58 protein-coding genes (2 of these 58 cut by a window edge) are annotated in these 56330 nt (G+C 65.0%); 38 read left to right on the top strand and 20 right to left on the bottom strand.

From position 1 onward, the window contains the following. The 6 genes from RhoFasB10_RS12395 to urtA all read right to left on the bottom strand — a co-directional run. Positions 1-215, bottom strand: partial view of a GntR family transcriptional regulator gene (locus RhoFasB10_RS12395; RefSeq protein ID WP_167676583.1) — the 5' portion only. The gene continues 469 nt to the left of window position 1, outside the view; the window shows 215 of its 684 coding nt (coding positions 1-215); the start codon lies at positions 213-215; its stop codon lies off the left edge, out of view. A 12-nt stretch (positions 216-227) separates the two neighbouring features. Further along, on the bottom strand, positions 228-920 hold the full coding sequence (urtE, locus tag RhoFasB10_RS12390) for an urea ABC transporter ATP-binding subunit UrtE (protein ID WP_167676563.1): 693 nt from the start codon (positions 918-920) through the stop codon (positions 228-230). Then, positions 913-1743: an urea ABC transporter ATP-binding protein UrtD gene (gene urtD / locus RhoFasB10_RS12385; protein WP_167676561.1), complete on the bottom strand. Its 831-nt coding sequence runs from the start codon at positions 1741-1743 to the stop codon at positions 913-915. The genes urtE and urtD overlap by 8 nt, the downstream gene beginning before the upstream one ends. Then, a complete protein-coding gene (urtC, locus tag RhoFasB10_RS12380) occupies positions 1740-2825 on the bottom strand; it encodes an urea ABC transporter permease subunit UrtC (protein ID WP_114328075.1) in 1086 nt (361 codons plus the stop codon). The genes urtD and urtC overlap by 4 nt, the downstream gene beginning before the upstream one ends. Next, positions 2822-3706: an urea ABC transporter permease subunit UrtB gene (urtB, locus tag RhoFasB10_RS12375; protein WP_068429505.1), complete on the bottom strand. Its 885-nt coding sequence runs from the start codon at positions 3704-3706 to the stop codon at positions 2822-2824. Before urtB ends, urtC begins: the two co-directional genes overlap by 4 nt. A 91-nt stretch (positions 3707-3797) precedes the next feature. Further along, complete coding sequence (urtA, locus tag RhoFasB10_RS12370; protein WP_167676559.1) at positions 3798-5072, bottom strand: urea ABC transporter substrate-binding protein; 1275 nt, start codon at positions 5070-5072, stop codon at positions 3798-3800. Positions 5073-5335: 263 nt separating this feature from the next. Between urtA and RhoFasB10_RS12365 the strand changes: the two genes are divergently transcribed. The 4 genes from RhoFasB10_RS12365 to RhoFasB10_RS12350 are packed head-to-tail and all read left to right on the top strand — an operon-like array spanning position 5336 to position 7556. Continuing rightward, positions 5336-5548, top strand: coding sequence for a helix-turn-helix transcriptional regulator (locus tag RhoFasB10_RS12365; RefSeq protein WP_068429501.1), 213 nt, complete (start codon positions 5336-5338; stop codon positions 5546-5548). Next, a complete protein-coding gene (locus RhoFasB10_RS12360) occupies positions 5545-6069 on the top strand; it encodes a hypothetical protein (protein WP_167676557.1) in 525 nt (174 codons plus the stop codon). Before RhoFasB10_RS12365 ends, RhoFasB10_RS12360 begins: the two co-directional genes overlap by 4 nt. Next, complete coding sequence (locus RhoFasB10_RS12355) at positions 6066-6548, top strand: DUF2029 domain-containing protein (protein WP_167676555.1); 483 nt, start codon at positions 6066-6068, stop codon at positions 6546-6548. The genes RhoFasB10_RS12360 and RhoFasB10_RS12355 overlap by 4 nt, the downstream gene beginning before the upstream one ends. Positions 6549-6572: 24 nt before the next feature. Then, complete coding sequence (locus RhoFasB10_RS12350) at positions 6573-7556, top strand: MBL fold metallo-hydrolase (protein ID WP_068429494.1); 984 nt, start codon at positions 6573-6575, stop codon at positions 7554-7556. On the opposite strand, the gene RhoFasB10_RS12345 is transcribed toward RhoFasB10_RS12350, so the two are convergent. Then, positions 7557-8396, bottom strand: a complete 840-nt coding sequence (locus tag RhoFasB10_RS12345) for a hypothetical protein (protein ID WP_254303590.1) — start codon at positions 8394-8396, stop codon at positions 7557-7559. A gap of 38 nt (positions 8397-8434) precedes the next feature. Then, the gene (ramB, locus tag RhoFasB10_RS12340; RefSeq protein ID WP_068429492.1) at positions 8435-9847 is read right to left on the bottom strand and encodes an acetate metabolism transcriptional regulator RamB; all 1413 of its coding nucleotides are present in this window, start codon (positions 9845-9847) and stop codon (positions 8435-8437) included. A 169-nt stretch (positions 9848-10016) separates the two neighbouring features. Between ramB and RhoFasB10_RS12335 the strand changes: the two genes are divergently transcribed. From RhoFasB10_RS12335 to RhoFasB10_RS12315, 5 genes are all read left to right on the top strand, one after another. After that, the gene (locus RhoFasB10_RS12335; RefSeq protein ID WP_068429490.1) at positions 10017-10436 is read left to right on the top strand and encodes a hypothetical protein; all 420 of its coding nucleotides are present in this window, start codon (positions 10017-10019) and stop codon (positions 10434-10436) included. A gap of 454 nt (positions 10437-10890) precedes the next feature. Next, positions 10891-12180, top strand: coding sequence for an isocitrate lyase (aceA, locus tag RhoFasB10_RS12330; RefSeq protein ID WP_068429487.1), 1290 nt, complete (start codon positions 10891-10893; stop codon positions 12178-12180). 162 nt (positions 12181-12342) lie between these two features. Then, positions 12343-13218: a 3-hydroxybutyryl-CoA dehydrogenase gene (locus RhoFasB10_RS12325; RefSeq protein WP_084423900.1), complete on the top strand. Its 876-nt coding sequence runs from the start codon at positions 12343-12345 to the stop codon at positions 13216-13218. Positions 13219-13331: 113 nt separating this feature from the next. Further along, the gene (locus RhoFasB10_RS12320) at positions 13332-13607 is read left to right on the top strand and encodes a hypothetical protein (RefSeq protein ID WP_068429481.1); all 276 of its coding nucleotides are present in this window, start codon (positions 13332-13334) and stop codon (positions 13605-13607) included. A gap of 106 nt (positions 13608-13713) precedes the next feature. Continuing rightward, complete coding sequence (locus RhoFasB10_RS12315; RefSeq protein ID WP_068429478.1) at positions 13714-14754, top strand: NAD(P)-dependent alcohol dehydrogenase; 1041 nt, start codon at positions 13714-13716, stop codon at positions 14752-14754. A 91-nt stretch (positions 14755-14845) separates the two neighbouring features. Here RhoFasB10_RS12315 and RhoFasB10_RS12310 read toward each other — a convergent pair whose 3' ends face one another. Continuing rightward, positions 14846-15718 carry a polyphosphate kinase 2 family protein gene (locus tag RhoFasB10_RS12310; protein WP_068429475.1) on the bottom strand — a complete coding sequence of 291 codons (873 nt, stop codon included), beginning with the start codon at positions 15716-15718 and terminating at the stop codon, positions 14846-14848. A 32-nt stretch (positions 15719-15750) separates the two neighbouring features. Between RhoFasB10_RS12310 and RhoFasB10_RS12305 the strand changes: the two genes are divergently transcribed. Beyond that, a complete protein-coding gene (locus RhoFasB10_RS12305) occupies positions 15751-16212 on the top strand; it encodes a PPOX class F420-dependent oxidoreductase (RefSeq protein ID WP_068429522.1) in 462 nt (153 codons plus the stop codon). Positions 16213-16428: 216 nt separating this feature from the next. On the opposite strand, the gene RhoFasB10_RS12300 is transcribed toward RhoFasB10_RS12305, so the two are convergent. From RhoFasB10_RS12300 to RhoFasB10_RS12290, 3 genes are all read right to left on the bottom strand, one after another. Next, a complete protein-coding gene (locus RhoFasB10_RS12300) occupies positions 16429-17451 on the bottom strand; it encodes a lipase family protein (RefSeq protein ID WP_240931052.1) in 1023 nt (340 codons plus the stop codon). Positions 17452-17674: 223 nt separating this feature from the next. After that, positions 17675-18658, bottom strand: a complete 984-nt coding sequence (locus tag RhoFasB10_RS12295) for an iron-siderophore ABC transporter substrate-binding protein (RefSeq protein WP_068429470.1) — start codon at positions 18656-18658, stop codon at positions 17675-17677. 8 nt (positions 18659-18666) lie between these two features. Further along, positions 18667-19227, bottom strand: coding sequence for a type 1 glutamine amidotransferase domain-containing protein (locus tag RhoFasB10_RS12290; protein ID WP_068429467.1), 561 nt, complete (start codon positions 19225-19227; stop codon positions 18667-18669). Between the two features lie 60 nt (positions 19228-19287). Here RhoFasB10_RS12290 and RhoFasB10_RS12285 point away from each other — a divergent pair, with 60 nt between their 5' ends. Further along, the gene (locus tag RhoFasB10_RS12285) at positions 19288-19443 is read left to right on the top strand and encodes a hypothetical protein (RefSeq protein WP_167676514.1); all 156 of its coding nucleotides are present in this window, start codon (positions 19288-19290) and stop codon (positions 19441-19443) included. A 1-nt stretch (position 19444) separates the two neighbouring features. Here RhoFasB10_RS12285 and RhoFasB10_RS12280 read toward each other — a convergent pair whose 3' ends face one another. Then, positions 19445-20182, bottom strand: a complete 738-nt coding sequence (locus RhoFasB10_RS12280) for a TetR/AcrR family transcriptional regulator (protein ID WP_068429464.1) — start codon at positions 20180-20182, stop codon at positions 19445-19447. Positions 20183-20290: 108 nt separating this feature from the next. Between RhoFasB10_RS12280 and RhoFasB10_RS12275 the strand changes: the two genes are divergently transcribed. From RhoFasB10_RS12275 to RhoFasB10_RS12250, 6 genes are all read left to right on the top strand, one after another. Further along, positions 20291-21559: a DUF445 domain-containing protein gene (locus RhoFasB10_RS12275; protein ID WP_167676551.1), complete on the top strand. Its 1269-nt coding sequence runs from the start codon at positions 20291-20293 to the stop codon at positions 21557-21559. 107 nt (positions 21560-21666) lie between these two features. Then, complete coding sequence (locus RhoFasB10_RS12270) at positions 21667-22224, top strand: helix-turn-helix transcriptional regulator (RefSeq protein WP_084423902.1); 558 nt, start codon at positions 21667-21669, stop codon at positions 22222-22224. After that, positions 22217-23002 carry a heparin-binding hemagglutinin gene (locus RhoFasB10_RS12265; RefSeq protein WP_068429555.1) on the top strand — a complete coding sequence of 262 codons (786 nt, stop codon included), beginning with the start codon at positions 22217-22219 and terminating at the stop codon, positions 23000-23002. The genes RhoFasB10_RS12270 and RhoFasB10_RS12265 overlap by 8 nt, the downstream gene beginning before the upstream one ends. A 124-nt stretch (positions 23003-23126) precedes the next feature. Further along, positions 23127-23429, top strand: a complete 303-nt coding sequence (locus RhoFasB10_RS12260; RefSeq protein WP_068429553.1) for a DUF2516 family protein — start codon at positions 23127-23129, stop codon at positions 23427-23429. A 58-nt stretch (positions 23430-23487) separates the two neighbouring features. Continuing rightward, complete coding sequence (locus RhoFasB10_RS12255) at positions 23488-24231, top strand: MerR family transcriptional regulator (protein WP_167676549.1); 744 nt, start codon at positions 23488-23490, stop codon at positions 24229-24231. Between the two features lie 17 nt (positions 24232-24248). Beyond that, positions 24249-25286 carry an alpha/beta hydrolase gene (locus tag RhoFasB10_RS12250; RefSeq protein ID WP_167676548.1) on the top strand — a complete coding sequence of 346 codons (1038 nt, stop codon included), beginning with the start codon at positions 24249-24251 and terminating at the stop codon, positions 25284-25286. Between the two features lie 70 nt (positions 25287-25356). Here RhoFasB10_RS12250 and purU read toward each other — a convergent pair whose 3' ends face one another. Next, positions 25357-26244 (bottom strand): formyltetrahydrofolate deformylase, encoded by an 888-nt coding sequence (gene purU / locus RhoFasB10_RS12245; protein WP_167676547.1) that lies wholly within the window; start codon positions 26242-26244, stop codon positions 25357-25359. Positions 26245-26256: 12 nt separating this feature from the next. Continuing rightward, positions 26257-27105, bottom strand: a complete 849-nt coding sequence (locus RhoFasB10_RS12240; protein ID WP_167676546.1) for a class I SAM-dependent methyltransferase — start codon at positions 27103-27105, stop codon at positions 26257-26259. 43 nt (positions 27106-27148) lie between these two features. Here RhoFasB10_RS12240 and deoC point away from each other — a divergent pair, with 43 nt between their 5' ends. Then, the gene (gene deoC, locus RhoFasB10_RS12235) at positions 27149-27805 is read left to right on the top strand and encodes a deoxyribose-phosphate aldolase (protein ID WP_167676545.1); all 657 of its coding nucleotides are present in this window, start codon (positions 27149-27151) and stop codon (positions 27803-27805) included. 14 nt (positions 27806-27819) lie between these two features. Here the strand turns inward: deoC and RhoFasB10_RS12230 are convergent, their stop codons facing one another. Beyond that, entirely contained in the window at positions 27820-28557 is a 738-nt protein-coding gene (locus RhoFasB10_RS12230; RefSeq protein ID WP_068427472.1) for a DUF2993 domain-containing protein, read from the bottom strand. Between the two features lie 110 nt (positions 28558-28667). On the opposite strand from RhoFasB10_RS12230, the gene RhoFasB10_RS12225 reads away from it, so the two are divergent. Then, a complete protein-coding gene (locus RhoFasB10_RS12225; RefSeq protein WP_068427366.1) occupies positions 28668-29252 on the top strand; it encodes a hypothetical protein in 585 nt (194 codons plus the stop codon). 14 nt (positions 29253-29266) lie between these two features. On the opposite strand, the gene RhoFasB10_RS12220 is transcribed toward RhoFasB10_RS12225, so the two are convergent. From RhoFasB10_RS12220 to RhoFasB10_RS12210, 3 genes are read right to left on the bottom strand one after another with little or no spacing between them, the layout of a single operon-like run. Continuing rightward, complete coding sequence (locus tag RhoFasB10_RS12220) at positions 29267-30058, bottom strand: class I SAM-dependent methyltransferase (RefSeq protein ID WP_206030828.1); 792 nt, start codon at positions 30056-30058, stop codon at positions 29267-29269. Then, complete coding sequence (locus tag RhoFasB10_RS12215; protein WP_167676544.1) at positions 30042-30548, bottom strand: DUF2505 domain-containing protein; 507 nt, start codon at positions 30546-30548, stop codon at positions 30042-30044. The genes RhoFasB10_RS12220 and RhoFasB10_RS12215 overlap by 17 nt, the downstream gene beginning before the upstream one ends. 37 nt (positions 30549-30585) lie before the next feature. After that, a complete protein-coding gene (locus tag RhoFasB10_RS12210; RefSeq protein ID WP_114328113.1) occupies positions 30586-31089 on the bottom strand; it encodes a DUF2505 domain-containing protein in 504 nt (167 codons plus the stop codon). Between RhoFasB10_RS12210 and RhoFasB10_RS12205 the strand changes: the two genes are divergently transcribed. From RhoFasB10_RS12205 to RhoFasB10_RS12195, 3 genes are all read left to right on the top strand, one after another. Then, complete coding sequence (locus tag RhoFasB10_RS12205) at positions 31076-32131, top strand: UDP-N-acetylmuramate dehydrogenase (protein ID WP_206030827.1); 1056 nt, start codon at positions 31076-31078, stop codon at positions 32129-32131. The two genes, RhoFasB10_RS12210 and RhoFasB10_RS12205, sit on opposite strands and share 14 nt — an antisense overlap. 72 nt (positions 32132-32203) lie before the next feature. Further along, positions 32204-33754 (top strand): MBL fold metallo-hydrolase, encoded by a 1551-nt coding sequence (locus tag RhoFasB10_RS12200; RefSeq protein WP_167676542.1) that lies wholly within the window; start codon positions 32204-32206, stop codon positions 33752-33754. 144 nt (positions 33755-33898) lie between these two features. Beyond that, positions 33899-35095: an Ig-like domain-containing protein gene (locus tag RhoFasB10_RS12195; RefSeq protein WP_217266263.1), complete on the top strand. Its 1197-nt coding sequence runs from the start codon at positions 33899-33901 to the stop codon at positions 35093-35095. Between the two features lie 60 nt (positions 35096-35155). On the opposite strand, the gene RhoFasB10_RS12190 is transcribed toward RhoFasB10_RS12195, so the two are convergent. Next, positions 35156-35911 (bottom strand): SDR family NAD(P)-dependent oxidoreductase, encoded by a 756-nt coding sequence (locus tag RhoFasB10_RS12190; RefSeq protein WP_068427378.1) that lies wholly within the window; start codon positions 35909-35911, stop codon positions 35156-35158. Positions 35912-36326: 415 nt separating this feature from the next. Here RhoFasB10_RS12190 and RhoFasB10_RS12185 point away from each other — a divergent pair, with 415 nt between their 5' ends. From RhoFasB10_RS12185 to RhoFasB10_RS12110, 16 genes are all read left to right on the top strand, one after another. Beyond that, positions 36327-37490 carry an ROK family protein gene (locus tag RhoFasB10_RS12185; protein WP_240931059.1) on the top strand — a complete coding sequence of 388 codons (1164 nt, stop codon included), beginning with the start codon at positions 36327-36329 and terminating at the stop codon, positions 37488-37490. 31 nt (positions 37491-37521) lie between these two features. After that, a complete protein-coding gene (locus RhoFasB10_RS12180) occupies positions 37522-38358 on the top strand; it encodes an alpha/beta hydrolase (RefSeq protein WP_068427477.1) in 837 nt (278 codons plus the stop codon). A 33-nt stretch (positions 38359-38391) separates the two neighbouring features. After that, positions 38392-39732: a D-inositol-3-phosphate glycosyltransferase gene (gene mshA / locus RhoFasB10_RS12175; protein WP_346764383.1), complete on the top strand. Its 1341-nt coding sequence runs from the start codon at positions 38392-38394 to the stop codon at positions 39730-39732. Then, entirely contained in the window at positions 39729-40229 is a 501-nt protein-coding gene (locus RhoFasB10_RS12170; RefSeq protein ID WP_068427382.1) for a YbjN domain-containing protein, read from the top strand. Before mshA ends, RhoFasB10_RS12170 begins: the two co-directional genes overlap by 4 nt. Positions 40230-40341: 112 nt before the next feature. Further along, positions 40342-41439 carry a BMP family ABC transporter substrate-binding protein gene (locus RhoFasB10_RS12165; protein ID WP_240931051.1) on the top strand — a complete coding sequence of 366 codons (1098 nt, stop codon included), beginning with the start codon at positions 40342-40344 and terminating at the stop codon, positions 41437-41439. Positions 41440-41453: 14 nt separating this feature from the next. Beyond that, a complete protein-coding gene (locus RhoFasB10_RS12160) occupies positions 41454-42953 on the top strand; it encodes an ABC transporter ATP-binding protein (protein WP_068427387.1) in 1500 nt (499 codons plus the stop codon). After that, positions 42946-44190 (top strand): ABC transporter permease, encoded by a 1245-nt coding sequence (locus RhoFasB10_RS12155; protein WP_206030825.1) that lies wholly within the window; start codon positions 42946-42948, stop codon positions 44188-44190. Before RhoFasB10_RS12160 ends, RhoFasB10_RS12155 begins: the two co-directional genes overlap by 8 nt. After that, positions 44187-45449, top strand: a complete 1263-nt coding sequence (locus tag RhoFasB10_RS12150) for an ABC transporter permease (protein ID WP_068427388.1) — start codon at positions 44187-44189, stop codon at positions 45447-45449. Before RhoFasB10_RS12155 ends, RhoFasB10_RS12150 begins: the two co-directional genes overlap by 4 nt. Before the next feature lie 447 nt (positions 45450-45896). Further along, entirely contained in the window at positions 45897-47486 is a 1590-nt protein-coding gene (locus RhoFasB10_RS12145) for an AMP-binding protein (protein ID WP_167676541.1), read from the top strand. 208 nt (positions 47487-47694) lie between these two features. Beyond that, the gene (gene mdo, locus RhoFasB10_RS12140) at positions 47695-48987 is read left to right on the top strand and encodes an NDMA-dependent methanol dehydrogenase (protein WP_068427390.1); all 1293 of its coding nucleotides are present in this window, start codon (positions 47695-47697) and stop codon (positions 48985-48987) included. An 86-nt stretch (positions 48988-49073) separates the two neighbouring features. Next, on the top strand, positions 49074-50297 hold the full coding sequence (locus RhoFasB10_RS12135; protein WP_346764382.1) for a MoxR family ATPase: 1224 nt from the start codon (positions 49074-49076) through the stop codon (positions 50295-50297). A gap of 6 nt (positions 50298-50303) precedes the next feature. After that, on the top strand, positions 50304-51830 hold the full coding sequence (locus RhoFasB10_RS12130) for a VWA domain-containing protein (protein WP_068427395.1): 1527 nt from the start codon (positions 50304-50306) through the stop codon (positions 51828-51830). Beyond that, positions 51827-52909, top strand: a complete 1083-nt coding sequence (locus RhoFasB10_RS12125) for a HoxN/HupN/NixA family nickel/cobalt transporter (protein WP_167676539.1) — start codon at positions 51827-51829, stop codon at positions 52907-52909. Before RhoFasB10_RS12130 ends, RhoFasB10_RS12125 begins: the two co-directional genes overlap by 4 nt. Before the next feature lie 31 nt (positions 52910-52940). After that, complete coding sequence (locus tag RhoFasB10_RS12120) at positions 52941-54416, top strand: carboxylesterase family protein (RefSeq protein ID WP_167676538.1); 1476 nt, start codon at positions 52941-52943, stop codon at positions 54414-54416. A gap of 112 nt (positions 54417-54528) precedes the next feature. Next, positions 54529-55650 carry a low temperature requirement protein A gene (locus tag RhoFasB10_RS12115; RefSeq protein ID WP_167676594.1) on the top strand — a complete coding sequence of 374 codons (1122 nt, stop codon included), beginning with the start codon at positions 54529-54531 and terminating at the stop codon, positions 55648-55650. 51 nt (positions 55651-55701) lie between these two features. Continuing rightward, a protein-coding gene (locus RhoFasB10_RS12110; RefSeq protein WP_167676537.1) for a phosphoglyceromutase crosses the window boundary here: on the top strand, positions 55702-56330 show its 5' portion. 127 nt of this gene lie beyond the right edge of the window; the window shows 629 of its 756 coding nt (coding positions 1-629); it begins with the start codon at positions 55702-55704; the stop codon falls past the right edge of the window.

Below are 56330 nucleotides of genomic sequence, written 5' to 3'. Positions count from 1 at the left end.
ACGTGCGGGCGATAGGGGTACAGCCCGTCGTCGCCGCGCATGACGAGGCCGTCGGCCAGAAGCCGTGCGAGCGCCTCACGCACGGGTGTACGTGAGACGCCGTAGAGCTCTGCGAGTCGTTCCTCCCCGAGCCGTTCGGTTGCCGGGATCGCGCCGGAGACGAGGTCGCGTCGCAGTGAGAGATACACCTTCTCACGAAGGTCCCTGCGTGGCATGGGCAGTCGCGATCAGATCGCCATCGCCGCACGCACGTCGGCCTCGGAGTCGCTACCGCCGGTGCCGGACGACGTGATGCGGCCGGCTTCGAGGATGTAGTACTGCTGCGCCGACTCGAGCGCGAACCCGATGTGCTGCTCCACCAGGAGAACTCCGAGACCGCCGCGACGGGTGAGCTCGAGGATGGTGCGTTCGATCTCGGCGACAACGGACGGCTGAATGCCCTCGGTCGGCTCGTCGAGAATGAGCATCTTCGGCTCGGTGATGAGGGCGCGCGCGATCGCGAGCTGCTGTCGCTGCCCACCGGAGAGCAGGCCTGCGCGGCGGGTGAGCAGATCCTTCAGTGCCGGGAACAGGTCGAGCGCTTCGTCGATCAGGGCCTTGCCGCGCTTACGGCCGTCGGCAACGACCTGCAGGTTCTCGGCTGTGGTGAGTTGCCCGAACGACTGTTGCCCCTGGGGGACGTACGCGAGCCCGCGGGCGACGCGAGCGCTCGGCCGCAGGGCCGTGACGTCGGCCCCGTCGAACATGATCTTGCCCGAGCCGACCTTCAGCAGACCGACCGCAGCGCGCAGAAGCGTCGTCTTGCCTGCGCCGTTGTGCCCCATGACGGCAGCGACACCGTCGGCGGGGACGGTCAGCGACGCGCCGTGGATGACTTCGCTGCGGCCGTAACCTGTTCGTACGTCGACGAGTTCAAGCATCTCCTGCCCCTTCTTCTGCGATCTGGTCGAGTTCCTCGCCCGCCGCGGCGGTGCCGAGATAGACCTCCTGGACTTTCGGATCCGCCTGGACCTCGGTGACGGTGCCCTCGGAGAGAACACGACCACCCGCGAGGACGGTGACGGAGGTGGCGAACGCGCGCATGAAATCCATGTCGTGTTCGACGACGACCACCGTGCGCTCACCGCCGATTCGCCGAAGCAGTTCGCCGGTCTCCTCGCGTTCCTCGTGACTCATGCCGGCGACGGGCTCGTCGAGCAGAAGTACATCGGCGTTCTGTACCAACAACATTCCGATCTCGAGCCACTGCTTCTGGCCGTGCGCGAGGATTCCGGCCGGCTTGTCGCGGTGCTTTTTCAAGCCGATCGTCTCCAGCGCTTGTTCGATCTCGGCGCTGACGGCCTTGCGCTTGCGCAGCATCGTCGACCATGAGCGCCCGGCACCGGCCGCGATGTCGAGGTTCTGCAGGACGGTGAGCTGCTCGAAGATGCTGGCGGTCTGGAACGTTCGTCCGACACCGAGGCGTGCGATCTGATGGACCTTCTTCCCGATCAGCTCGACGCCCGACTTCGTGACCGATCCCGTCGCCGGAACCAGCCCGGTGATGGCGTCGATCAGCGTGGTCTTGCCTGCACCGTTCGGGCCGATGAGAAACCGCAGATCACCCTGCATCAGCGTGAGATTCACGTCGGTGTTGGCCTTGAAGCCGTCGAAGCTGACCGTCAGGCCACGCACTTCGAGGTACTGGCTCGACATGCCGGCGTTGCCGCCGAACGTCGGCTGGTGACTGTCGGTGTGGATCATTTGACCAGCTCCTTCTCTTCGACGTCGACGACGGATGCTTCGTCGGCTTTCTTGCGACGCCTCAGTGCGAACAAGCCCGCGACACCTGCCGGGAAGAATCCGACGACGACGATGAACAGCAGACCCTGCGCGTACGTCCATCCGGACGGGAACTGTTCGGACAGCGTGGTCTGTGCCCACGCGACACCGAGCGCGCCGAGGACGGGGCCGAGCAGCGTGGTGCGGCCACCGATCGCGACGCCGATGAGGAACGCGATCGACGGGACGATACCGACGTCGTTGGGGGAGACGATGCCGACGATCGGAACGAACAGTGCGCCTGCAAGACCCGCGAAGAATGCCGCGGTGACGTACGCGACGATCTTGATGTTGGCCGGGTCGTATCCGAGGAAGCGGACGCGCTCCTCCTGGTCGCGGACTGCGACGAGCAATTCCCCGTAGCGCGAGTACATCAACTGGCGGGTGATCGCGACGACTGCGAGCAGCACACCCGCCGCGATGAAGAACAGCATCTGTTTGTTGGCCGGATCATTGAGATTGAATCCGAAGAAAGTCCGGAAACGGTTGAGTCCGTTCGAGCCTCCGGTGCTCTGTTGCCCGATGAGGAGGATGGCGAACGCGGCGGCGAGTGCCTGGCTCAGGATCGCGAAGTACGCGCCCTTGACGCGACGCTTGAACACACCGAGACCGAGGACGAGCGCGACCAGACCGGGAACGAAGAGGATTCCGAGGATGGTCACCAGTGGCGACTGGAACGGAACCCAGTACGACGGCAGTTCGCGGATGCCCGCGATGGACATGAAGTCCGGCACTGCGTCACCGCGGAGGTCGGCGTCGGCGATCTTCAGGTGCATCGCCATGATGTACGCGCCGAGGCCGAAGAATACGCCCTGCCCGAGCGTCAGCATTCCGCCTCGGCCCCAGGCCAATCCGATGCCGACGGCGACGATCGCGTAGCAGATGAACTTGCCGAGCAGGTTCAGTCGGAAGTCGCTGAGGACAGCGGGAGCGACGGCGAACAGGAGAATGGCGGCGACGGCGAACCCCAGCCAGGCGCCACGTTTCTGGACGAAGGTACTCACACCAAACTCCTTGTCTTGACCGCGAACAGTCCCTGGGGGCGGACCTGGAGGAAGATCACGATGAGGACGAACAGGACGACCTTGGCGATCGAGGCCGTCGTGTTGTACTCGATGAACGAGTTGACGATGCCGAGGGTGAACGCGGCGATCACCGCGCCCTTGATCTGGCCGAGGCCACCGACGACGACCACGAGGAACGCGTCGATCAGATAGCTCTGTCCGACAGTCGAACTCGTCGATCCGATGAGAGTCAGTGCGACACCCGCGATGCCGGCGAGGCCGGAGCCGATGAAGAACGTCGAGATGTCCGTCGTACGGCTGGAGATGCCCGACGTCTCCGCGAGATCGCGATTCTGGACGACCGCGCGGATGCGTCGACCCATCGGGGTGGTCTTGAGTGCGAACGACAGAGCGACGACGCACACGACGGCGAGGACGAGAATGAAGATGCGGGTCTTCGGGACGACGGCCCCGAGGATGTCGACGCCGCCCGACAGCCAGCCGGGCGAGACGACGTTGACGGCAGGAGCACCGAAGATGTCCCGGGCGAGCTGCTGAAGAATCAGTCCGACGCCGAACGTGACGAGCAGCGTGTCCAACGGACGGTGATACATGCGTCGGATCAACGTGACCTCGAGCAGAACGCCCATGGCGCCGCCGACGAGGAATCCGACGATCAACGAAATGAACAGCGACGCACCGCCGGCGGAGATGACTTGCTGTACGACGTACGCGGTGTACGAACCGGCCATGATGAACTCACCATGTGCCATGTTGATGACGCCCATCTGGCCGAACGTCAGCGACAGTCCCAGTGCGGCGAGCAAGAGGATAGAACCGATCGACAGGCCGGTGAACAGCTGCCCGACAACGACATCCATGTGTGGCTCCTTCGGGAGGCGGCGTCGCCGCACGTGCGCGCGAATGTATAGCCCGCTACACATTCGCGCGCACGGGGGCGCAGCCGCAGTATCAGTTGAGGTCGGCGGCCCAGTCGTAGGTCTCCAGGAACGGGTCGGGCTCGATCGGAGCCGGCGACTCCCAGACGGTGTAGATCAGGCCGTCGGGGCGGATCTCACCGATGCGCGCAGTCTTCGAGATGTGGTGGTTGTCGCCGTCGATCACGACCTCGCCTTCGGGTGCGGCGAAGCTGACGCCGTCGGCTGCGTCCTGAATGTCGTTCACCGCGAACGAGTTTGCCTTCTCGACGGTGTTCTTCCACAGGTAGACCGACGTGTACGCGGCTTCCATCGGATCGGACGTCGGCTTGTCGGCGCCGTACTTGGCCTTGTAATCGGCGACGAACGTCGTGTTCTCCGGGGTGTCGACGGTCTGGTAGTAGTTCCACGCCGTCAGCTGGCCCGCGATGTTCTGTGCGCCGATGCCCGCGACCTCTTCTTCGGCGATCGACACCGAAATGACCGGCATGTCAGCAGCATTCAGCCCGGCATTGGTGTACTCGCGGAAGAAGGCGACGTTCGAGTCGCCGTTCAACGTGTTGAACACGGCGTCGGCGTCGGCCGCGCGCACCTTGTTGACGATGGTCGAGAAGTCGGTCGAGCCGAGCGGGGTGTAGTCCTCGCCCTTGATCTCGATGCCGTTCGCCGCCGCGTACGCCTTGATCTCTCGGTTGGCGGTCTGCGGGAAGACGTAGTCGCTACCGACGAGGTAGAGCGAGGTCTTTCCCTGTTCTTTCAGGTAGTCGAGCGCGGGGATGATCTGCTGGTTCGTCGTCGCACCCGTGTAGAAGATGTTGTCCGACGCCTCCAGACCCTCGTACTGAACGGGGTAGTAGAGGAGTGCGTCGTTGTCTTCGAATACCGGCAGCATCGCCTTGCGCGACGACGACGTCCAGCCGCCGAAAACTGCTGCGACACAGTCGCTGCTGATCAGCTTCTCGGCCTTCTCGGCGAACACGGTGGGCTCGGACGCTCCGTCCTCCGACACGACCTGAATCTGCTTACCGAGCACGCCGCCGGACGCGTTGATCTGCTCGACGGCCAGTGCGATCGAATCACGCACCGTCACTTCGCTGATGGCCATCGTGCCGGACAGCGAGTTCAGCGACCCGACCTTGATCGTGTCACCGGAAGTGTCGACGCAGGACTGCGCAGAGGAGCCACCGTCGCTCGACGCCGTGTCACTCGCCCGGCTGCCGCACGCGGTGAGAGTCAAGCCGACCATCGCCAGCGCGGCCGGAACGACCAGCGCCCGGGTGGCGAACTTGCTGGAAGGAAGAGCAGGCATCGCGGACGCCCTTTCGCTTGTATACGGAGTTGTATTCGCGATTGGGAACAGTAAAGGCCGTGTATTGCGCAGGTATTTTCTACGGTCACGAGTTCGTTTCGTGGATTACGTGGCTGTAAACAACCGTTCCGGTGCCCGATCCGGCCCCGATTTACCCTCCTGTTGTGCGGTCTGCAGGCCCGTGGGCGCACAACAGGAGGGTAAATTTCCGCCGATGACAAGTGGGGTTGACATTCCATGACAAGTCCGCTTGACTTTTACGCATGACCACCGCATCGAGAACCAATTCGGTGCGCGACCACCGCAAGGCGGCACGGCTGACGCAGGCGGAGCTCGGAAAGGCCTGCGGTGTCAGCAGGCAGAGCATCGTCTCCGTCGAAGGCGGTGATTACGCGCCGAGTGTGTACCTGGCGCTGAAACTTGCACGGGCACTGGGAACAACCGTCGAGACCCTGTTCGATCTGGAGGAATCATGAGTGCGTTCACGAAAACCATGCGTTTCGTCGGCGATCTCGACGACGAATTCTACGACGACGAACGCCAGCGCGATGTGTGGAACGAGGCGTCGGCGATCGGATTTCAGCTCTTCGTCTGGACATCCTTGATCGTCGCGTGCCTGCTCCCGTTGCTGTTCGGCGTCGCCGGTAGTTGGATTGCGTTGGGGCTGTTGGCGGTCTATCTGACGATCGCGTCGACGGTCCTCGCGTACGCGAAAGCCCGCGGGATCGACATGTACGCGTCGCAGAGCCTGATGCGTGTGCGCGTTCTGCTGCCGTGCGGAATCTACTTAATCGCAGCATTTTCCACGATGATCACGCTCGCGTCGGAGTATCTCGACGGAGTCGGTTCGGCACCGTTCGTCGGAATGGCATTGGGGGCCTTGATCGGTGGACTCGGTGGCGTGTACGCCGTGATGCGACGCCGACGGCTCGTGCGAGAGCAGGAAGCCCGCGACGACGAAGCCGAGCTGAACGAACTCGTGAAGGAGCAGTCGTGAACGCCTTCGTCAGAACCATGCGTTTCGTCGGCGACCTCGACGACGAATTCTACGACGACGAACGCCAGCGCGATGTCTGGAACGAGGCCTCCGCCATAGGTTTTCAGTTGTTCCAGTGGGCTTCGCTGATCGGCGCTGCCGTCCTGCCGTGGGTTTCGGGGAGTACGGGCGCCCGGGTGTCGCTGGGAATTCTGGTGACGCTCACGGTGATCAACCTGCTCACCGTCGCGTATTCGGCAGCCCGACGCGTCAATCTCTACACCGCGGCGAAGGTCAACCGTGTGCGCGGGCTCGTGGTGGCGGCGCTACTTGCGTTCGGTTACGTCTCGGCGCTCGTGAAACTGCAACCGGAGACGTTCTCCGACGCCAGTTCCTGGGCAGGCGGGGTCGTCGGGGCCGTCGCCGGGGGAGGACTCGTCGGAATCGTGATCTGGCGGATGAAGCGTCGAAACGCGAAGTTCGAGAACGAGGAAGTCTGAGAGCCCACCTGTACCGTCGTCGACATGACTGCGCAGCAGATCGCCGACGACGTATGGGCCTTCCTGTGGGAACCGGGGAGCTGGGGGCAGGCGAACACGGGATTGGTCGTGGACCCCGGGACCGCGGCGATGGTGGTCGACACGGTATGGGACACGCGTGAGGCTCGACGGATCGCCGACGACACGGCCTCGCTCACCGGCGCTACGCCGATCACCGAGGTCGTCAACACCCATTCCGACGGTGATCACTGGTGGGGCAACGACACCGTCCCCGCGGACGCGCGGATCACGACGAGCGCGGCGTCACTGCATGCGATGAAGGAGGAGACCCCTCCCTCGGCGGTGCATGCGTTCGCATCGCTGGGTGCTCTCACAAGTTGGATACCCGGTCCCGCAGGACACATGGGCAGCTACATGAACCGCGTGCGCGGCGGTGCACAGTTTCCCCGCAAGACGCCGCGCATGCCCGACCACACCTTCGAGGTCACCGAGCGTATCGACGTCGGCGGCCGCGAGGTGCAACTCCGCTACCTCGGACCCGCGCATACCGCGGGAGACCTGATCGCACACGTCCCCGACGCGGGTGTCGTATTCGCCGGTGACTTGCTCTTCGTCGGGTCGACGCCGATCCTGTGGCACGGGCCGCTCGAGAACTGGACGGCCGCGCTGGAACATCTGTTGTCGCTCGACGCTGCGGTGTACGTTCCCGGGCACGGACCTCTGTGCGGCGCTGCGGAAATTCAGGCCGTGCACGACTACTGGACGTGGGTGAGCGAGGCGGGTCGCGAGCATTTCGACGCGGGCCTCGGTGCGACGCAGGCCGCTCGAAACATGCTGCGATCGAGCGAATTCAAGCGATTCAGCTCGTGGGACTCGCCCGAACGTCTCGTGCTGAGCATGTCGACGTTGTTCCGGCTGTGGCAGGGGGAGCCGGCGGCGCCCCCGACCATCACGCGACGAGCGAAAGCATTCGCCGACGCGGGAGCGCTTCTGCGGTCGGCGCGGTGATCACTGCCCGGTCGTAGCAGGCTTCCTGGACCGCGCGCTGCGGCGGACCGCGAGGAAACCGACGAGGCCCACCACGATCAGCGCGATGCCGAGGTAGGTGGGACCGGCTTCGGTGATCAACAGTGCCACGCCGACGATGCCGACGTATGCGGGGATCCAGTCGAACAAGGCGAGCAGGGGAGGTCCTGGTTCCGACGGCTGTGCGGCGTCGGGGTACCACTCGGTGAAGGCGACGGCGAAGAGCAGCGCCCCGATCTGCAGGATCCACCCGGTCCAGAAGTTGTCCGACGTGTGCAGCACGATCACCCCGTAGAGGCCGGCCAGTGCGGAGAACGCGAAAGCCAGCGCCCATGCGAGTGTGATCCGATAGTTGATCTTGCGGAAGAGCGGAGTGTCCCAGACCTCTTCCGGCGCCTGCTCTTTCGCGTACTCGATCGTGAACGGATTGCGCAGCAGAATCGAGCCGAACGCGAAAACGACGAGCGCGATGTTGGTCATCTCGCCGGACCACAGTTCCATCCAGGAGATCACTCGGTCGCTCGCGAACAGTCCGATGACGGCGATGACCGCGAAGTAGGCGACGTCGAACCATTCCATCGTCTTGACCCGGCCGCCGCGTCGATCCGGGTCGTTCCGCAGGCTCCACTCCCGCCTATGCCCGAGGACGAGTAAGAGCACCGACATCCCGAGCGCGATGCTCGCGGCTTCCTCGAACCTCCCGGGCCCGACGATGAGCGACATCGCGATCCACGGGGCGAGTCCGGACAGCGGAGACTCGAGAAACGCGTCGATCGGGCTGCGTCGCGCTGCGGGGGTGGCGTCCATCATCCGATCGTCCACCGTCCGGTCGTTTCCGAGAAGGTGAGACGGCGGGTGATTTATCGAACGAGATACGGCGAGACGGAGCTGCGGTGCTCGTCGATGTCGAGTTCTTTCCCCAGCGGTGGAAAGGCTCGTTGCGGGCAGTTGGCTCGTTCGCATACCCGGCAACCGGCACCGATCGGCGTTGCGACGGCCGAGCCGTGGATGTCGAGGCCGTCGGCGTAGACGAGTCGGCTCGCATGTCGAAGCTCGCACCCGAGTCCGATCGCGAACGTCTTGCTCGGTTGTCCGTACCGAGCAGCGCGACGCTCGACGGTCCGCGCGATCCACAGATAGCTGCGGCCGTCGGGCATCTCGGCGATCTGCGTCATGATCTTTCCGGGGTACGCGAACGTCTCGTACACGTTCCACAGCGGGCACGTGCCGCCGCTCGACGAGAAGTGAAAACCCGTCGCCGATTGACGCTTCGACATGTTACCCGCGCGATCGACACGGACGAAGGAGAACGGGACTCCACGAACCTTGGGCCGCTGCAGCGTCGAAAGTCTGTGGCAGACGGTCTCGTAGCTGACCGAGAAGAAGGCCGACAGACGCTCGATGTCGTACCGAAACTCCTCGGCGACGTCGTGAAACTGGTGATAGGGCAGCACGGTCGCGGCGGCGAAGTAATTGGCGAATCCGAGAATCGCGAGCTTCCTCGACGCCTCGCTGGTGAAGTTGCCCTCCTCGACCATCCGATCGAGCAGGTCGCCGCACTCGAGATAGGCCAGTTCGGCGGCGAACTTGAACACTCTCTGACCGCCGGACAGGTGAGGGGAGATCTCCAGCAGCCTGCTCTCGGGGTCGAACCGGTGCAGAACGTTCTCGCCGAGGTCGATGCGGTTGACGATCTGCACCTCGTGCACGTTCTGCAGACGTTTCGCGATCTCGTTCCCGACGTCGGCGCGGTGAAAACGAATGCGCGACGTCAATTCCTCGGCGGCAGTGTCCAATTCGTGGAGGTAGTTCTGCCGCTCGTAGAAGTAGTCACGCACTTCCTCGTGCGGCTTGCTGATCGAGCCGCTCCCGCTGCCGTCGGAGAAGCGCTCTTCGGTCGCGGCGGCCAGCTGAGCCGTCGTATTGCGGTAGCGCCGGTGCATGGTCACCATCGCCCTCGCCAGTTGAGGGTGCGACGAGACCATCTGCGCGATCTCGTGCGAATCGGCGGCGATGCCCATGTTCTGGTCGAGAGCCACCTCGCGAAGTTCGGCCACGAGTCTGGTGTCGTCCTCGGACGAGAAGAACGACGTGTCCACCCCGAACACCTCGGAGATCCGGAGCAGGACGGGGACCGTCAAGGGCCTGACGTCGTGTTCGATCTGGTTGAGGTAGCTCGCCGAGATCTCGAGATGTCCGGCCAGCGCGACCTGGCTCATCTTGCGCTCCGTGCGCAGCTGTCGCAGCCGTGCACCCACGAACGTCTTGGGCATTGACCCAGGTTACGCCTGCGAAGACCCGGCTTAACAACGTTCGCGGACGTCTGGTGGGTCACGATCCGGAGTCCAACGCAGTGGACCGCTTCGGAGGGGCGTATACCGGATACATGCTCGTTTGCATGGCTAAAGAAGTTTGGGTGTCTAAGTAAGGAAGGCGAATCACATGTCCGAGAATCTTCGTGAGGTATCGCGCGACGCAGTGGTTCTGGCGGTAGGCGTCGTACTCGTGGTGTCGACCATCTGGCTTCCCGTCGAGGGCGACGCCGGAGTGTCCGGAGCCATCCTCGTACTGGGCATGGTGTCGGCCGGCACGGCATTGTGGGCGATGTCGAGTGCATCGAGATCGAGTCACTGGGCCCACCTCGCACTCGGGGCGATGCTGGCACTGTCTCCGGTCGTGCTCACGTTCCCGTCCGGACTGATGGTGACGGACATGTTCGCGGTCGTCGGCGGCCTTCTGATCGCGGCAATGGGAGTGCTCGGAGTCCTCGACAATGCCCGCGGGACGTCCGTCTCGCGCATCCCCAGCACCGTGGTTGCATCGTCGGGTACCGCTCGCGCCCGTGTTCGAGTGAGTCGCTGACGTCGTTCGACCGCCCCCGCACGCCGCCTTGCTCGGACCCGAGCGAGGCGGCGTTGTCGTATGTGACGCGGGGTCGTGTCCGGTTCGAGAGGTACGGTGGATGTGATTCCGGTCACAGTTGCTAACTGCTGGTTCGATTCAGAAGAATTTGCTTAAACCGTACGATTGTCCTGTTGGATCCGACGCACCTTTTCGTAAATTGCGTTCATGAACTGCGCTTTCTTCCTACTGGCCAGTAGGGAAGCCCTCCGAACGGGTGGGCGCGACATCGGTTAATTCTTCGCAACGTTAGCAAGGTGTTGTGAAAAGCTAGCCAAGATTGGCACTCGTAACAGGTGGACGTGCGCTTTTGGGGTGTGCCATTGTTTTGAAGAACACCCGCAGGGCCTTGCAACGGTGTGAAGAAACATACGCACGAGCGGCCCGATCAGATCAGAAAAGACTGGAGCTGACGATGTCGACCACCGGCACCCCGAGAACCACCGAAGAGATCCAGAAGGATTGGGACACCAACCCTCGCTGGAAGGGCGTGACGCGCAACTACACCGCCGAGCAGGTTTCCAAGCTGCAGGGCTCCGTCGTCGAGGAAGCGACCCTTGCTCGTCGCGGCTCCGAAATCCTGTGGGATCTCGTGAACAACGAGGACTACATCAACTCGCTGGGCGCACTGACCGGCAACCAGGCCGTTCAGCAGGTCCGCGCAGGCCTCAAGGCCATCTACCTCTCCGGTTGGCAGGTCGCAGGCGACGCCAACCTCTCCGGCCACACGTACCCGGACCAGAGCCTCTACCCGGCCAACTCGGTCCCGCAGGTCGTGCGCCGCATCAACAACGCGCTGCTGCGCGCCGACGAGATCGCCCGTGTCGAAGGTGACACCTCCGTCGACAACTGGCTCGCACCGATCGTCGCCGACGGCGAAGCCGGTTTCGGTGGCGCCCTCAACGTCTACGAGCTGCAGAAGGCCATGATCGCGTCCGGTGTCGCCGGCTCGCACTGGGAGGACCAGCTCGCGTCGGAGAAGAAGTGCGGCCACCTCGGTGGCAAGGTGCTCATCCCGACCCAGCAGCACATCCGCACGCTGACCTCCGCCCGTCTGGCTGCCGACGTCGCCGACGTGCCGACCGTCGTCATCGCCCGCACCGACGCCGAGGCCGCAACCCTCATCACCTCCGACGTCGACGAGCGCGACCAGGAATTCCTCGACGGCACCCGCACGGCCGAGGGCTTCTTCGGCGTCAAGAACGGCATCGAGCCCTGCATCGCTCGCGCGAAGGCATACGCTCCGTACTCCGACCTCATCTGGATGGAGACCGGCGTCCCGGATCTCGAGGTCGCGAAGAAGTTCGCCGAGTCGGTTCGCTCCGAGTTCCCGGACCAGCTCCTCGCGTACAACTGCTCGCCGTCGTTCAACTGGAAGGCTCACCTGGACGACGCGACCATCGCGAAGTTCCAGAAGGAGCTCGGCGCAATGGGATTCAAGTTCCAGTTCATCACCCTCGCCGGCTTCCACTCGCTCAACTACGGCATGTTCGACCTGGCCCACGGCTACGCACGCGAGGGCATGACCGCCTTCGTCGACCTGCAGGAGCGCGAGTTCAAGGCTGCCGCAGAGCGTGGCTTCACCGCCATCAAGCACCAGCGTGAGGTCGGCGCGGGCTACTTCGACTCGATTGCCACCACGGTCGACCCGAACACCTCGACGGCTGCACTGAAGGGCTCCACCGAAGAGGGCCAGTTCCACTGATCCAGTCCGCCTCCCCGGATCTTCAGCGCACCAGTCAGGCGGCCCCAGCGTTTCGCTGCGGGCCGCCTGACTCGTACGGATCTGTTCTGGGCGTTCCCCAGCAGAGTTACCCCCTTCTCGCCTGTAGCTGTTGCCCAGCTACGAGATACGAAGGATAGAGCTGTGACTGTTGAGCGAGTAGGCGTCGTAGGTGCCGGGCAGATGGGGGCAGGAATTGCCGAAGTCTGCGCACGTGCCCACGCCGACGTGCTGGTTTACGAGCCCACACGCGAGCTGACGACCGCAGGACGCACACGCGTCCTGCGGTCGTTGGACCGTGGTGTCAGTAGCGGCAAGATCACCGAGCGTGAACGGCAGCAATGCGCGTTCCGGCTGCGGTTCACGTCCGAACTCGGTGATTTCGCCGATCGCCAGCTCGTCGTGGAAGCGGTGGTCGAGGACGAGAAGATCAAAGCCGATATCTTCGCCGAGCTCGACTCGGTGGTTTCGGACCCGAACGCAGTGCTCGCGTCCAACACCTCGTCGATCCCAATCATGAAACTGGGCATCGCGACGAAAGCACCCGATCGTGTCGTCGGGATGCATTTCTTCAACCCGGTGCCGGTGCTCCCGCTCGTGGAGCTCGTCACCACTCTGAAGACGAGCGACTCCGTGGCCGAGCGAGCCGAAGGATTCGCCGCCGACATGCTCGGCAAGCAGGTCGTCCGATCCGCCGACAGGTCCGGGTTCGTCGTCAACGCACTGTTGGTGCCCTACCTGCTCTCGGCCATTCGGATGGTCGAATCCGGTTTCGCCACCAAAGAAGACATCGACAAAGCGACCGTACTGGGGCTCGCGCACCCGATGGGGCCGTTGACTCTGGCCGATCTCGTCGGTCTCGACACCATCAAGTCCATCGCCGACTCGATGTACACGGAATTCAAGGAACCGCTCTACTCCGCCCCGCCGCTTCTGCTGCGGATGGTCGAAGCCGGGTTGATGGGCAAGAAGACCGGCGCGGGCTTCTACCAGTACGAGAACGGGCGCGTGGCGCGCTGAGTCGCACCGCGTCGCCTACTGGTAACTGGAACCCTCGCTGCGTAAGTTCGAATCGTCGTGAATCGTTTCCAACGGCGCGATATGCGCCGACGTGCAGACAGGGGGCATCGAGGATGAGCAAGTCGACCGAGTCGGGTGGATTCCTGCCGAAGGTCTTGGGAATCGGGCTGGCTGCCACGGGTGCCGCGCACTTCGTGGTTCCGGAGGCGTTCGAAGGCATCACCAAGCTGCCGTTCCCGAAGGACACGCGCAGCTGGATCAGCCGCAACGGTGCCACCGAACTTGCCGTGGGTACAGCCATCGCGCTCCCGCAGACGCGCAAGCTGGGTCTCGTCGGGCTCGGCGCGTACGTCGGGTGGCTGGGCTACAACGTGGCTCGAAACAGCTAGATCGAGGGCCGAAGCTGTTGCGATCGACTCGTTCGGCCGGGGAATAGCCTGGTCGAGCGGGTTGGATCGTTTGCACAGGTATCGATGCGCCTGTAGCAATGTATTCATGACTTCCGCTACCGCGTACACAGCGACCGCTGCCGATGCCCCGCTCGAGAAGGTCACCATCGAGCGCAGGGAACTCGGTCCGAACGACGTCCTCATCGACGTCAAGTTCGCCGGCATCTGTCACTCCGACATTCACACAGCCCGCAACGAGTGGGGTGGCACCAGCTACCCCGTCGTTCCCGGACACGAGATCGCCGGCATCGTCGCCGAGGTCGGATCCGACGTCACCAAGCACAAGGTCGGAGATCGCGTCGGAGTCGGCTGTTTCGTCGATTCCTGCGGCAAGTGCGACGCGTGCCTCGCCGGAGAAGAGCAGTACTGCTTCGAGGGCGTGATCGCGACCTACAACTCCAAGCTTCCCGACGGTTCCATCACGCAGGGTGGATACTCGACGCAGATCGTCGTCACCGAGGGCTTCGTGCTCCGCATTCCCGACGGCATCGAGCTCGACGTCGCCGCGCCGCTGCTGTGCGCAGGCATCACGCTGTACTCGCCGCTGAAGCACTGGGGTGCAGGCCCGGGCAAGAAGGTCGCCATCATCGGAATGGGCGGACTCGGACACGTCGGCGTGAAGATCGCTCACGCGATGGGCGCCGAGGTCACCGTGCTCAGCCAGACGCTGAGCAAGGAAGAGGACGGCAGGCGTCTCGGCGCCGACCACTACTACGCCACCTCCGACAAGGCGACGTTCAAGAAGCTGCGTGGCCAGTTCGACCTGATCATCAACACCGTGTCGGCGAAGATCGACATGGACCGCCACATGTCGTTGCTGGCGATCAACGGCTCGCTCGTCATCCTCGGCCTGCCCAGCGAGCCCATCGAGGTTCGAGGCTTCACTCTCGCCGCGAACCGTCGTAGCCTCGCCGGATCGATGGTCGGCGGTATCCCCGAGACCCAGGAGATGCTCGACTTCTGCGCCGAGCACAAGATCGGCGCCGAGATCGAAACCATCCCGGCCGACAAGATCAACGAGGCCTACGAACGCGTGCTGAAGAGCGACGTCCGCTACCGCTTCGTCATCGACGCGAAGACGTTCTAGGGCGCTGCGCGCCAAGTGCACGGAAATACACGGCGCTTCATGGTCGTTTCGCGGGCTCCACTCCTGCTGCCATGTATTTCCGTGCACACGGTCAGCTCTCCGCCAGACGTTTCTTCTCCAGCTCGACGTCGAAATCGGCCTTCGGCCAATCCAATTCGAGCGCCTGCAGAGCGTCGATCAACAGCTCCGTGACCGCGAGCCTGCTGTACCACTTCTTGTCGGCCGGAATGACGTACCACGGCGCGTAGTCCGTGTTCGTTCGATCCACGACGCGCTGGTACGCCGTCCGGTACTGCGGCAGGAAGCCTCGCTCGGTGACGTCGCCCGGGTTGTACTTCCAGTGCTTGTCCGGCCGATCGAGACGCTCCTGGAGCCGTCGCCGCTGCTCCTCCGGTGAGACGAACAGTGCGACCTTGACGATGTGCGTGCCCTCGTCGGTCAACTCCTTCTCGAACGCGTTGATCTCGTCGAACCGCGGCTCCCACACCTGCCGCGGCACCAAATCGTGCACTGCGACGACGAGAACATCCTCGTAATGCGACCGGTCGAACACACCGATCCGCCCGCCGCGAGGAAGTTCCTTGCGGATGCGCCACAGGTAGTGGTGCTCGCGCTCTTCCTTGGTCGGCACACCGAACGACGCGAGGTCGACGCCTTGCGGGTCGACCATTCCCAGTACGTGCCGGACCATTCCACCCTTGCCCGCAGTGTCCATGCCCTGCAGGACCAACAGGATCGAGCGAAGATCGCCCGTCCGGCCGTTGGCGTACAGCTTCTCCTGCAACGACGACAGCACCTCACCGCGCTCGGCGAGCAGCTGCTGACCCTCGACCTTCTTTCCGTCGAAACCTGGAGTCGACGAGCAGTCGAGATCGTCGATGCGCGTCGAGTCCGTCGCGCGGAGGGCCTCGACGGCAGGCGTCGACCAGAGGGACTCGTGGGCGTTCTTCGAATGCTTGGCCATCGGCCGAGCCTAGCCCCACTACTGTGGGATTCATGGCTCCGAAACTTGCTTCCGCAGATTCCGTCGATCGCGATCGCCTTCTCGAATTCGTCGCGAAGCGCCATCATTCGACGCTCATCACCCACAAGCGCGACGGCGGCCTGCAGGTCTCACCGGTCACGTCCGGCCTCGACTCGGAGGGGCGCATCGTCATCGCGACGTATCCCGAGCGGGCGAAAGTCGTGAACATCCGGCGCAACTCGGCCGTGACACTGTGCATCCATTCCGACGAGTGGAACGACGCGTACGTCCAGGTCGACGGCACCGCCGAAGTCATCGATCTGCCGGATTCGGTCGAACCGCTCGTCGAGTACTTCCGAAGCATCGCAGGCGAACACTCGGACTGGGACGAATACCGTCAGGCCATGGTCAAGCAGGGAAAGTCGTTGATACGCATCACGATCGAGTCCTGGGGTCCCGTCGCCGAGGGCGGTTTTCCTCCGGGAAGGGTCTAGGCACGCGGGCCTGTACGGACCGAATGTCACCTCCGGTCACTCCGAGTGACCGGAAAGCCACATTCGCTCCGGGGGAGGGCGGAGCCCGGACCGAGCGAGGGCCTCATTCGGTCACTCCGAGTGACCGGAAAGCCACATTCGGTCCGCGGAGGGCGGAGTCCGGACCGAGCGAGCCGGCGGAGTCCGGACCGAGCGAGCCGGCGGAGCCCGGCGGGGCTAGCAGTTGTCCGGCGCAGGACGCCCGGCGAACCGGTCCGCGATCCATGCGTCCAGTTCCGCACCAGGCGTGAGGGTGTGGCCCTGTCCTTCGGCGCGAACCCGCAGGACGGTGTCGCCGAAACCGCATGCCCGCCCGAGTGCGACTTCGGTCCACGCGGGCAGCACCACGTCGTCGGCGCCGCCGTACACCGCGAGAATCGGTGCGGACGAGGACGCTTTCGGGAGCGAATAGTCCTGTAGTCGACCTGTAAGCTGTTGTGCTGCATCGCTGTTCGAGGACTTGAAGTTTCCGGGCTGCCACTGCTGGTCCGCGATGACCCGGGCAGGTGCGCTACCCGGGCCGCACGAGATCAGCGCCGACGATTTCTCGCCGATCACGCCGTGCAGGTGATCGTCCGGTTCGATCGCCGGGTCGACCGCAGCCGCGCCTTCGACGATCATCGGATACAGGGCGCGTTGCCCCTCGGACAGCGTCGCCTCCTGCGCTCGGTCGACGACGGGGGAGATATCGAGGGCTGGTACGACGACGGCAGCACCGACGAGATCCAGTCCGTGACCGTAGCTGGCGTCGAATTCGTTTGCCGCCCAAGCGGCGTGGCCGCCCTGAGACGTTCCGGCGGCGAGCCAACGCGTCGACAACGACGGGTCGAGATAGCGCGCGGCACGCACCGAGTCGATGACGTCGAACGCTGCGGTGCGCGGTTCGAGATAGGGATGGGCCGGCGCGTCGACGCGGCTGCTCAGGCCCTGATAGTCCGTGTAGACCACCGCGTAGCCCTGCTCGAGAAACCGTGCGACGGCTGCGGTGTCGCCCGCCAGATCCGCGGTTTCCGTCGGCGCGCATCCCGGTTCGATTCCGACGGTGCCGTGCGCATAGGCGACGACGGGACGCCCCCCGACTTGCGGGGGACCGGACGGAACGAACAGTGCGCCGGTCACTTCGGTCGATTCGCCGGTGACGCCCGAGATCGAGTTGTAGACGAATGTGGCAGCCGTCGTTCCGAGAGGGAACGCAGTCATGTCGAACCCGGTGTCCGTCGTGCTGGACAGGACGGTTCCCCTGGCCGCGAGCGCCGACGCGGATGCGGTGGGTGGCGTCGTCGAATAGGCGGGAGGCTCGACGACCGAAGTCGAGCATGCGCCGACGAGTACGGCGCACGCACAAGCTAGTGCCCCTCGCCACCCGTGCGCGGATAGTTGCATCCTGGGCCAACCAAGCGCGCACGGGTGGCGAAGCCGCACGTCAGCTGGCCAGCGGAGCAGCGAACAGCGGAACCGCGTTCTCGATGGCGTACTGGGTTCCCTGCACCGAACCGCTCGAGAAGGCGTTGCTGAGGTTCTGGTCGCCCAGCACCACGAGGCGGCCGTCGCGAGCCGACGGAAGTCCCTGGATGCCGGGGTTGTTCGTGATCTCGTCCGCGGTGGTGAAGATCGGGAACATGACCGTCAGGTCGGCGTCGAGCTGACCGACGTTCTCGGCGGACAGGTCGATGGTGAACGAACCGTCCTTCGCCTGCGACTGGATCGTCGGTGAGTTGACGAACCCGAGCTTCTTCATGAACTCGACACGGGTGTCACCCTCGACGTAAGCGCCGAGCTGACCGCTGTACAGCGTGCCGACTGCGACGGTCTTGCCCGCGAACTCCGGATTGGCCGACACGGCCGCGTCGAAGTCGGCGTTGGTGTCGTCGATGAGCTGCTTGCCCTCGTCGGACTTGCCGAGAGCATCGGCGACGAGCTGCATCTGTCCGTCCCACGTCGTGCCGTAGGCGATGTCGGTACCGGGAGGGGCGGCGACGGTCGGAGCGAGTGCGGACAGCTGGTCGTAGACGGCCTTGTCGTTGGTGCTGCGCGTCCACAGGATCAGATCGGGGTTCAGTGCCGCAACGGATTCGACGTCGAGATCGTAGGTGTCGAGCATGGTCGGCGCGGTGTCGTACGACTCGTCGACCCACGGACCGAGTCCGTCTCCACCGACGCCGAGCCAGTCGCTCGTTCCGACCGGCTGCACGCCGAGAGCGAGCGCGGTCTCGGCGTCGGACCACCCGAGTGCGACGACGCGCTGCGGATCGGCCGGAACCGACACCTCACCGAAGATCGTGTCGACGGTGGCCCCGGCGGCGGAATCCGAGGACCCGTCGTCACTGCTGTTGCTGCATGCCGTGGCGGTGACCAGCGTGACCGCAGCCGCCAGGGCGAAGAACGTCGAAGCTCCAAGTTTGCGCATAGGCAACGCTAACCTACCGACGCGGCTTTCGAGAACTGGTCGACGATCGCCTCGCAGAACGCGGGCAGGTCATCGGGGTTGCGGCTCGATACGAGGCCGTTGTCGACGACGACCTCCTGGTCGACGACGGTCCCACCCGCGTTGCGGATGTCCGTACGGATGCTCGGGTACGACGTCAACGTGCGACCCCGCACGACGTCTGCTTCGACGAGCGTCCACGGTCCGTGACAGATGACGCCGACGGGCTTGCCCGATTCGACGAACCGTCGTACGAAATCGACGGCAGCGGAGTCGGTGCGCAGTTTGTCGGGATTGGTGGTACCGCCGGGGAGGATCAGGGCATCGAAGTCGTCTGGGGAGACGTCGGCGACGACACGGTCGACACCGAACGTGTTGCCGGCTTCGACGTCGTTGTTCATCGCCTGGATGTCGCCGTGTGTCAGTGCCACGAGAGTTGTTGTGGCACCGGCCTTCTGGACTGCATCACGAGGCTGTACCAGTTCTACTTCCTCGACTCCGTCGGTTGCGAGAATTGCTACGTTGCGGCCGTTCAGCGGTGAGTTGCTCATGCGTGACGGATGACCGTCGTACGACGGTCTCAAACGGGTCGAATGGGTACGCTGTCTCTCATGGCCGATGACTTCACCGATCCGACCACGGAACTACCCGATCCCGACGTCGAGGAGCCCGGTGCGGGCGAACTGCCCACCGAGGCCGATCCGGCCGACGTCGTCGAGCAGTCCATCGAGGTACCGATCGACCCCGAGGACGACCGGCCCGGGTAGGTCAGCCCTCGTCCTCGACGACCAGCGGGTGCGGCTGCGACTTGAACTTGGCGGGCGAACCGTCGGACATCGCGACGCCGTGGATGCCGCCCCACGTCATCATGCACAGGTAGTCGATCAGATCCTCGGCCGACATCGACTTGTTCGAGATCCACCAGTGCGTGGCCAGCTGCACCGCGCCGACGATCGCGAACGCCCACGGCACCGAACCACCGGAATCCATCTCGCGACTGCGCAGACGCTCGCCGAGGACCGTCGCCAGCAACTCGGCGATCATGCGTTCGGAGTCGGCGACGACGTCGCGGTTGGGTCCGGCGCTGTTCGCCATGACGTACAGGTAGACCTCGGGGTCCGTGGCCACCGTCTCGACGTAGGCCGCGATGACGGCCCGCGTCAGCTCGTACTCGTCGAGTTCCTCGGAGATGGCGCTGTAGATGCGCGGCGCCAACGTGGTCTCGACGTAACGGCTCATGGTCGCGTTCGTCAGATCGTTCTTGTCGGTGAAGTACCGATACAGCACGGTCTTCGAGATACCGATCTCCGACGCGATCTCGTCCATTCCGATGTCGCGGCCGCGAAGCCGGATCGCGGCGAGGGTGCCGTCGACCAATTCTTCTCGACGCGCGATCTTGTGCTCACGCCAGCGTCGCTTCCGCCCGTCGGACTTCTCGGCCTTGGGGGCTTCCTTGGCCGCCGAGGCCGACTCCTCCTTGGCCGCCGATGTCGCATTTCTCGCCACGTGTATCCGCCGTATCCCGATCGTATGTTCGTTCGACACAGCTTAGGCGCCCGCCCATGGTTCCACGCATCCGCCACGTCGACGCGGCTCCGCTGGGGCGAGGGCACAATGGCGAGAGTGCAGCTGACGAAATTCGACGACGCGACCAAACGTCGCGACCTCCGCAAGATGAAGGCGGTCGCGACGGGCTTCCTCGTGTTCGCGACGGTGATCTACCTGGTATGCCGCTGGCAGGAATCGCGCGGCGCAGGCGAGTGGGTCGGGTACGTGCGGGCGGCGTCGGAAGCGGGCATGGTCGGTGCGCTCGCCGACTGGTTCGCCGTGACGGCGCTGTTCAAGCACCCGCTGGGGATTCCGATTCCGCACACGGCGATCATCAGGAAGAAGAAGGACCAGCTCGGATCCAGTCTGTCGTCGTTCGTCGGCAGCAACTTCCTCGCGCCGGACGTGGTGTCGGAGAAGGTGCAGTCCGCGCAGATTCCGCTGCGGCTCGGCACCTGGCTCGCCGAACCCGAGAACGCCGAACGGGTCGCCGCCGAATCCGCGACGGTTCTGCACGGCGTCGTCGAGGTGCTCAACGACGAGGACATCACGCAGATCATCGACAACACCATCGTGCGACGACTCGCCGATCCGCAGTGGGGTCCGCCGATCGGCCGCGTGCTCGAGGAATTGATCGCCGACAACCGGCAGATGCCGTTGATCGACATGCTCGCCGAACGCGCGCATCAGTGGGCGCTCGGCAGTCAGGAGACGATCGATCGCGTCGTCTCGCGTGACTCCCCGACGTGGTCGCCAAAGTTCGTCGATACGCTGCTCGGCGAGAAGATCTACAAGGAGCTCGTCGAGTTCACGTGGAAGATTCGAGCCAATCCCGACCACGAGATTCGGTTGGCGGCCAACAAGTTTCTCGTCGACTACGCCCACGACCTGCAGCACGACCCGGCGACCATCGAGAAGGCCGAGTCGCTCAAGGCTCAGATCATGGGACGTGAGGAAATCACCGGGCTGGCCGCGGCCACCTGGAACGTCGCGAAGAGGCTCATCGTCGAATCCGTCGACGACCCGTCGAGCACACTGCGTCGCAAGTTCAGCGAGAACATCCAGAGCTGGGGCGCACGCATTCGCGACGATCACGAACTGCGCGGCAAGGTCGACGGTTGGCTGGAGGCCGGGGCCCGACACATCGCAAAGAACTACGCCGACGAGATCACCACGATCATCACGGACACCGTCGCGCGCTGGGACGCCGACGAAGCCAGCCGCAAGATCGAACTGCAAGTCGGCCGCGATCTTCAGTTCATCCGGATCAACGGCACCGTCGTCGGATCCATCGCCGGTCTCGCCATCTACTCGGTATCGAATCTGCTCTTCTAGTGCGCGCACGGCCGCTAGCAGAAGTGCTTGCAATAGTTAGCACCCTTGGGTAACGTCGGCCCAGTACACCGAAACCACAAGTTTCGAGCCAGGAACGAGCGGTGAACATGAATTCCGACAACGAAGCCCAGGGCGACGAATCCCGCGTCGACAATCAGAGCATTGTCGCCAAGGTGTCCGAGGCGACCGATGTCGTGGCCGAGGCAGGCGACCTGGTCGCCACCGTCGTCAGTACGGCCGCGTCGGACATCGGTAGTTACATCCGCTCGCAGCGGGAAGCGGCGCAGGTATCTCTGCGGCAACTCGCGTCGAGGGCGGGGGTGAGCAACCCGTATCTGAGCCAGATCGAGCGAGGGTTGCGCAAACCATCCGCCGAGGTGCTCGGGCAGATCGCCAAGGGTCTGCGCGTGTCATCGGAAGCGTTGTACGTACGGGCCGGGTTCTTGGAGGAACGACCACACGGTCCAGTTCGAGATGCGTTGCTCGGAGACCCGGAGATCACCGAACGGCAGAAGCACGTGCTGATCGAGATCTACGACTCGTTTCGTCGCGAGAACGAGCAAACACGCACGGCGAACGACGTCTCGGTCGATACCCGGGCGTCGGCCGAACCAGATCTGCAATCGGAACCAGAATCACCCATACAGGAGTTTCCCCATGACTGATGCAAGGAACCTAGACAACGTCAAGACGCCTCTCTATGCGGCTGTCGGCGCAGGCGACGCGGTCGTGCAAGCCGTGGCCGACGTGGTGGCTCAGGTGCGCTCGCGGGCCGAGGTCCGCGGCACCGAGGTGACCGACCGGGTCGACACCGCGCGTGCCCGCCTGGCGGACTTCTCCGAAGACGTCACCGAAGGTGTCGAATCCCTGCGCGAGCGCCTCGCGAACCTGCCGGCCGAGCTTCCCGACGAGATTGCCGAGCTGCGCGAACGCTTCACCCCGGACGAACTGCGCAAGGTCGCCGAGGCGTACCTGAAGGTCGCCTCCGATCTGTACACGTCTCTCGCCGAGCGTGGTGAGGAGACCGTCGAGCGCATCCGCCGGACTCCGGCCGTCGAAGAAGGCCTCGGCCGTGCGAACGCCGCCGCCAACGACGTCGTCGACCTCACCGAGCAGGCGCTGGGTACCGTCGCCTCGCAGACGCGCGCCGTCGGTGAGCGTGCCGCCGCACTCGCAGGCATCGCGTCGGACAAGGTTCGCGACACCGCCGAGGACCTGGCCGAGGAGATCGACGAGGCAGGCGACAACGCGAAGGAAGCCGCTACCGACGCGTCGCAGAAGGTCAGCGGAGTCGCGGGCAAGGTCGAGTCCAAGACTCGCGCCAACCAGGACGCACCGCTGAAGAAGACCGCGCCTGCTGCCAAGAAGGCAACCCCGGCGACCGCTGCGAAGAAGACCGCAGCACCCGCCAAGAAGGCTCCGGCCAAGAAGACCACCAGCTGACGCCGGTGCCTCACCGAATCGCCCGTCACTCTCGAGGGGGAGTGACGGGCGATTTGCCTGGGGGCGGGCGGAGCGAGGGGCGTTTTGCCTGCGGTCGAGCGGAGCGAGGGGCGTTTTGCGTAGTATGGGCGACGTGCCAGCTGTCGACAGTCTCACCGGTCTGATTCTTCTCGTCCTTCGCCTCATCGCGTTGGCCGGTGCCGCGTACGCGGTGTTTCACGCTGCTCGTCAGCGTCCCGATGCGTTCACGGCCGTCGACAAGCTCACCAAGCCCGTCTGGCTGGGCATTCTGATCGTCGCTCTGCTGGTTGTGTTCCTGTTCGGCGCGATCAACTTCATCGGGCTGCTCGGCGTCGTGGCGGTGTGTGTCTACCTCGTCGACGTCCGGCCCAAGGTGGATGCCGTTCAGCGCGGTCCTCGCTGGTAGTAGCCCATGCACGGGCGTCCGTGCATGGTTTCGGTGAGGCGACGCTTATCGTCTACGCATGATCGAGTATCGCGTCGACGATCTGGCGCGTCGCGCCGGTGTCAGTGTGCGGAACGTGCGCGTGTACCAGGATCGTGGACTGCTGCCGCCTCCGCGTAGAGAAGGCCGGACTGGCTGGTACAACGAGTCGCACCTCGCTCGGTTGTCGCTCATCTCGAGCATGCTGGACCGTGGCTACACGTTCGCGACGATCAGTGAGCTCCTGACCGCGGCCCAGTACGGCATGCGCGTCGAGGACGTGCTGACCGGCGTCAAAAGCGTCGGCAGCGATGTTCGTCATCTGAGCCGGGCCGACATGGATGCGATGTTCGCCGGGGCCATCTCCGACGCGGACCTGCATCGCGGCGTCGAGCTGGGTGTCATCGCCGCCGATGGCGATGCCTACCGCATCGACAATCCGCTGCTCGTCGAGGCAGCGAGGCTGCTGGCCGAAGCCGGTATTCCGGTCGCTCACATGTTGGACGAGGCCGAAGGTGTACGACGCGATCTCGACGATGTAGCAGGCCGCTTTGTTGCGTTGATCACAGACAGATTCGTATCCGACGGCCAAGATCCGTTCGACACCGATGCTCGTACGGTCGCGGACGTCGCCGAACTGGTCCACAGATTGAGTCCTCTCGCACACCGCACGGTCACTGCGTTGTTCGCGGAAGCAATGGACCGCCGGATCACGTTGACCATGGAAGACATCGTCACGAAGTTCGGGGAAAGCGCAGGGCCGGCAGACGGCCAGGCGAGTTGAGAAGAAGGAGACGGTTCGTGGTCACACGGAGAGCTGCCCGAGGCGCACTCGTCGGAGTCGTAGGACTTGCGGCAGCGGCAGGAATCGGGACAGTACTGGTTCGTCGTCGAAGCGGGCTGACGGCCGAGGGTCCGTCGGAGGCGGGCGCGGTGTTGAAGCCCGACGAACTGCTCCACGTACCCACGTTCGAACCGCGCATCGTTCCTGTCGTCACCGACGACGGCGCCGAGCTGCACGTACGGGTCTACGGCGATCACGATGCGCAGCCGATCGTCTTCAGCCACGGCTGGACGTGCTCTGCCGACTTCTGGGCGCCGCAGATCAACGCGTTCGCGGAGAAGTACAAGGTGATCGTGTACGACCAGCGTGGTCACGGACGCAGCGACGTCGGGACCAGGCTACTCGGACCGGATGTCCTTGCCGACGACCTTGCCGACGTGCTCGCCGCGACCGCCACCGAGGACAACAAGGCCGTACTGGTCGGCCACAGCATGGGCGGTATGTCGGTCATGGCATGGGCCGGTCGCTACCCCGATCAGGTCGACTCTCTCGTCAGCGCGGTGCTCTTGGCGAGCACGGCGACCGACAGTCTCGTACGCGAGACGACCGTCATTCCGCTGCCGACTCGCTTCCCGCGGGTTCCGGTGCCTGTCGGTCGTGTCGTGCTGAAGTCGGCGGTGCCGCTTCGGCCGTCGCCGGTGACGCGTCAGGCGATCAAGTACGTCTCGATGGCGCCGAGTGCGACGCCTGCCGAGGTGGCGTTCTGCGAGAAGATCGTCCTCGAATGTGCCCCGCGCACCCGCGGGATCTGGGGCGCAGCGCTCAGCGACCTCGACATCTACGAAGCGCTGGCCAACATGAGCGTGCCGACGACGGTACTCGTGGGCACGGCCGACCGGCTGACCCCACCCGTGCATGCCCGCCGGCTAGCCGAGGCGTTGGAATCGCACGACCACCTCAGCAAGTACATCGAAGTCCCGGGTGTCGGACACATGAGCTCGGTCGAGGCCATCGACGACGTCAACTCCGAGATCCTGCGGTTGCGCAGTCTGTAGTGCGGCTGCGCCACCCGCGCGCGGATAGTCGGCCCCTGGGCCAACTATCCGCGCACGGGTGCGGAGCGCCCTAGCTGAAGACCACCGTTTTCCTGCCGTGTACGAGGACACGATCCTCGAGGTGCCAGCGCAGCCCGCGGGACAGCACGAGCTTCTCGATGTCACGGCCCTGACGGACCATGTCGGCGACCTCGTCGGAGTGGTCGACGCGGATGACGTCCTGTTCGACGATCGGACCCGCATCGAGTTCGGCGGTCACGTAGTGGCACGTCGCGCCGATCAGTTTCACGCCGCGCGCGAACGCCTGGTGGTACGGGCGAGCGCCGACGAACGACGGCAGGAAGCTGTGATGAATGTTGAGGGCCTTGCCCGCCCAGTGCTCGCACAGCTCTTCCGGCAGGACCTGCATGAACCGAGCGAGCACGACGGCGTGCGGGTCGTACGAATCGACGAGCTCGCGAACCTCGTCGAACGCCGGTCCGCGCTCGGCCGGATCCTTCGGAAATTCGACGTGGTGGAATCGGATGCCGTGCGCGCGGGCGACCGGTTCGAGTGACTTGTGGTTGCCGATGACAGCCGAGACCTCGGCGGGGAGTTCGCCTCCGGCTGCGCGCCCGAGCAGGTCGTGCAGGCAGTGCGCTTCCTTGCTGACGAGGATGACGACGCGTTTGCGTTGGCCCGAATCCTCCAGTGTCCATTCGGTTTCCGGGCCGATCTCGGCTGCGACGGACTCGAACCGGGCGCGCAGTTCCTCGATGCTCATGTCGACGGACGACGCACGCACGGCCTGACGAGTGAAGAACCATCCCGTGTCCGGATCGGCGTGGTACGCGGCTTCGACGATCCATCCGCCGACCTCGGCGAGGAACGTCGAGATCTTGGCGACGATGCCCGTGCGGTCGGGGCATCCGAGGGACAGAACGTACCGACGGTCGTCGGCGACACCAGCTGAACTCATGCGTCGATTCTCTCAGGCGGTCCTGACCCCGGTTGCCACCAGTGTCGTCGCATCGACCGAATCGATGCCGCGAGCGGTCAGTAGTTCGAGGAACTCGGTGCGGACTCTCTCGCGGGTCGCGTCGTCGAAGTCGGCCAGTGCGCCGCGAAAACCGCTGCCCAGCACGAGGTTCCAGACGAACTCCTCGGTGGCGGGGACGTGATTGGACAGCTCCCGAACCTGAACCGACTCGCACCGCTGTGCTTCGAGCCACGCCGCGAGCGTGTCCGCGGTCTCGATGCGGCGCAGCGGGTTGGACTCGTATCCCTGTCGCGACAGCGGGCCGGTGTGTCCGTCGCCGGGGGAGTGGCGAGCGATGACCTCGAAGTAGGCGTCGCCGAAATCCTTGACCGCGCCCTTGCGCCAGACCGTGACGCCGACGCGGCCGCCGAGCCGAACTTCGCTCACCAGGCGCGAGAACGTGATGTCCATGTCCGGAAGGAAGAAGATTCCGTAACTGCAGGCCAGGGCGTCGTAACCGCCGTCGATCGAGCTCGGAGCCTCCCACTCGGTGGCGTCGGCGCAGACGAAGTCGATGTTCCTCAGGGCGGCCGATGTGGCCTTCAGGCGACCCACCTCGAGCAGGTCGTCGGCGAGATCGATGGCATGAACGATGCCGTCGGGACCGACCGCCTGCGCCGCGGGAATCGCCGACGCGCCCGTGCCTGCACAGACGTCGAGCACCGATTCACCTGCCGCGAGATCCAGAGCGAACGACAGGGCTTGGCCTGCTGGACCCCAGACGAGAGGGGTGATCAGATCGAATTCACGGCTGGTGGAGTTGAAGGTGTCGGCGGTTCCGGCCGCGCGAGAATGGGACATGTCCCCGAGCTTAGGGCGGGCGACGCTGTGGTTGGGTGGTCTCATGTCTGTCACTCGCGCTTCCCTGGCCCGCATGATCGATCACACGTTGCTCAAGCCCGAAGCGACGCCCGACGACGTCGCCGCGCTCGTCACGGAAGGACTGGAGCTCGGCGTCCTCGCTGTGTGCGTATCGCCGTCGATGCTGCCCGTCCGGGCGGAGGGTCTCGTCGTCGCGGCTGTCGCGGGATTCCCGTCGGGCAAACATCATTCGCTCGTCAAGGGATCCGAGGCGCGCCTCGCCGTCGACCAGGGTGCGACGGAAATCGACATGGTCATCGACGTCGGCGCAGCTGTTGCCGGCGACTACAACGCGGTGCTGTCCGACATTCTCACCGTCCGTGAGGCGATCGGACCGACACCGGTGCTGAAGGTGATCATCGAGTCGGCCGCGCTGTCGGACGAGGCGATCGTCGAGACGTGCCGTGCCGCCGAACGAGCGGGCGCGAACTTCGTCAAGACGTCGACGGGGTTCCACCCGGCCGGAGGCGCGAGCGTGGAGGCCGTGCGGCTGATGGCCGAGACCGTCGGCGGTCGGTTGGGCGTCAAGGCCAGTGGCGGCATCCGAACGACGGATGCCGCCCTGGCGATGATCGACGCGGGTGCCACGCGCCTCGGACTGTCCGGCACGCGGGCCGTGCTGGACGGTCTGGAGGCCTAACTTTCGGGGCCCGGTCAGGTGAACGTGCTGCACGCCTCCGGCTGCTGCGGGGCCGTCTGACCGGGCTGCGCGGCGGGCATCGTGTACTGGCCGCCCTCGAGTCGCAGATCGATCGCGTTGTCGCTGACGGTGAGCGACGTCGGCTTCATGTCGAGCGGGTACTGCTGCAGGCTGTCGGTCAGTACGCCGACGATGCTGTCGACGAGGTCGGTCGGAATGCCGAGTCCCAGGATCGACGCGTTCACGGTCTCGACCTGGACCTGATCGCCGCTGATCTGCGGCTTGACGGTCAGCTGGGCGAGGCCTGCCACGGCGAACGACAACGTGCCCGCCGACTGATCCGCCGTCACCCCGGACACGAGCGCGCCGATGCCCTGCGACTGCAGGGTCTTGGCGATGCCGTCGGTGGACCAGTCGATGTCGGCGCTCGAGCTGCCGATGGTTCCGTTGCTGTCACCGTTCTGCTGGAGGTCGACGTCGTTGACCTCGGCGTGCACGTTCATGCCCTCGGCCGGGCCGAACCGGGCGTCCTTGCTGTCGACGGTGACCGACGAGACCTTCTTGTCGACGAGCGACAGCAGCACCGGCTTCCATCCGATGCCGACGTCGACGGAACTGCCGATCTCGCTTTCGAGCTGTCCGGCCAGGCACGACTTGATCTGCTGTCGGAAGTACAGTTCGCCGCCCAGCAATGCCGCGACGAGTACCAGAACTACGAGCAGCGCAATCAGAGGAGCTTTGCTTCGTGTCATTCGCAGCAGTCTTCCGCACAATTCTGAAAGAGCTCTGTGAATCACCGCGCGGAGGGTGAAGTGCATCGAATCTTGTGATGTGCAACACATGCTGTCGTACTCTTGACGGCATGACCACACGTCCGAGCGCCCTCGAATTGCGTCGCCTGGCTGCGAGTCAGGACGGATACTTCACCATCGAACAGGCCGAGGATCTCGGATACGAACACGCCTCGATGCACGCCAATATCGTTGCGGGAGACTGGACGAAGGTCGAACGCAACCTGTGCAGGTTGTCGGACTGGCCGCACAACGATCTCGAACACTTCGCGATGTGGTGCGCATGGTTCGGCGGCGACGCCGTCATCTCGCACCAGAGCGCCGCCGAGTTGCACGGGTTCGGACATCTGCACCCGCAGTTCGTGCACGTGTCGGCGTACACCAATCTGCGCCTCGCGGACACGCGCCTCGCAGTGCACCGGTTGCAGCTGACACCGCACGACATCGAGTCCACCGGCACGTTCCGTATGACGACGCCGGTGCGGACGGTCCTCGACCTCGCCGCGGGCGGAATCTCGCAGATCACGCTCGACGAAGTCGTCGGCGATGCCGTCGCGATCGGACGCGTCGACCCGTCGGTGCTGTACGCCGAGGCCACGAACGGAACCGACCGGGTGGCCGAGCGCGTCGAACTGGCGTTGTCCGCCTGTACCTGAAAATCGGCCTGTACCTAGGAGTTCGGCCGTACACAGTCCCACGGGACCGTCAGCACGTTGTCGCGCATGCGACGCCGATGCACGACGACGGGTAGACCATCGCGACTCAGTCCGGCCAACGCCGCGCGCCACCGCACCCGAGGACCGAAGGGGGCGAGGGGAGAAGCCGTCGACCATGCTCGGTCCGCGGCCTGCAGCAGCGCGTGGATCGGCTCGCCGGGAACGTTGCGGTGGATGAGCGCTTTCGGGAGTCTCTCGGCGATGTCCGACGGCTTGTCGACGGTGAACGGATCCCACGCGATCGTCAGCGACAGCGGTCCCCCGGCGTCGAGCAGAACCCACGCGCAGCGACGCCCGAGCTCGTCGCAGGTTCCGTCGACCAGGAGGCCGCCGGGCGCGAGAGCGGACAGGATGCGGGCCCACGCGCCGGGAACAGCGTCCTCGGGATACTGCCGCAGCACGTTGAACGCGCGCACGAGGTTCGGTCGTAGGCCGGCCAGCTCGAACCCGCCGCGCGCGAAGTGCACGTTCTCGGTCGGTTCGACGACGCGGGCCGGGTCGATCTCGAGACCGGTGACGCGCAGATCGGGCCGGACAGTGCGAAGGCGTCGGGCAAGTTCGAGGGTGGTGTCGGGGCGGGCGCCGTACCCGAGATCGACGACGAGCGGATCCGGCGCATCCGTCAGGACACGCCGGACCAGGGGGCTGTGCGTCAGCCAGCGATCGCTGCGTCGGAGTCGGTTGATGCCGGTGGTGCCGCGGGTGATGACGCCCTGTGGCTTGGCGGAGCTAGTTGTTCTGGGCAAGCCAGTCGGCCGTCACTTCACCCTCGCCGCGCCAGAGGTCGCGCAGGTTGACCAGCATCAGCTGTTCGAGCTTCCCGCCGACGAACGGCAGGAACACCTTGGCCTCGGACGAGGTGCGCAGCGTCGACCCGGTCTCGGTGGCGAACAGCGACGTCGTGCCCTTGAGGCTGCCGGGGCCGGCCGGAATGGACGCGTCGTAGTGGCCCTCGGTGTTCTCCGCCGTGAACGGATCGAAGTGCACGTTGCGCGTGATGACCATGTCCTTCTTCATCACGGTCTGCGCGATGTCGGGCAGTTCGGTCCTCGGGATGATGTGGTGCATCACGACGTCGATGCCGTCGCTCGTGACCTCGAAGCTCTTCAGCTCGTTGTGGGAGTACTTCTTCATCTCCTCGATACGAGCGTCCCAGTGATCGCGGCTGGACAGAGCGGCGTACACCTGCTCGGGGGAGTAGGTGAACCGGGCTGAGTAGTTCATGCGGCGCGCCATAGCGGACCAGGGTACCGGCAGTTCCCGAGTAGGTCTGCTACAGGTTCTTCGCTATCCAGTTGCCGGTGTAGTCGTGCTCGTTGTCGATCAGAGAAAGGACCTGCTCGCTGATCATTGCCTCGATCTTGCTGCCGAACAGCGGGATCTTGACCTCGGTCGTTCCCGACAGCGACATTGTCGACGACGTCTCGTCGCCCTCGAGAAGGGTGGTGCCGGAGATCGACGCGGGTGCGCCGTCGACCGTCGCGCCGAATTTGCCCTCTGCACGGTTGCCGCCGAACGGGCCCCACGACTCGGTGCGCTCGATGACGAGCGGCCCCTTCTTGAATGCGGTGACCGCGGCGGGCAGTTCTTCCTCGGGGATCGACTGCGAGATCACGACACTGATGGTGCCGTTGAGCGTGGTGGCGCTGACGAGTTGGGCGCCGGGTCCACCGATCTCGGCGATGCGGTCCTTCCAGTACTGCTCGGAGACGAGTGCGGCGTGCACCTTGTCGACAGATGCGGGAACGGACGCGCTGTGCGCGATGGGGCGAGGCATACGCGGGAGGGTACCCTGGGCTCCCGTGCCTACCGCAATTTCAGGTCTCACCACGATGCGCGTCGGTGGCCCGGCTCGCGCATTCGCCGTCGCGTCGACATCCGACGAGCTCGTCTCCCTCGTGCGTGACGCCGACGCGTCGGGAACCCCGGTGCTGCTGGTCGGCGGTGGATCCAACCTGGTCGTCTCCGACGACGGCTTCGACGGCCTCGTCGTGAAGGTCGAGACGTCGGGCGTGAGGGTCGACGGCGACGCGATGTGGGTCGCTGCTGGGGAGCGGTGGGACGGCGTCGTCGCCCGTTCGTTGGACGAGGGCCTCGCCGGTCTCGAAGCGCTGTCGGGCATCCCCGGTCTGTCGGGTGCGACGCCGGTGCAGAACGTCGGCGCGTACGGGACCGTCACGTCCGACGTGCTCGAGTCGTTGACCGTGTACGACCGCGAGACGGGCGAGACGTCGGTTTGGGCTCCCGAGCAATGCGGCTTCGGGCTGCACCGTCAGTCGGTCTTCAAGCATTCGACGCGGTACGTCATCCTCGACACGACGATGCGGCTGCGGCGTTCGGGGTCGTCGGATCCCGTGCGGTACGCGGGGTTGGCGGACCGGCTCGGCGTCACCATCGGGGACACCGTCGCTGCCAAGGACGTGCGCGAGGCGGTGCTCGATCTTCGTCGCCAGAAGGGCATGGTGCTCGACGCGTCCGACCACGACACGTGGAGCGTCGGCTCCTTCTTCCTGAATCCCGTGCTGGCCGAGGTGCCTTCGAGCGCGTCGCGCGCTCCGCAGTACCCGGATCCGTCGGGAATCAAGATCCACGCCGCATGGCTCATCCAGAACGCCGGCTTCGCACACGGCTACGGCACCGAGTTCGGCAACGGCACCGCGGCGGTGTCCACGAAACACGTGCTCGCCATCACCAACCGCGGCGGCGCGACGACGGCCGACGTGATGGCGCTGGCGTCGCACATCCGCGACGGGGTCGAGGCAGAGTTCGGGATCACACTCGTGCCCGAATGCGATCTGGTCGGCTGCTCGCTCGCCTGATTCCCGGGCGGTCGTGTCGGTTCGAGCGCCTACCATGGAGTCTTCGTACGTCAGCGTTGTAAGGAGTTTTCAGTGCAGGTCACCAGCGTCGGGCACGCGGGGTTCCACATTCGGACCGATGCGGGCAGCATCCTGTGCGACCCGTGGGTGAATCCTGCCTACTTCACCTCGTGGTTCCCGTTCCCGGACAACTCGCAGCTCGACTGGGACGCGCTCGGAAACTGCGACTACCTGTACGTCTCGCACCTGCACAAGGACCACTTCGATCCGAAGAACCTGGCCGAGCACGTCAACAAGGACGCGACCGTCCTGCTGCCGGACTACCCGGTGCCGGACCTGAAGCACGAGCTCGAGAAGCTCGGCTTCCACAAGTTCTTCGAGACGACCGACTCGGTCAAGCACCGTCTGTCCGGCCCCAAGGGCGATCTCGACATCATGATCATCGCCCTGCGTGCGCCCGCGGACGGTCCGATCGGTGACTCGGGACTCGTCGTGTCCGACGGCGAGACCGTCGCGTTCAACATGAACGACGCCCGTCCCGTCGATCTCGACGTGCTGACCGAACAGTTCGGGCACGTCGACGTCCACATGCTGCAGTACTCCGGGGCCATCTGGTACCCGATGGTCTACGACATGGTCGAGCGCGCGAAGAAGTCGTTCGGCGAGCAGAAGCGTCAGCGTCAGATGGACCGTGCGCGTCAGTACATCGAGCAGATCGGTGCCACGTGGGTCGTGCCGTCGGCGGGCCCGCCGTGCTTCCTCGACGACGAACTGCGGTTCCTCAACGACGTGTACGACGACCCGTCCAACATCTTCCCGGACCAGATGGTCTTCCTGGATCAGATGCGACGCAACGGACACGACAAGGGACTGCTGCAGATTCCGGGCACGACGTCGACGTTCAAAGGCAGCGATCTCGTCTCGCACGAGCATCCGATCCCGACCCCGGAAGTCGAGGCCATCTTCACCACCGGCAAAGCGCAGTACATCGAGGACTACGCGCAGCGTCAGGCAGGCGTCATCGCGGCCGAGAAGGCGGCGTGGGCGTCGGCGGACGGCGAACCGCTGCTCGAACCGCTGCGAGAGTTGTTCGAGCCCATCATGATTCAGACCGATCAGATCTGCGACGGCATCGGCTACCCGGTCGGGCTGATGCTCGGCGCAGAGACCGTCGTACTCGATTTTCCGAAGCGGATCGTGCGTGAGCCGCTGCTGAAGGAGCGGTTCCGGTACAGCTTCACGATCCCGGCGGAGCTGGTGCGGACCGTCGTGCGCGACAAGGAACCGGACTGGGTCAACTCGATCTTTCTGTCCACCCGGTTCCGTGCTCGACGGGTCGGCGGGTACAACGAGTTCCTGTACACGTTCTTCAAATGCCTGACGGACGAGCGCATCGCGTACGCCGACGGCTGGTTCGCCGAGGCACACGACGACAGCGCCACGATCGTCAAGGACGGCTACGAGATTCAGCGTCGCTGCCCGCACCTGAAGGCCGACCTGTCCAAGTTCGGCATCGTCGAGGGCAACAAACTCACGTGCAACCTGCACGGCTGGGACTGGAATCTCGACACGGGTCGTTGTCTGACGTCGCGCGGTCACGAGTTGCGGTCGACCAAGCTGTAGCGCCGCGCTGGTCACGCCGACGCGCGTGCGTTTGCCGACTGTTTGCGCGAAATGTCCGGTTGCAGCCGTGAATTCGGTGTGAATCGGACCGCAGCCCCCGTCTCGATGCGTATCCGTGGAAAATCCCCGAGTACGTTGGAAAACGTGCATGAGCAGGTTGAACGGACAAATCGGACTCGGTTGTTGTGGTTGATCACAGCGATCGCGGCACTGGCGGCGCTCGTCGCAGGGTGCACCATCGGTTCCGACGGAGGATCCACCGGAAGCGCCGCGTCGACGACGGAGGCTCCGCCGGTCGCGAAGGTAACTCAGAACCCGACCGACGGGGCCGAGGACGTCAGTCCGATCGCCCCGATTTCGGTGTCCGTCGCGAACGGAACCCTGAACGAGGTCACGCTGACGAACCCCTCCGGGAAGGTCGTCCAGGGCGCACTGGCCCCGGACAAGGCGTCGTACACGATCACCGAGCCACTCGGTTACGGATCGGAATACACGTGGGCGGGTGAAGCGGTCGGTACCGACGGCAAGACCGTCGACGTCGAAGGCAGCTTCACGACCGTCGAACCGGACAGTCGAACGTCGGTGAGCACGAACATCGGCGACGGCCAGGAGGTCGGCATCGCAGCGCCGATCATTCTGCAGTTCGACCAGTCGATCGAGAACAAGGCGGCCGTCGAACAGCGGTTGACGGTGACGACCAACCCGCCTACGCCCGGTGCATGGGCGTGGTTCCCGGACGACAACGGCTCGCGCGTGCACTGGCGTCCGACGAACTACTGGGCTCCGGGCACGACGGTGTCGGTGCAGGCGAACCTGTACGGGGTCGACTACGGCGGCGGTGCCTACGGTGCCGACGACGTGACCCTCGACTTCACCATCGGCCGCAGTCAGATCGTCAAGGCGGAGGCCACCAGTCACCGCATGCAGGTGGTGCGCGACGGCGAGACCATCATGGACATCCCGGTCAGCTACGGCGAGGGCAACGAGACGCGCAACGTCACGCGCAGCGGCATCCACGTCGTGACCGAGAAGCACGAGGACTTCCTGATGTCGAACCCGCCGTTCTACGAGAACGTCCGCGAACGCTGGGCGGTGCGAATCTCCAACAACGGTGAGTTCATCCACGCGAACCCGTTGACGACGGGTGTGCAGGGCGCGTCGAACGTGACGAACGGGTGTATCAATCTGTCGACCGAGGATGCGCAGCAGTACTTCGGGACGGCGATGTACGGGGATCCGGTCGAGGTGACGGGAACGTCGATCGACCTGTCGGCTGCCGACGGCGATCTGTACGACTGGGCGATCGACTGGCCGACCTGGGAATCCATGGGTGCGGCGTAGCACCCGTGCGTGCGAATGTACAGCCCGCTGTACATTCGCACGCACGTGCGCCGAAGGCGCCTACGTCCGGTGGAACCGCCCCGGGCTGGCCTGATCCCGCGGCTTGATGATGATCTGGTCGAGGTTGACGTGCGACGGGCGCGACGCCACGAAGCCGATGACCTCGGCGATGTCCTTGGCCACCAGCGGCGTGATGCCCTGGTAGACGGCGTCGGCCTTGGACTCGTCGCCGTCGAAACGCACGAGCGAGAATTCGGTCTCGACGGCACCGGGCGCGATCTCGGTGAGCCGCACCGGCTTGCCGAGCAGTTCACCGCGCAACGTACGGTGCAGCACCGCCTGAGCATGCTTCGCGGACGTGTAGCCCGAGCCGTTGTCGTATGCCTCGAACGCCGCGACCGACGTGATGGTGACCACAAGGCCGTCGCCCGATTCGATCAGCTTGGGCAGCAGAGCCTTCGTGACGCGCAGCGTGCCGAGCACGTTGGTCTCCCACATCCAGCGCCAGTCGTCGAGGTCGGCGTCGATGACGGGCGCGAGGCCCTTGGCGCCACCCGCGTTGTTGATCAACACGTGCACGCGGGGAATCACGGCGGTGAACGCTGCGACGGAGTCTTCGTCGGTGACGTCCAATTGCAGTGCGGTGCCACCGATTTCGGCGGCGAGCTTCTCGAGGCGGTCGACGCGACGCGCCCCGATCACGACGTGGTAGCCCTGCTCGGCCAGTTGGCGAGCGGCGGCCTCACCGATGCCCGAGCTGGCTCCGGTGACAACGGCGACACGGGCGTCGGACGAGATTTGTTCGGACAATGTCATGTGCCGAATTCTAGTCTCAGGCGTCTGCCGCTCGCGGGGCGAGGATTGGTGATCGGCCGCAGAAGTGCTAATTTGGCGCTCATGTCCGCCAGCCACACGCCCGCTCTGCGCGTCACGTACGTGACCGCTGCCCTGGGTTCTCGGCTGCCGCTTCCTCGCGAACTGTGTTGTCTCGGTTTCGGAGTCCGTCGCTAGTTCTGTGCGACGGCGTGCTCGCATTCTCGTTTCTGCGCTGCTCTGACCGATTCATGCACCACCCGTTCCTTGTCGTACGGGTCTATTGCCGAGGACGAAACACGTGTCACTTGCCACTCTTCCGAAAACGTCTCCCGCTGCGTCTCGCCGGGGTACCCGTTCCACGCCCGGTGCTCAGCGACCGACGCAGAACAGCAGGGTCCAGGTCGTCGCTCCCGACCTGCGCATCGCCGACAGTCCCGCAGCGTCGGTGCTGCGCCTTGCGTCGGCTCGCGGTCCTATTTCGCGCGACGTAGCCGCTCGCGCAACAGGTTTGAGCATCGCCACGGTCAACCGGCAGGTGGCGTCGCTGCTCGGTGCAGGGTTGCTCCGCGAACGCGGCGACCTGACGACGTCGGGCGCGATCGGCCGTCCGCGGGTGCCGTTCGAGGTCAATCACGAGCCCTTCTCGACGGTGGGCATCCACATCGGCGCCCTCGTCACCGGCATCGTCGTCGGTGATCTGCGCGGGCGCATTCTCGGTGCGGTCGAGATCCCCACTCCGGGCGGGCCTGCCGAGGTCGCGCTGCGTGCGATCACCCGCAGTGCGTCCGCATTCGCTGCTCGGTGGCACCGTCGGACCCCGCTGTGGGTCGGCGTCGCGCTCGGTGGGCGTGTCGACGCGGCCACCGGATCGGTCGACCATCCCCGCCTCGGCTGGGAGAACGCGCAGGTCGGCACCATCGTCGGCGGCGGAATGGGTCTGCCGGTCTCGGTGTCCGGTCACGTCGAGGCGATGGCCGCGTCGGAGCTGTTGCTGACGCCCGCCCGAGCCGACGCCGCGCCGACGGGGACGAGCCTGTTCTTCTATGCGCGTGAAACCGCCGGTATCGCGTTGACGATCGACGGTCGTGTGCACACGCCGTCGACCGGTCCCGGTTCCATCGCGCATCTGCCCACCGGCTCGAATGCGCTGTGCGCGTGCGGGAATCGCGGATGCCTCGAAGCATCCGTCAGCGATCGCGCGGTGCTCGCCGCAGCGATCGAACGCGGAGTGCTCGCTCCCGGTGCCTCCGTCGCCGGTCTGTACCGGGCGGCGCACGACGGTTCGGCAGGTGCGCGGGACATTCTCGTCGAACGTGCGGAGATCCTCGGCCGCACCGTGGGTCTGCTGCGCGATCTGTTCAACCCGGATCGCGTCGTGCTCGGGGGCCAGGCGTTCACCGAGTACGAGGCCGGTCTGCCGTACGTCGCCGAAGCGTTCGGACGCACCTCGACGTTGCCGCGCAAGGACATTCGAGTCACCGGCTTCGGGAACAAGGTCCAGGAGTACGCGGCGGCGGTCGTCTCGCTCAGCTCGGTGTACTCGGATCCGCTCGCATCGATGAGACGTGCCGCTGCCTGATCCGACGGACCTCACTGTCATGATGTCGACCATGGCAACGAGAGGACCGGTGCGTCAGGCCACCGGAATCGACGGGACCAACATCGTCTACCGCGTGTCGGGCGCACCATCGGGCCGACCGCTCGTGCTGCTGCACGGGTGGGCGCAGTCGTCGGCCTGCTGGGGCGATTCGGTGCTCACCGAGCTGGCCGCGACGTACCGGGTCATCGCCGTCGACCTCCGCGGTCACGGCTACTCGGACGCACCGACGAGTGGCTACGACGACTCGAAGATCTGGGCGGGCGACGTCGACGCCGTACTGACCGCGGAAGGAATCACGTCCGACGCCGTTCTTCTCGGCTGGTCGTACGGCGGGCTCGTCATCTGCGACTACCTCTCCGTGCACGGCACCGACGCCGTGTCCGGCATCGTCCTCGTCGGCGCGATCACGAGCATCGGGCGGGGTGAGAAGGGCGGCCGCGTCGGGACGTCCATGCGGGCAGCGATTCCCGACGCGATGGCCGAGGAACCGCGGGTCGCGATTCGCGCGTTGGGCAGTTTCGGCAACGCTCTGACCGGCCCGGTCGACGGGAAGGGTGCGCAGGCGCAGGCGCTGTTCGGGCTGACGCTCGCGACGCCGCCTCGGGTGCGGGCCGCGCTGTTCGACCGCGCCGCGTCGAACGACGAACTGCTGCGCACCCTGGACGTGCCCGCCCTCGTGCTGCACGGTACGGAGGACACCGTCGTCGACGTTTCCGCCGGCCGTCACGCTGCGTCGCTGATACCGACGGTGACGGAGTCCTACTGGGACGGGGTCGACCACGGCCCGTTCGTCGCCGACCCCGAACGGTTCCTGAGCGATGTCTCGGCCTTCGTGGACGGGCTGTAACGCGGGGTCTGTGGACGACCGTACTGTGGAGGCGTGCAGACTGGAGCGGTGAGTGGACGCCAGCTGAACCGGGTTGCCGTGCTGTCGCTGCATACGTCCCCGCTGGCGCAGCCCGGTATGGGCGACGCGGGCGGCATGAACGTGTACGTGCTGCAGTCGGCCAAGGAGCTGGCGAAACGCGGTGTGCAGGTCGAGATCTTCACCCGCGCGACGTCGTCGTCCGACGAGCCGGTGCGCGAAGCGGCGCCGGGTGTGCTGGTGCGCAACATCGTCGCCGGGCCGTTCGAGGGCCTCGACAAGCAGGATCTCCCGACGCAGCTCTGCGCGTTCGCCGCAGGTGTTCTGCGCGAGGAAGCGCGTCACGACGCCGGTTACTACGACCTCGTTCACTCTCATTACTGGCTCTCGGGTCAGGTCGGGTGGCTGGCTCGCGACAGGTGGGGCGTCCCGCTCGTCCACACCGCTCATACGTTGGCGGCCGTCAAGAACGCGTCGCTCGCGGCAGGCGATTCTCCCGAACCGCCCGCTCGGCAGATCGGTGAGCAGCAGGTCGTCGCGGAGGCGGATCGGCTGATCGCCAACACCTCCGAGGAAGCCAAGCAGCTCATCGAGATCTACGGTGCATCCGCCGACGCGGTCGACGTCGTCGCTCCCGGCGCCGATCTGCATCAGTATCACCCGGGCGACATGCTCGCGGCGCGAGCGCACTTGGGTATCGATCCACGTGAAACCGTCGTCGCGTTCGTGGGTCGGATCCAGCCGTTGAAGGCGCCCGACGTGTTGCTGAAGGCTGCGGCGGAACTGTGCGCGCGGGAACCCGAACTGCCACTTCGCATTCTGGTCGTCGGCGGTCCGTCGGGGAGCGGGCTCGACCGGCCGGACAGTCTCATCGAGCTCGCCGACGAACTCGGAATATCGACCCGGGTGACGTTCCTGCAGCCGCAGCCGTCGAACGTGCTGGCGCAGATCTATCGGGCCGCGAATGTCGTTGCGGTGCCGAGCTACAACGAATCCTTCGGCCTCGTCGCGATCGAGGCGCAGGCGTGTGGCACTCCGGTCATCGCGGCCGACGTCGGTGGACTCGGGGTGGCTGTGCGGTCCGGTGAGACGGGCGTTCTGGTGCAGGGGCACCGGACGGACAACTGGGCGCGTGCGCTCGGTGACATGCTTCGCGACCGAGACGCGTTGGCGCGCATGGCGTCTGCCGCGCCTCGGCACGCGTCCGAATTCTCGTGGGAGCACACGGCCGAGGGACTGCTCGAGAGTTATCGAGCCGCGCAGTTCCACTTCGCCTTGGGTGAAGCGCCCAGCGAGTTCTCGCCGCGCCGCACGCGCGGTCTGTCGAAGCTACGACGAGGAGTGGTCAAGGCATGAGCGAAGCGCAGTCGCCGAAGGACACCGCCGCATCGATCGATGCGATGTTGAAGGAGCGGGAGCTCGAATATCAACGCAAGGACGACAATTCGTTCGTCGTCGAACTCCCGGGCGAGCGCAAGCTGAAGACGACGACGATGCTGACCGTCGGCAACCACGGTGTGCGCGTCGAAGCGTTCGTGTGCCGTAAGCCCGACGAGAACTTCGAAGGCGTGTACAAGTATCTGCTTCGGCGCAACCGCAGGCTCTACGGCGTGCACTACACGATCGACAAGATCGGCGACATCTATCTGGTCGGCCGTATCTCGACGCACGCCGTGACGGGCGACGAGATCGACCGCGTGCTGGGGCAAGTACTCGAAGCCGCCGACGGTGACTTCAACGTTCTGCTCGAACTCGGATTCGCGGAATCGATCAAACGTGAGTGGGCGTGGCGTGTGTCGCGCGGGGAATCGTTGGCGAACCTGAAGGCGTTCGAGCACCTGATCGAGGAATAGCCGACGAAGTCTCGGGTCGGATGTGAAATGGTGCGGACGCGACGGGCGGCGAGTAGCGTCCCGAATCAGACATAGCAACGAACACCGCACTGCACGATCCATGGAGGAAGTCTTGACCGTCGGCACCCGTTCACGTACTCGGAGACTGGCATTCGGCGGCGTCGCGTCGCTCGGTGCCGTCGCACTCGTCGCCGGATGTGGCTCAGCACCCGACGACAGCGGCTCGGATTCAGGCGGGAGTGCCTCTGGCGATTTCAAGCCGTGCATGGTCTCCGACGCGGGTGGCTTCGACGACAAGTCGTTCAACCAGCTCGGCTACGAAGGCCTGGTCGAGGCCTCGGACTCGCTCGGTGTCGAGCCGATCACCGTCGAGTCGGCGTCGCCGACGGACTACAACCCCAACATCTCGAACCTGATCGATCAGGGCTGCAACCTGATCCTCACCGTCGGCTTCGACCTCGCCGACGCCACCAAGTCCGCCGCCGAGGCGAACACGGACATCGATTTCGCGATCATCGACGATTCGTCGATCGACCTGCCGAACGTCAAGCCGCTGACCTACGACGCCGCGCAGTCCGCATTCCTCGCGGGATACGCCGCCGCCAGCTTCTCCAAGACCGGCATCGTCGGCACGTTCGGTGGTTCGCAGCTGCCGACAGTCACCATCTTCATGGACGGCTTCGCCGACGGAGTCAACTACTTCAACCAGCAGAAGAACCGCGACGTGCGCGTCATCGGTTGGGACGTTCCGTCCCAGAACGGTTCGTTCACCGGCGGATTCGAGGCCAACGCGGTCGCCAAGAACACCGCGCAGGGCCTGATCGACCAGAACGCGGACGTCATCTTCCCGGTCGGCGGCCCGATCTATCAGAGTGCCGCGCAGGCCATCCGTGACTCGTCGCGTCCCATCGCCCTGATCGGCGCCGACGCCGATGTCTACGAATCGGATCCGTCGGTCGGCGACCTGCTGCTGACGTCGGTCACGAAGGGGCTCAAGCCCAGCGTGGACGAGGTCGTCGCGAATTCCGGTGGGGGATCGTTCGACAACGCGCCCTACGTCGGAACGCTCGAGAACGACGGCGTCGGCATCGCGCCGTTCCACGACTACGAGTCGCAGGTCGATCCGGCACTGCAGGGCGAACTCGACGCGATCAAGGCAGGCATCGTCGACGGCTCCATCACCGTCGAGTCGCCGTCGTCGCCCAAGTAAGTACCACGTAAGCAATGAAGCTCGAACTACGCGGCATCACCAAGCGTTTCGGATCGCTCGTCGCCAACGATTCCATCGACCTCGTCGTGGAGCCGGGCGAGATCCATTGCCTGCTCGGCGAGAACGGCGCAGGCAAATCGACGCTGATGAACGTGCTCAGTGGTCTCTATCGGGCCGAGGAGGGTGACATTCTGCTCGACGGCGTCGAGCAGCATTTCGCCGGACCCGGCGAGGCCATGAACGCCGGAATCGGCATGGTGCACCAGCACTTCATGCTGATTCCGGTGTTCACCGTGGCCGAGAACATCATCCTCGGCCACGAGACCACCAGGAGCGGCGGACGTCTCGATCTCGACGCGGCACGCGCGCTCGTCCGCGAGATATCGGGACGCTTCGGGTTCGACCTCGACCCCGACGCGCGCGTCGACGAGCTCCCCGTCGGCGTGCAACAGCGCGTCGAGATCATCAAAGCCCTCAGTCGCGACGCGAAAGTGCTCGTGTTCGACGAGCCGACGGCCGTTCTCACCCCGCAGGAAACCGACGACCTCATGCGCATCATGCGCGAGCTCGCCGCGTCGGGAACCACGATCGTGTTCATCACGCACAAGCTGCGCGAGGTGCGCGAGGTGGCCGACCGGATCACCGTCATCCGGCTCGGCAAGGTCGTCGGCGAGGCCGAGCCCACGGCGTCGAATGCGGAACTGGCCGCGCTCATGGTCGGTCGCGACGTGCAGCTGACCGTGTCGAAGGCGCCCGCGACGCCGGGCGACGCTGCACTGTCGATCAAGAATCTGACCGTTTTCGACGCCGGCGGCCACACGGTGGTCGACGACGTCAGCCTCGACGTCCGGTCCGGAGAGATTCTCGCGATCGCCGGTGTCCAGGGGAACGGCCAGAGCGAGTTCGTCGAGGCGCTGCTCGGCGCCCGTGAACGTCTCACCGGCGAGATCGTCCTCGACGGTGTCTCGCTCGTCGGGTCGTCGGTCCACGACGTACTCGGTGCGGGCGTCGGATTCGTTCCCGAGGATCGCACCGTTCACGGGCTCGTCGGCGAATTCTCGATCGCCGAGAACCTGATGCTCGACCGATCGACCGGAGAGCCGTTCGTGCGTCGCGGTGCGATACGCCGCGATTACCTCGACGCGTTCGCCGCCGAGAAGGTCGAGGAATTCGACGTACGAACCCCGAGTATCGGCACCGCCGTCGGCCGGCTGTCCGGCGGTAACCAGCAGAAGGTCGTGCTCGCCCGCGAATTGAGCAGGGAGCTGCGGCTTTTCGTGGCCTCGCAGCCGACGCGTGGTATCGACGTCGGCTCGATCGAGTTCGTGCACAAACGCATCGTCGCGACGCGTGACGCGGGCGTGCCGGTGATCGTCGTGTCCAGCGAACTCGACGAGGTCGCAGCACTCGCCGATCGCATCGCCGTCATGTATCGCGGACGGATCGTCGGCATCGTTCCGGCCGACACGTCACGCGAAGTTCTGGGATTGATGATGGGTGGAGAACATGGCTGACGCAGGTGCGTCGGAAAAGCAGGCGCCGCAGGAGCCGTCGCGTGCTCACGTGGTCCTACGGCAGATATTCACCGGAAGCGCGATCATCTCCGTGCTCGCGGTCGTGCTCGCGATCGTGGTCGGCGCCGTGCTCATCGCCGTCACCGACGAGCAGGTGCAGGAGTCCGCAGGCTACTTCTTCGCGCGGCCGACGGACATGCTCACCGCGATCTGGGATGCGGTGTCCGGCGCGTATTCGTCGCTGTTCCAGGGATCGGTCTACAACTTCCGACGCCCGGGATTCGAGAACGGAATCAAGCCGCTCACCGAGACACTGACGTTCGCGACACCGTTGATCGTCGCCGGTCTCGGTGTGGCGCTTGCGTTTCGCGTCGGCATGTTCAACATCGGTGGTCGCGGACAGATGCTCATCGCCGCGGCATGCGCGGGCTGGGTCGGGTTCTCGCTGCAACTTCCCGCCGGGCTGCACCTCGTCCTCGCGATCGTCGCGGGCGTCGTCGGCGGTGCGGTGTGGGGCGGTATCGCCGGAGTTCTGAAGGCGCGCACCGGCGCTCACGAGGTGATCGTGACGATCATGCTGAACTACGTCGCGTTCTATCTCGTCGCCTACCTGCTCAGGACCCCGGGCGCGCTGCAGGCGCCCGGCCAGAACAACCCGAAGACGGCGGCGATGGAGTCGACGGCGGTGTTCCCCAAGCTGTTCGGAGACAGGTACTCGTTGCATCTGGGATTCCTGCTGGTCGTGATCGTCACCGTCGGTGTCTGGTGGTTGCTCGAGCGGTCGTCGCTCGGATTCCGGTTCCGTGCCGTCGGTGAGAATCCGCACGCGTCGAAGATTGCGGGTATCGACGTCAACCGGATGTACCTGTACGCGATGGTGCTGTCCGGTGCTCTCGTCGGTCTCGCAGGCGTCGCGCAGGTGTTGGGCACGGTCACCACCGGATTCGGTGCGGACATCGACGCCGGAATCGGATTCGACGCCATCACCGTCGCGCTGCTCGGCCGATCGAAGCCGTGGGGCGTGTTCTTCGCCGGAATTCTGTTCGGCGCGTTCAAGGCAGGTGGCTTCGCGATGCAGGCCGCCGAGGGTATCCCGATCGACATCGTGCTCGTCGTGCAGTCCGTCATCGTGCTGTTCATCGCCGCGCCGCCGCTGGTTCGAGCGGTGTTCCGACTACCACCGCCGGGCGCCGAGGTCGCGGCACGGGCGGATACCGCGAAGGTGGCGGCACTGTGACCACCGTGAAAGAACCCGACGTTCTGGCGCCCGCCCGCAGCTGGAAGGTGCCCGGCATCCTCGGCGTCGTCACACTTCTCGCGTTGGTGCTCTTCGTGTTTCGTGGCAAGTCGGGTACGACGACGTTCGCCCTCGCGAGCGAGAACGATTTCTTCGCACTGCCGGCGGTAGGGCTGCCGACGTCGGGAACCGGAATCGCCGTGTTCGTCGTACTCGCCCTGATCACTGCCTATGCCACGTGGAATGCACTGCAGCGCACGAGGACCCCGCTCTGGCTGCTCGGCGTCTATGCGGTGCTGTTCGTCGTCGGATTCCTGACGTGGGCTGCTGCAGGTGCAACGGTTCCGGTGCCCGGTTTGCTCATCGGAGCGGTTGCGCTCAGCACGCCCCTCATCTTCGGTGCGATGGGCGGCGTGATCTCCGAACGCGTCGGTGTCATCAACATCGCCATCGAGGGGCAGTTGCTGTCGGGGGCGTTCGTCAGCGCTGTCGTCGCCTCGATCACCGGGTCGACGTACGTCGCGCTGCTCGCGGCTTTGGTCGCAGGAGCGCTGACCGCGTCGCTGCTGGCGATGTTCTCGATCAAGTACTTCGTCAACCAGGTGATCGTCGGCGTCGTGCTCAACGTGCTGGTCGTGGGGCTGACGAGTTTCCTGTACTCGGTGGTGCTCACGAAGAACACCGAGGCGCTCAACTCGCCACCTCGATTCGGGCGCATCGAGATTCCGGTGCTGTCGCAGATCCCGGTGATCGGTCCGGTGCTGTTTCGGCAGACGCTGATCGTCTATCTGATGTACATCGTCGTCGCGTTCGTCTGGTTCGGTCTGTTCCGCACCAAGTGGGGACTGCGGCTACGTGCCGTCGGCGAGCATCCGCAGGCCGCCGACACCGTCGGTATCGATGTTGCGCGGACGAGATTCTGGAACGTGTGCCTCGCCGGCGCCATCGCGGGACTGGGCGGCGCGTACTTCACGCTCGGATCCGTGGGCGCGTTCGGCAAGGAGATGACGGCAGGTGCGGGCTACATCGCCCTCGCCGCGGTCATCTTCGGACGATGGGATCCGGTGCGAGCCACGTTGGCGGCCTTGCTGTTCGGTTTCGCGTCGAATCTGCAGAACGTATTGGGAATCATCGGCTCGCCGGTGCCGAGCGAGTTCATGTTGATGTTGCCGTACGTGGTGACGATCTTCGCGGTCGCCGGACTCGTCGGACACGTACGTGGTCCGGCAGCGGCCGGTAAGCCGTACGTGAAGTCCTGAGCGGTGGGGCCCGCATGCACGGGCCCCACCGTCACTCGCGCATCAGCGTCCGAAACGCAACCAGGCGAACCAATCCGGAATGTGCGGTGCCCACTGCTGGAAGGGCTGCACGAAGTTGTTGTGGAAATCGTTGAACACGGATCTTCTCCTGTTGTCGTGTTTGTTTCTGACCAGAACGAAACTAGCTGCGGCGCCGGGTATTTCAAGCGATTCCCGGGGTTCGTGAGCATTCCCGAACCGAGCTGCCAGGAAGCGTGGGAAACCTGGCAGCCTGCCAGACAGTCGATGCGGTCCGACCTGCATCGCGACTGGCTGCCACATCGCCGGGCCGTGCGCAATGGTCGACAGGAGATCCGAACCTGACTCCCCAGTAGGGCTCATGTCCGTTGTGACGGCTTTCACTGTAGTGTTCTGACAAGTTGCCGATGCACGTTTCGAAGGAGAGTCATGAGCTTCAAGAGCCCCTTTCCCGATGTCGAGATTCCGAATCTGAGCGTCTACGACTACCTGTTCGGGTCCATCTCGGACGACGATCTCGAGAAGCCTGCATTGATCGACGGGTCGTCGGGAGCCGTCACCACGTACCGCGCTCTGATCGGGCAGATCGACGGCATCGCCGGCGCCCTCGCGGCACGCGGCCTCGGACTGGGTGACGTCGTCGGCCTGCACTCGCCGAACGTCCCCGCGTTCGCGTCGGTGCTGCACGGCATTTTGCGCGCGGGTGGCACCGCCACCACCATCAACGCTCTGTACACGGCAGAGGACATCGCGAAGCAGCTCACCGGATCGGGTGCCAAGTTCCTGTTCACGGTCTCGCCGCTGTACCCGCAGGCGAAGGCGGCAGCCGAGAAGGTCGGCATCCCCGACGACCACGTCATCGTGCTCGACGGCGCCGAAGGGCACCCGAGCCTGCGCGACCTGCTCGCCGAAGGCGCTCCCGCCCCGGAGGTCTCCTTCGACCCGGCGACGCAGGTGGCGGTACTGCCGTACTCGTCCGGCACCACGGGCGTGCCGAAGGGCGTCATCCTGACGCACCGCAACCTCGTCGCCAACGTCGCTCAGATGGAGCCGCGCGTCGGCATCGACACGAACGACGCGATCCTGGCGCTGCTGCCGTTCTTCCACATCTACGGCCTCACCGTGCTGCTCAACATCGCGCTGAAGCTGCGCGCGCACCTGGTGACGATGCCCAAGTTCGACCTCGTCGAGTTCTTGAAGCTCATCCAGGAGCACAAGCTGACCTACCTGTTCATCGCCCCGCCCGTCGCGGTCGCGCTGGCCAAGCACCCGCTCGTCGATCAGTACGACCTGTCGAGCGTGCACACCATCTTCTCCGGTGCCGCGCCGCTCGACGAGGAACTGGGCAAGGCCGTCGCGAAGCGTCTGGACACGCGCGTGCGTCAGGGCTACGGCATGAGCGAGCTCAGCCCCGTCAGCCACGCCATCCCGTTCGACCGCGACGACATGGCGCTCAGCTCGGTGGGACTGCCGCTCGCGAACACCGTCAACAAGCTCGTCGACCCGGAGACGGGCGAGGAAGTGGATCTTCCGTCCGAAGGGCTGTCCAAGCCGGGTGAGCTGTGGGTGCAGGGCCCGAACGTCATGGCCGGCTACCTCAACAACCCCACCGCCACCGCCGACACCCTCGACGACGAGGGCTTCCTGCACACCGGTGACATCGCCGTCGTCGACGCCGAAGGCGTCGTCTACATCGTCGACCGGCTCAAGGAGCTCATCAAGTACAAGGGCTACCAGGTGCCGCCGGCCGAGCTGGAGGCTCTGCTGTTGACGCATCCGGAGATCGCCGACGCTGCGGTCATCGGTGTCCTCGACGAGGAGGGCGAAGAGGTTCCGAAGGCGTTCGTCGTACGCCAGGCCGACGCGACGATCGACGAGGACGCGGTCATCGCGTTCGTCGCCGAGCGCGTGTCGCCGCACAAGAAGGTCCGCAAGGTCGAGTTCATCGACATCGTCCCGAAGTCGGCTGCAGGCAAGATCCTCCGTAAGGATCTGCGGGCCGCCGAGACCACGAAATAGGACCGGTCGAGCTCTCGTCAGGCCGCCTACCCGATCGGGTAGGCGGCCTTCCTGTCTCATAGGGGCCTTCTCGTGACTTACGGAACAGTCTCGCCGGAAAGTGACTGACACCTCTGCACTGTCGGATTTAGCGTCGTTCTCAGCACCGTGGCTCGAACCGCGTTGCGAGACCATCAGACGTTTTCCGTTTCGCGGAGAGGATCCTTCCATGCAGGTCGACGACCTACTCAAGCCGTTCCCCATCAAGGAGTTCCACCCGTTCCCACGCGCCATGATGGGCCCCGGCGCGCACGAGATGATCGGTCCCGAGGCACTCAAGCTCGGATTCAAGAAGACCCTCGTGATGACGTCCGGCCTGCGCGGAACCGACATCGTGCACAACATCGTCGAGTCGATGCGCTACCACGGCCTCGAGGTCGTCGTGTACGACAAGGTGGAGTCCAACCCCAAGGACTACAACGTCATGGACGCCGTGGCGATGTACACCGAGAACAAGTGCGACAGTTTCGTGTCCATCGGTGGCGGCTCCGCGCACGACGCGTGCAAGGGCGCTCGCATCTCCGTCGCACACGACGGACGTAGCGTCAACGAGTTCGAGGGCTTCAACAAGAGCGAGAACCCGAAGAACCCGCCGCACATCGCCGTATCCACCACGGCAGGAACAGGTTCCGAGACGTCGTGGGCGTACGTCATCACCGATACGACGACCGACCCCGACAACCCGCACAAGTACGTCGCCTTCGACGACGCGTCCGTGACAACGCTCGCGATCGACGATCCGGTCCTGTACTACAGCTGCCCGACCGACTACACCGCACAGTGTGGCTTCGACGTTCTCGCACACGCGAGCGAGCCGTACGTCTCGCGCCTGAACTTCGAGCCGTCGAAAGGCAATGCGCTGCATGCCATTCGGATGACGGTGGCCAATCTCCGCGCGGCGACGTGGAACGGTGAGGACCTGCCGGGCCGCGAGGGCATGATGTACGCGCAGTACATCGCAGCCCAGGCGTTCAACTCCGGCGGCCTCGGCATCATCCACTCGATCAGCCACGCCGTCAGCGCGTTCTACGACACGCACCACGGACTGAACAACGCCATCGCGCTGCCGCGAGTGTGGGCGTTCAACATGACGGCCGACTACCGCAAGTTCGCCGACATCGCCGTCGCCATGGGCATCGACACCCACGGCATGTCCGACCAGCGTGCATCGCACGCCGCGCTCGAAGCAGCGATCCAGTTGCTGCGCGACGTCGGCATTCCGGAGAAGTTCGCCGACGTCGACCAGAACAGCTACAGCAAGAACCGTCTCGGCCAGGGCCCAACGAAGTACTACGAGAACTCGCCGAAGATCGTCGGTGACGACAAGGACATCGACCGGATCACCCACCACGTCCTCGGTGACGCCTGCACCCCGGGCAACTTGAAGGAATGCACGTTCGAGACGGTCCGCCCCGTCGTCGAGCACTCCGTGCATGGAGATCTGGACGACCTGATCGGCTGATCTCTCCCTCGATCCTCGCTCCCGCCCGCGGAACCCCTTGCTGCGGGCGGGAGCGGGTCGGACACTCTTCTCGGAAGGAACGCACCGTGTCAGTCCCGACGCCCATCGATGCTTCGGCAGGGCCAGATTTCGACTCCGTCGCCGACGTCGTCAGCCGATTCGGCGACGCAGGCTACATCGCCGACGAACGCCTTGCGACGACGGTGTTCCTGCAGACCAGGCTCGACAAGCCCGTGCTGTTGGAAGGGCCTGCCGGCGTCGGAAAGACCGAGCTGGCAAAGACTCTCGCCGCGGTGACCGGGCGTCGACTGCTGCGGTTGCAGTGCTACGAGGGCCAGGACGAGACCAAAGCGCTCTACGAGTGGGACTACGGCAAGCAGCTGCTGTACACCCAGGTGCTCAAGGAGAAGATCGGCCAGCTCGTCGCCGACACCGAAACTTTGGGTGAAGCAGTCGATCGCATTGCCGCGCAGGACAGTGTGTTCTTCTCCGAGCGCTTCCTGGCGCCTCGCCCGCTGCTGGAGGCCATCCGTTCCGAGGAACCCGTCGTCCTGCTGATCGACGAGGTCGATCGTGCCGACGAGGCGCTCGAAGCGGTTCTGCTGGAATTGCTTGCGGAGAACCAGATCTCGGTTCCCGAGCTCGGCACGTTCACCGCGACGGTTGCCCCGTACATGATTCTGACGTCGAACAACACCCGCGATCTCTCGGCGGCTCTGAAACGTCGTTGCCTGCACAGCTTCCTCGACTACCCGTCGGCCGAGCGCGAACTCGAGATCGTGGTGTCGAAGGACACCGGTTTGTCGGGTGCCCTCGCCGGCCAGTTGGTCGACGTCGTGCGTGGATTGCGTGACCTGGAACTGCGCAAGTCGCCCAGTATCTCCGAAACCGTGGACTGGGCAAGGACTCTCGCGGTCCTCGGGGCGAGCGAGCTGACCGCCAAGCTGCTGAACGACACGGTGTCGGTCGTCGTCAAGTACGACAAGGACGTGCGCAAGGCGACCGCTGCGATTCCGCGTCTCGTCGATCCGAACGCCGTCATCGATCTCGATCACGGCCATGGTCACGGTCACGGTCATGGGCACGGCCATGGGCATGGTCACGAGGAGCCCTTGTCCGTCGTGGAGGACGATGATTCGGGTCCCGACGGTCGTGCGATCCGCGCGTCGAAGAACGAGCCCGGCCGCCACGGCAACTACTACGGAGGCTCGACGGCATCGACGCCGTCGCCGGCCAAGGACGTGCCGAAGACGCAGGGCAGCCGCTCGTTCGCGAACGGGTTCGGCAGCAAGAAGAACCGGAAGGCCTGAGTCACCGTGGAGCAGAGTCTGCACCGCTTCGTGCGGTTGCTCCGGCTGCGCGGCATGAGAATCTCGGTGCCCGAGATGCTCGACGCGATGGAAGCAGCTGCGCAGCCGGGATTGCTCGCCGATCGTCGGCTTCTGCGCGAGGCGCTGCGCGTCGCACTGGTCAAGGATCGCGACTCGGACCCGGTGTTCGAGGAGGTCTTCGACCTGTTCTTCGCGCTGGTGAAGGTGCAGAAGGACGACGGTCAGCGCGGACACGGACACGGTCACGACGACCTGTCCGACGACGGACTGCTCGAATCCTTCACTCTCAGTGAGGAGCCCGGCAACCTCCCCGAGCAGGGGCACGAGCACGGGGCGCCGTCGGACATCCGCGAGTTCTTCGATCCGGACGACCTCGCGACGCAGTACAACCTGCATCAGGAGGCGAACAAGATCGACCTCGCCGCGATGACCGACGAGATCGTGTTCAGCAAGGATTCGACCGACAATCTCGGTCAGGGCGAACGCATCCAGATCGAGACGGATCACCTGAAGGGTGCAGGCGTACCCGGCAAGATCTCGACGTCGACCGGCACCAAGGTCGACGCGGATCTGTCGGTCGCGGAGGAGGATGCACTGTTCGGCTGGCTCGACGACCTACCCGACGACGTGCAAGGTGACGTGCTCGACGAAGCGACGGCGCTGCGTGAACGTCTCGCGGGTGTCTTGGCCAACCTGCCTGCTGCGCTCAAGCATCATCTGGAATCGCTTCTGGCACTGGAGAACACCGTCGTCGAGGGCCGTGAGGACCGCGTCGCGAAGGTCGATCACGTCGGCGAGCACGAGCGGGCCGAACTGGAGGAATCGCTGCGGAGGCTGACCCAATCGCTGCACGGTGCGCTGACACATCGCCGAAAAGCAGGCGCGCGCGGACGCGTCGACTCGGGCCGGACGATGCGTCGAAACATGCGGTACGACGGTGTCCCGTTCCGGCCCGTGACCGTGCAGCGTAGCGAGGACAAACCACGGCTGTTGCTGCTGACCGACGTCAGCCTGTCGGTCCGCGCCACCGCCCGGTTCACCCTTCATCTCGTACATGGCCTGCAGGACTTGGTCAGTCAGGTGCGAACCTTCGCATTCGTCTCCGAACTGGTGGAGATCACCGATCTGTTCGCCGACCACAGCGTCGAACATGCGTTGGGGTTGGTGTTCGGCGGTGACGTGCTCGACGTCGACGGCAACTCCGATCACGGAAACGCGTTCGGGCAGTTCCTCGACGAGCACGGCAACGCGGTGAGTCGTCGTACGACCGTGGTGGTTCTGGCGGACGGACGATCGAACGGTCTCGATCCCAATGTCGAGGCGTTCGCCGAGATCACGCGTCGCGCACGGGAAACGATCTGGCTGACACCCGAACCGCGGTACTCGTGGGGGCTCGGCTCGTGTGACTTGCCGCTCTATGCCGAACATTGCCAGCGGGTGCGCGTCGTACGGGACCTGACGGGACTGACGAGCACCGCCGACGCGCTCGCGACGGAACAGGTGGGACGATGACGACTCTGGACAGGCCCGCGGCCACATCGGACCGGCGTAGTCGCTTCACGCGCGACGAGATTCCGCGCCTGGTCGGGATGTTCGTGTTCATCGCCGGTCTGCACGTCGTGGGATGGGGATTGTTCGCGCACTACAACGCCATCCCACGTATTCACGAATTGACCGGCGCCGACGGCACTCTCGTCTACGCAGGTGCCGGAGTGCTCGCCTACACACTCGGGATGCGTCACGCATTCGATGCCGACCACATCGCGGCGATCGACGACACGACGCGATTCCTGTTGCAGAAAGGCAAGCGGCCATTGGCCGTCGGGCTGTTCTTCTCTCTCGGACATTCGACGGTCGTGTTCGTGTTCGTCGCAGCGATCGCCGTCGTGGCCGCGAAAGCCACTGCGTTCCAAGATGCGTTCGCGGGCGTCGGAGGCATCATCGGCACGCTCGTGTCGGGCGGATTCCTGTTCCTGATCGCGGTGCTCAACTTCGCCGTCCTCGCCGGGATCGTGCGGGTATGGCGACGGGCGAGGGCAGGGGAGTACTCGGAGGAACACCTCGACGAGTTGCTCGCGAAACGTGGGCTGCTGAACCGAATCTTCCGCGGACGCTACGACCGGTTCATCAAGGACTCCTGGCAGATGTACCCGCTCGGCCTGCTGTTCGGGCTCGGATTCGACACGGCCACCCAGGTCGGGCTTCTCGCCGTCGCCGGCACGACGGCGATGGCAGGAGGGTTGCCGCCGCTCGCGATCATCGCGTTGCCCATCATCTTCGCCGCAGGCATGACGACGATGGACACCATCGACGGAATCTTCATGTCCAAGGCGTACGGCTGGGCGTTCGTCACCCCGATCCGAAAGATCTACTACAACATCACGATGACGTCGCTGTCGATCTTCGTCGCCGTCGTCATCGGGTCGGTGCAGCTGCTGTCTCTGCTCGGCGACGAACTCGGGCTGACCGGGCAGCCGTGGGATTTCATCGCGTCGATCGATCTGAATCTCGCCGGGCAGTTCGTCGTCGGCACGTTCTTCGCCGTGTGGATCGGTGCATTGGTCTACTACAAGGTCGCGAGAATCGAGTAGTGCGGGACCCTGAATCGGGTAGTAAAGGTTCATGGACGTCACTCTCGACATAGCTCAGGGCCGGTTGCGCGGACTGCGTGACGGAGCGGTCACCTCGTTCCTCGGAATTCCGTACGCGGAAGCACCGTTCGGGCCGCTGCGCTTCGCGGCGCCGACGGCCCCTCCGACGTGGGAGGGCGTGCGCGACGCGACGACGCTCGGCGCCACCGCACCCAAGATCGGCTACCGGCCGCCGACCAGCGACATCCTCGTCGAGCCGGTCGTGCCTGGCGACGAGTGCCTCAACCTGAACGTCTGGACGCCGGGCACCGAGGAGTCCGGCCTGCCGGTGTTCGTCTGGATCCACGGCGGCGCGTTCGTCAACGGCAGCAACGCCGTGCCGATCTACGACGGTTCGGCGTTCGCCCGCGACGGCGTCGTCGCGGTGGCGATCAACTACCGACTCGGCGCCGACGGGTTCGCACGCATCGAGGGCGCGCCCGCGAACCGGGGTCTGCTGGATCAGGTTGCGGCGCTCGAATGGGTACGCGACAACATTTCGGCGTTCGGAGGTGATCCGGGGAGGGTGACGGTCGCCGGCGAGTCGGCCGGGGCCATGAGCGTCGGGACGCTGGTGTCGATGCCGCGTGCGGAAGGGCTGTTCCAGCGCGCAATCCTGCAGAGCGGTGCCGGACACCACGTGATCTCGGAGCCGACGGCGTCCAAGGTGGCGGAAGCACTGGCTCAGGCCGTCGGAGTGGAGCCGACGGTAGAGGGACTGGCGTCCGTCCCGGTCGAGCAGTTCGTGGACGCGCAGCGAGAACTCGGCGATCGAATCTCGGCCGAGGCGCCGACGGGTGCGTGGGGCGAACTCGCGTTCAACGTCATGCCGTTCGAGCCGTACATCGACGGTGACGTGGTGCCGGAGTTGCCGTATGCGCGCATCGCCGGGGGTGCGGGCGTGGACGTCGAAATTCTGATCGGGACCACCAGTGAGGAGTTCGCGTTCTTCCTCGTGCCCGCAGGTGTGACCGGCTACGTGAACGAAGACCGGATTCGGCTGCTGCTCGGCGCGTACGGCGTCGACATCGACACCGCGGTCGACGCCTACCGCGCGCAGCTACCCGACGCCTCTCCCGGCGAGCTGCTGATCGCAGTGATGACGGACTGGTTCTTTCGGATCCCGGCGCTTCGCGTCGTCGAATCGCGGGGCGGGCGGGCGTTCGTCTACGAATTCGCTTGGCGCTCAACGTTGTTCGACGGAAATCTCGGCGCCTGCCACGCGCTCGAGATCCCGTTCGTGTTCGACGTGCTGGGCAAGCCCGAGACCGCGCGCATCACCGGCGCGAACCCTCCGCAGAAACTTGCGGACGAGATGCACCGGGCCTGGGTCGACTTCGTGCGCGACGGTGACCCCGGATGGGTCCGCTACGGCGACGACCGCTCGGTCATGATGTTCGGCGAACAGTCGTCGGTCGTCGACGATCCGCGTCCTTCGACGCGCGAGGTCTGGGCGGGAGTGCGCTGACGCGTCCGTGCGTGGGAATGTACAGCCCGCTACACATTGCCACGCACGTGCGGCGACGTCGCCTATCGTCCTACCCGTGAACCTACCGACCACGTCGTTTCGCCTCGTGCCGATGCGCGCGAGGGATCCGCAGGAGCCGCATCGCGCCGCGAGTTCGTTGGAGCTGTTCTTCGACCTCGTGTTCGTCGTGGCGGTCAGTATCGCCTCGGTCCAGCTGCATCATGCGCTGACCGAGGATCACATCGCGCAGGGGCTCGTCAGCTACCTGATGGTGTTCTTCGCCATCTGGTGGGCGTGGATGAACTTCACCTGGTTCGCGACGTCGTTCGACACCGACGACTGGCTCTACCGAGCGATGACGGTTGTGCAGATGGCGGGCGTGCTCGTGCTGGCGGCAGGTATCGAGCCGGCGTTCACGGACGAGAACTACGCGGTGCTTGTCTTCGGCTACGTGGTCATGCGCATCGCGATGATCGCGCAGTGGCTTCGGGCGTCGAGGTCACCCGATCACAAGACCACTGCGCTGACCTACGCGTTCGGCATCGGCGGCGTCCAGATCCTGTGGATCCTGTGGCTGTTCGTGCCCGGAGGGCCATGGCAGATCGTCTGTTTCGTCGCGCTCGCCGCCGTCGAGGTGTCGATTCCCGTCGTCGCCGAAAGAAACGGTTCGACGCCGTGGCATCCGCACCACATCACCGAACGCTACGGATTGTTCACCCTGATCCTGCTCGGTGAGAGCCTGCTCGCGTCTGCCAACGCCATCATCGAGGCGCTGCACGACGAGACCGCACTCGCTCCGCTCATCTCGATCGCGGTACTGACACTCGTCGTCACGGCCTCGCTGTGGTGGATCTACTTCTGGCCGCCTCATCACCGGGCGATCCGCGGCATCGGCTCCTCGTTGAAGTACGGCTACGTGCACTACTTCGTGTTCGCGGCGGCCGGTGCGTTCTCCGCAGGCATCGAGGTCGAGATCGACGTGCTGACGCACCACAGCGAATTGAACGACGTCGCCGCGTCGTTCACCGTCACGGTGCCGATCGCCGTCTTCGTGCTCGGCGTCTGGTTCCTGGCCATCAGGAACAACGCGGATCGCGTCGTCAATACAGTCGTGCCGGTGGGCGCTGTGCTGGTGCTTCTCGACCCGGTCATTCCGATTCCCATCACCCTGACGGCCGTGGTCATGGTGGTGATGGTGGCTGTGCTGGTAGCGCGAAAGCCTGTCGACGCCTGAACGTGGATCGGCGACCGAGAGAGCTGGGCGCCCGCGTGAGAAACTGGCCGCATGAGTATCGGAACCTTGATTCTGCTCCGCCACGGCGAGAGTGAATGGAACGCATCCAACCAGTTCACCGGGTGGGTCGATGTCCGCCTGACGGAGAAGGGCGAGGCCGAGGGCAAGCGCGCAGGCGAACTGCTCGCAGAATCCGGCGTGCTTCCCGACGTGCTGTACACGTCACTGCTGCGCCGGGCGATCAGCACGGCGAACATCGCGCTCGACGCGGCCGATCGCCACTGGATCCCCGTCGTCCGCGATTGGCGACTCAACGAACGGCACTACGGCGCTCTGCAGGGCCTGAACAAGGCCGAGACCAAGGACAAGTACGGCGACGAGCAGTTCATGCTGTGGCGTCGTAGCTACGACACCCCTCCGCCGCCGATCGAGGCAGGCAGCGAGTACAGCCAGGATGCCGACGTCCGATACTCCGATCTGGACAGCGTCCCACTGACGGAATGCCTGAAGGACGTCGTCGACCGGCTCATTCCGTACTTCGAGGAGACCATCGTCGCCGAGCTGCGCGCGGGCAAGAACGTCCTCGTCGCCGCTCACGGCAACTCGCTTCGCGCACTCGTGAAGTACCTCGACGAGATCTCCGACGCCGATATCGCCGCGCTGAACATTCCGACGGGCAT

It is taken from the genome of Rhodococcus sp. B10, from assembly GCF_011770055.1.
GTDB lineage: Bacteria > Actinomycetota > Actinomycetes > Mycobacteriales > Mycobacteriaceae > Rhodococcoides > Rhodococcoides kyotonensis_B.
Note: the sequence above shows the minus strand (reverse complement) of the source record. Positions and strands in the feature narration are given on the sequence as shown.

Bases quoted from the DNA above. Each gene is read 5' to 3' on its own strand.
- urtE (WP_167676563.1), bottom strand. From the start codon at position 920: ATGCTTGAACTCGTCGACGTACGAACAGGTTACGGCCGCAGCGAAGTC.
- urtD (WP_167676561.1), bottom strand. From the start codon at position 1,743: ATGATCCACACCGACAGTCACCAGCCGACGTTCGGCGGCAACGCCGGC.
- urtB (WP_068429505.1), bottom strand. From the start codon at position 3,706: ATGGATGTCGTTGTCGGGCAGCTGTTCACCGGCCTGTCGATCGGTTCT.
- urtA (WP_167676559.1), bottom strand. From the start codon at position 5,072: ATGCCTGCTCTTCCTTCCAGCAAGTTCGCCACCCGGGCGCTGGTCGTT.
- RhoFasB10_RS12365 (WP_068429501.1), top strand. From the start codon at position 5,336: ATGACCACCGCATCGAGAACCAATTCGGTGCGCGACCACCGCAAGGCG.
- RhoFasB10_RS12360 (WP_167676557.1), top strand. From the start codon at position 5,545: ATGAGTGCGTTCACGAAAACCATGCGTTTCGTCGGCGATCTCGACGAC.
- RhoFasB10_RS12350 (WP_068429494.1), top strand. From the start codon at position 6,573: ATGACTGCGCAGCAGATCGCCGACGACGTATGGGCCTTCCTGTGGGAA.
- ramB (WP_068429492.1), bottom strand. From the start codon at position 9,847: ATGCCCAAGACGTTCGTGGGTGCACGGCTGCGACAGCTGCGCACGGAG.
- RhoFasB10_RS12335 (WP_068429490.1), top strand. From the start codon at position 10,017: ATGTCCGAGAATCTTCGTGAGGTATCGCGCGACGCAGTGGTTCTGGCG.
- aceA (WP_068429487.1), top strand. From the start codon at position 10,891: ATGTCGACCACCGGCACCCCGAGAACCACCGAAGAGATCCAGAAGGAT.
- RhoFasB10_RS12320 (WP_068429481.1), top strand. From the start codon at position 13,332: ATGAGCAAGTCGACCGAGTCGGGTGGATTCCTGCCGAAGGTCTTGGGA.
- RhoFasB10_RS12315 (WP_068429478.1), top strand. From the start codon at position 13,714: ATGACTTCCGCTACCGCGTACACAGCGACCGCTGCCGATGCCCCGCTC.
- RhoFasB10_RS12310 (WP_068429475.1), bottom strand. From the start codon at position 15,718: ATGGCCAAGCATTCGAAGAACGCCCACGAGTCCCTCTGGTCGACGCCT.
- RhoFasB10_RS12305 (WP_068429522.1), top strand. From the start codon at position 15,751: ATGGCTCCGAAACTTGCTTCCGCAGATTCCGTCGATCGCGATCGCCTT.
- RhoFasB10_RS12300 (WP_240931052.1), bottom strand. From the start codon at position 17,451: ATGACTGCGTTCCCTCTCGGAACGACGGCTGCCACATTCGTCTACAAC.
- RhoFasB10_RS12295 (WP_068429470.1), bottom strand. From the start codon at position 18,658: ATGCGCAAACTTGGAGCTTCGACGTTCTTCGCCCTGGCGGCTGCGGTC.
- RhoFasB10_RS12290 (WP_068429467.1), bottom strand. From the start codon at position 19,227: ATGAGCAACTCACCGCTGAACGGCCGCAACGTAGCAATTCTCGCAACC.
- RhoFasB10_RS12285 (WP_167676514.1), top strand. From the start codon at position 19,288: ATGGCCGATGACTTCACCGATCCGACCACGGAACTACCCGATCCCGAC.
- RhoFasB10_RS12275 (WP_167676551.1), top strand. From the start codon at position 20,291: ATGGCGAGAGTGCAGCTGACGAAATTCGACGACGCGACCAAACGTCGC.
- RhoFasB10_RS12270 (WP_084423902.1), top strand. From the start codon at position 21,667: ATGAATTCCGACAACGAAGCCCAGGGCGACGAATCCCGCGTCGACAAT.
- RhoFasB10_RS12265 (WP_068429555.1), top strand. From the start codon at position 22,217: ATGACTGATGCAAGGAACCTAGACAACGTCAAGACGCCTCTCTATGCG.
- RhoFasB10_RS12260 (WP_068429553.1), top strand. From the start codon at position 23,127: ATGGGCGACGTGCCAGCTGTCGACAGTCTCACCGGTCTGATTCTTCTC.
- RhoFasB10_RS12255 (WP_167676549.1), top strand. From the start codon at position 23,488: ATGATCGAGTATCGCGTCGACGATCTGGCGCGTCGCGCCGGTGTCAGT.
- purU (WP_167676547.1), bottom strand. From the start codon at position 26,244: ATGAGTTCAGCTGGTGTCGCCGACGACCGTCGGTACGTTCTGTCCCTC.
- RhoFasB10_RS12240 (WP_167676546.1), bottom strand. From the start codon at position 27,105: ATGTCCCATTCTCGCGCGGCCGGAACCGCCGACACCTTCAACTCCACC.
- deoC (WP_167676545.1), top strand. From the start codon at position 27,149: ATGTCTGTCACTCGCGCTTCCCTGGCCCGCATGATCGATCACACGTTG.
- RhoFasB10_RS12230 (WP_068427472.1), bottom strand. From the start codon at position 28,557: ATGACACGAAGCAAAGCTCCTCTGATTGCGCTGCTCGTAGTTCTGGTA.
- RhoFasB10_RS12225 (WP_068427366.1), top strand. From the start codon at position 28,668: ATGACCACACGTCCGAGCGCCCTCGAATTGCGTCGCCTGGCTGCGAGT.
- RhoFasB10_RS12215 (WP_167676544.1), bottom strand. From the start codon at position 30,548: ATGGCGCGCCGCATGAACTACTCAGCCCGGTTCACCTACTCCCCCGAG.
- RhoFasB10_RS12205 (WP_206030827.1), top strand. From the start codon at position 31,076: ATGGGGCGAGGCATACGCGGGAGGGTACCCTGGGCTCCCGTGCCTACC.
- RhoFasB10_RS12210 (WP_114328113.1), bottom strand. From the start codon at position 31,089: ATGCCTCGCCCCATCGCGCACAGCGCGTCCGTTCCCGCATCTGTCGAC.
- RhoFasB10_RS12190 (WP_068427378.1), bottom strand. From the start codon at position 35,911: ATGACATTGTCCGAACAAATCTCGTCCGACGCCCGTGTCGCCGTTGTC.
- RhoFasB10_RS12180 (WP_068427477.1), top strand. From the start codon at position 37,522: ATGGCAACGAGAGGACCGGTGCGTCAGGCCACCGGAATCGACGGGACC.
- RhoFasB10_RS12170 (WP_068427382.1), top strand. From the start codon at position 39,729: ATGAGCGAAGCGCAGTCGCCGAAGGACACCGCCGCATCGATCGATGCG.
- RhoFasB10_RS12160 (WP_068427387.1), top strand. From the start codon at position 41,454: ATGAAGCTCGAACTACGCGGCATCACCAAGCGTTTCGGATCGCTCGTC.
- RhoFasB10_RS12155 (WP_206030825.1), top strand. From the start codon at position 42,946: ATGGCTGACGCAGGTGCGTCGGAAAAGCAGGCGCCGCAGGAGCCGTCG.
- RhoFasB10_RS12145 (WP_167676541.1), top strand. From the start codon at position 45,897: ATGAGCTTCAAGAGCCCCTTTCCCGATGTCGAGATTCCGAATCTGAGC.
- mdo (WP_068427390.1), top strand. From the start codon at position 47,695: ATGCAGGTCGACGACCTACTCAAGCCGTTCCCCATCAAGGAGTTCCAC.
- RhoFasB10_RS12125 (WP_167676539.1), top strand. From the start codon at position 51,827: ATGACGACTCTGGACAGGCCCGCGGCCACATCGGACCGGCGTAGTCGC.
- RhoFasB10_RS12120 (WP_167676538.1), top strand. From the start codon at position 52,941: ATGGACGTCACTCTCGACATAGCTCAGGGCCGGTTGCGCGGACTGCGT.
- RhoFasB10_RS12115 (WP_167676594.1), top strand. From the start codon at position 54,529: ATGCGCGCGAGGGATCCGCAGGAGCCGCATCGCGCCGCGAGTTCGTTG.